The organism is Pirellulales bacterium, from assembly GCA_036490175.1.
Lineage (GTDB): Bacteria > Planctomycetota > Planctomycetia > Pirellulales > JACPPG01 > JACPPG01.
Map to the genome: position 1 here is coordinate 1 of DASXEJ010000361.1, position 55,147 is coordinate 55,147.

38 protein-coding genes are annotated in these 55,147 nt (G+C 59.5%); 23 read left to right on the forward strand and 15 right to left on the reverse strand.

The genetic code is table 11. The features are described from left to right. The first annotated feature begins 241 nt into the window (after nucleotides 1-241). Both VGG64_27770 and VGG64_27775 read left to right on the forward strand, forming a co-directional pair. Nucleotides 242-2,410 (forward strand): DUF4838 domain-containing protein, encoded by a 2,169-nt coding sequence (locus VGG64_27770; protein HEY1603434.1) that lies wholly within the window; start codon nucleotides 242-244, stop codon nucleotides 2,408-2,410. A gap of 39 nt (nucleotides 2,411-2,449) precedes the next feature. Continuing rightward, nucleotides 2,450-2,947: a GNAT family N-acetyltransferase gene (locus tag VGG64_27775; protein HEY1603435.1), complete on the forward strand. Its 498-nt coding sequence runs from the start codon at nucleotides 2,450-2,452 to the stop codon at nucleotides 2,945-2,947. A 24-nt stretch (nucleotides 2,948-2,971) separates the two neighbouring features. On the opposite strand, the gene VGG64_27780 is transcribed toward VGG64_27775, so the two are convergent. Next, nucleotides 2,972-4,552 (reverse strand): NAD(P)/FAD-dependent oxidoreductase, encoded by a 1,581-nt coding sequence (locus VGG64_27780; protein HEY1603436.1) that lies wholly within the window; start codon nucleotides 4,550-4,552, stop codon nucleotides 2,972-2,974. 278 nt (nucleotides 4,553-4,830) lie between these two features. On the opposite strand from VGG64_27780, the gene VGG64_27785 reads away from it, so the two are divergent. The 3 genes from VGG64_27785 to VGG64_27795 all read left to right on the forward strand — a co-directional run bounded on the left by VGG64_27785 (nucleotide 4,831) and on the right by VGG64_27795 (nucleotide 15,539). Continuing rightward, nucleotides 4,831-7,110: a tetratricopeptide repeat protein gene (locus VGG64_27785; GenBank protein ID HEY1603437.1), complete on the forward strand. Its 2,280-nt coding sequence runs from the start codon at nucleotides 4,831-4,833 to the stop codon at nucleotides 7,108-7,110. Between the two features lie 595 nt (nucleotides 7,111-7,705). Next, entirely contained in the window at nucleotides 7,706-12,679 is a 4,974-nt protein-coding gene (locus tag VGG64_27790) for a proprotein convertase P-domain-containing protein (protein HEY1603438.1), read from the forward strand. Nucleotides 12,680-13,211: 532 nt separating this feature from the next. Further along, entirely contained in the window at nucleotides 13,212-15,539 is a 2,328-nt protein-coding gene (locus VGG64_27795) for a LamG-like jellyroll fold domain-containing protein (GenBank protein HEY1603439.1), read from the forward strand. A 25-nt stretch (nucleotides 15,540-15,564) separates the two neighbouring features. On the opposite strand, the gene VGG64_27800 is transcribed toward VGG64_27795, so the two are convergent. Further along, on the reverse strand, nucleotides 15,565-16,092 hold the full coding sequence (locus tag VGG64_27800; GenBank protein ID HEY1603440.1) for a molybdopterin-dependent oxidoreductase: 528 nt from the start codon (nucleotides 16,090-16,092) through the stop codon (nucleotides 15,565-15,567). 383 nt (nucleotides 16,093-16,475) lie between these two features. On the opposite strand from VGG64_27800, the gene VGG64_27805 reads away from it, so the two are divergent. Further along, nucleotides 16,476-16,817, forward strand: a complete 342-nt coding sequence (locus VGG64_27805; GenBank protein HEY1603441.1) for a hypothetical protein — start codon at nucleotides 16,476-16,478, stop codon at nucleotides 16,815-16,817. Between the two features lie 10 nt (nucleotides 16,818-16,827). On the opposite strand, the gene VGG64_27810 is transcribed toward VGG64_27805, so the two are convergent. Continuing rightward, nucleotides 16,828-18,096 carry a PQQ-dependent sugar dehydrogenase gene (locus VGG64_27810; protein HEY1603442.1) on the reverse strand — a complete coding sequence of 423 codons (1,269 nt, stop codon included), beginning with the start codon at nucleotides 18,094-18,096 and terminating at the stop codon, nucleotides 16,828-16,830. Between the two features lie 108 nt (nucleotides 18,097-18,204). Continuing rightward, nucleotides 18,205-18,921, reverse strand: coding sequence for a type 1 glutamine amidotransferase (locus VGG64_27815; protein ID HEY1603443.1), 717 nt, complete (start codon nucleotides 18,919-18,921; stop codon nucleotides 18,205-18,207). Nucleotides 18,922-19,155: 234 nt separating this feature from the next. Here VGG64_27815 and VGG64_27820 point away from each other — a divergent pair, with 234 nt between their 5' ends. Both VGG64_27820 and VGG64_27825 read left to right on the forward strand, forming a co-directional pair. Further along, a complete protein-coding gene (locus tag VGG64_27820) occupies nucleotides 19,156-20,631 on the forward strand; it encodes an aldehyde dehydrogenase family protein (GenBank protein HEY1603444.1) in 1,476 nt (491 codons plus the stop codon). 4 nt (nucleotides 20,632-20,635) lie between these two features. Beyond that, entirely contained in the window at nucleotides 20,636-20,956 is a 321-nt protein-coding gene (locus VGG64_27825) for a hypothetical protein (protein ID HEY1603445.1), read from the forward strand. Nucleotides 20,957-20,960: 4 nt separating this feature from the next. Here VGG64_27825 and VGG64_27830 read toward each other — a convergent pair whose 3' ends face one another. The 3 genes from VGG64_27830 to VGG64_27840 all read right to left on the reverse strand — a co-directional run bounded on the left by VGG64_27830 (nucleotide 20,961) and on the right by VGG64_27840 (nucleotide 23,428). After that, nucleotides 20,961-22,028 carry a VOC family protein gene (locus VGG64_27830; protein HEY1603446.1) on the reverse strand — a complete coding sequence of 356 codons (1,068 nt, stop codon included), beginning with the start codon at nucleotides 22,026-22,028 and terminating at the stop codon, nucleotides 20,961-20,963. Between the two features lie 63 nt (nucleotides 22,029-22,091). Beyond that, nucleotides 22,092-22,883, reverse strand: coding sequence for a phytanoyl-CoA dioxygenase family protein (locus VGG64_27835; GenBank protein ID HEY1603447.1), 792 nt, complete (start codon nucleotides 22,881-22,883; stop codon nucleotides 22,092-22,094). A 131-nt stretch (nucleotides 22,884-23,014) separates the two neighbouring features. Continuing rightward, entirely contained in the window at nucleotides 23,015-23,428 is a 414-nt protein-coding gene (locus VGG64_27840) for a metalloregulator ArsR/SmtB family transcription factor (protein HEY1603448.1), read from the reverse strand. 458 nt (nucleotides 23,429-23,886) lie between these two features. Here VGG64_27840 and VGG64_27845 point away from each other — a divergent pair, with 458 nt between their 5' ends. Next, nucleotides 23,887-25,212 (forward strand): dockerin type I domain-containing protein, encoded by a 1,326-nt coding sequence (locus tag VGG64_27845; GenBank protein ID HEY1603449.1) that lies wholly within the window; start codon nucleotides 23,887-23,889, stop codon nucleotides 25,210-25,212. Between the two features lie 24 nt (nucleotides 25,213-25,236). Next, nucleotides 25,237-26,253: a DUF1559 domain-containing protein gene (locus VGG64_27850; GenBank protein ID HEY1603450.1), complete on the forward strand. Its 1,017-nt coding sequence runs from the start codon at nucleotides 25,237-25,239 to the stop codon at nucleotides 26,251-26,253. A 123-nt stretch (nucleotides 26,254-26,376) separates the two neighbouring features. Here VGG64_27850 and VGG64_27855 read toward each other — a convergent pair whose 3' ends face one another. Beyond that, nucleotides 26,377-29,625 carry a dockerin type I domain-containing protein gene (locus tag VGG64_27855; GenBank protein HEY1603451.1) on the reverse strand — a complete coding sequence of 1,083 codons (3,249 nt, stop codon included), beginning with the start codon at nucleotides 29,623-29,625 and terminating at the stop codon, nucleotides 26,377-26,379. An 812-nt stretch (nucleotides 29,626-30,437) separates the two neighbouring features. Between VGG64_27855 and VGG64_27860 the strand changes: the two genes are divergently transcribed. From VGG64_27860 to VGG64_27895, 8 genes are all read left to right on the forward strand, one after another. Next, nucleotides 30,438-31,355, forward strand: coding sequence for a hypothetical protein (locus tag VGG64_27860; protein HEY1603452.1), 918 nt, complete (start codon nucleotides 30,438-30,440; stop codon nucleotides 31,353-31,355). 526 nt (nucleotides 31,356-31,881) lie between these two features. Further along, the gene (locus tag VGG64_27865; GenBank protein HEY1603453.1) at nucleotides 31,882-32,556 is read left to right on the forward strand and encodes a response regulator transcription factor; all 675 of its coding nucleotides are present in this window, start codon (nucleotides 31,882-31,884) and stop codon (nucleotides 32,554-32,556) included. Next, nucleotides 32,556-33,989 (forward strand): ATP-binding protein, encoded by a 1,434-nt coding sequence (locus VGG64_27870; protein HEY1603454.1) that lies wholly within the window; start codon nucleotides 32,556-32,558, stop codon nucleotides 33,987-33,989. Before VGG64_27865 ends, VGG64_27870 begins: the two co-directional genes overlap by 1 nt. 7 nt (nucleotides 33,990-33,996) lie before the next feature. Next, a complete protein-coding gene (locus tag VGG64_27875) occupies nucleotides 33,997-34,650 on the forward strand; it encodes a hypothetical protein (GenBank protein ID HEY1603455.1) in 654 nt (217 codons plus the stop codon). A gap of 196 nt (nucleotides 34,651-34,846) precedes the next feature. Next, a complete protein-coding gene (locus VGG64_27880; protein ID HEY1603456.1) occupies nucleotides 34,847-35,611 on the forward strand; it encodes an SDR family oxidoreductase in 765 nt (254 codons plus the stop codon). A gap of 62 nt (nucleotides 35,612-35,673) precedes the next feature. Beyond that, nucleotides 35,674-36,615, forward strand: a complete 942-nt coding sequence (locus VGG64_27885) for an aminotransferase class IV (protein ID HEY1603457.1) — start codon at nucleotides 35,674-35,676, stop codon at nucleotides 36,613-36,615. Between the two features lie 321 nt (nucleotides 36,616-36,936). Continuing rightward, nucleotides 36,937-39,438 carry a PSD1 and planctomycete cytochrome C domain-containing protein gene (locus VGG64_27890; GenBank protein ID HEY1603458.1) on the forward strand — a complete coding sequence of 834 codons (2,502 nt, stop codon included), beginning with the start codon at nucleotides 36,937-36,939 and terminating at the stop codon, nucleotides 39,436-39,438. Nucleotides 39,439-39,469: 31 nt separating this feature from the next. Beyond that, entirely contained in the window at nucleotides 39,470-40,849 is a 1,380-nt protein-coding gene (locus VGG64_27895) for a DUF1501 domain-containing protein (protein HEY1603459.1), read from the forward strand. A gap of 22 nt (nucleotides 40,850-40,871) precedes the next feature. On the opposite strand, the gene VGG64_27900 is transcribed toward VGG64_27895, so the two are convergent. Both VGG64_27900 and VGG64_27905 read right to left on the reverse strand, forming a co-directional pair. Beyond that, nucleotides 40,872-42,185, reverse strand: coding sequence for a dockerin type I domain-containing protein (locus tag VGG64_27900; protein ID HEY1603460.1), 1,314 nt, complete (start codon nucleotides 42,183-42,185; stop codon nucleotides 40,872-40,874). A gap of 314 nt (nucleotides 42,186-42,499) precedes the next feature. Next, nucleotides 42,500-43,306, reverse strand: coding sequence for a ThuA domain-containing protein (locus tag VGG64_27905; GenBank protein HEY1603461.1), 807 nt, complete (start codon nucleotides 43,304-43,306; stop codon nucleotides 42,500-42,502). Between the two features lie 298 nt (nucleotides 43,307-43,604). Here VGG64_27905 and VGG64_27910 point away from each other — a divergent pair, with 298 nt between their 5' ends. The 3 genes from VGG64_27910 to VGG64_27920 all read left to right on the forward strand — a co-directional run bounded on the left by VGG64_27910 (nucleotide 43,605) and on the right by VGG64_27920 (nucleotide 48,200). Beyond that, the gene (locus VGG64_27910) at nucleotides 43,605-44,636 is read left to right on the forward strand and encodes an alpha/beta hydrolase (protein ID HEY1603462.1); all 1,032 of its coding nucleotides are present in this window, start codon (nucleotides 43,605-43,607) and stop codon (nucleotides 44,634-44,636) included. Nucleotides 44,637-44,701: 65 nt separating this feature from the next. After that, complete coding sequence (locus VGG64_27915) at nucleotides 44,702-46,618, forward strand: pyrroloquinoline quinone-dependent dehydrogenase (protein ID HEY1603463.1); 1,917 nt, start codon at nucleotides 44,702-44,704, stop codon at nucleotides 46,616-46,618. Between the two features lie 673 nt (nucleotides 46,619-47,291). Beyond that, nucleotides 47,292-48,200 carry a PEP-CTERM sorting domain-containing protein gene (locus tag VGG64_27920; protein ID HEY1603464.1) on the forward strand — a complete coding sequence of 303 codons (909 nt, stop codon included), beginning with the start codon at nucleotides 47,292-47,294 and terminating at the stop codon, nucleotides 48,198-48,200. A 255-nt stretch (nucleotides 48,201-48,455) separates the two neighbouring features. On the opposite strand, the gene VGG64_27925 is transcribed toward VGG64_27920, so the two are convergent. The 4 genes from VGG64_27925 to VGG64_27940 all read right to left on the reverse strand — a co-directional run bounded on the left by VGG64_27925 (nucleotide 48,456) and on the right by VGG64_27940 (nucleotide 51,621). Continuing rightward, the gene (locus VGG64_27925; protein HEY1603465.1) at nucleotides 48,456-49,892 is read right to left on the reverse strand and encodes a DUF1501 domain-containing protein; all 1,437 of its coding nucleotides are present in this window, start codon (nucleotides 49,890-49,892) and stop codon (nucleotides 48,456-48,458) included. Nucleotides 49,893-50,310: 418 nt separating this feature from the next. Next, nucleotides 50,311-50,919 (reverse strand): GrpB family protein, encoded by a 609-nt coding sequence (locus VGG64_27930; GenBank protein HEY1603466.1) that lies wholly within the window; start codon nucleotides 50,917-50,919, stop codon nucleotides 50,311-50,313. 126 nt (nucleotides 50,920-51,045) lie between these two features. After that, nucleotides 51,046-51,285 (reverse strand): hypothetical protein, encoded by a 240-nt coding sequence (locus VGG64_27935; GenBank protein ID HEY1603467.1) that lies wholly within the window; start codon nucleotides 51,283-51,285, stop codon nucleotides 51,046-51,048. A 135-nt stretch (nucleotides 51,286-51,420) separates the two neighbouring features. After that, complete coding sequence (locus VGG64_27940) at nucleotides 51,421-51,621, reverse strand: hypothetical protein (GenBank protein ID HEY1603468.1); 201 nt, start codon at nucleotides 51,619-51,621, stop codon at nucleotides 51,421-51,423. A gap of 116 nt (nucleotides 51,622-51,737) precedes the next feature. Here VGG64_27940 and VGG64_27945 point away from each other — a divergent pair, with 116 nt between their 5' ends. Continuing rightward, entirely contained in the window at nucleotides 51,738-51,962 is a 225-nt protein-coding gene (locus tag VGG64_27945) for a hypothetical protein (GenBank protein HEY1603469.1), read from the forward strand. Nucleotides 51,963-53,011: 1,049 nt separating this feature from the next. Continuing rightward, nucleotides 53,012-53,908, forward strand: a complete 897-nt coding sequence (locus VGG64_27950; GenBank protein ID HEY1603470.1) for a PEP-CTERM sorting domain-containing protein — start codon at nucleotides 53,012-53,014, stop codon at nucleotides 53,906-53,908. Between the two features lie 143 nt (nucleotides 53,909-54,051). Here the strand turns inward: VGG64_27950 and VGG64_27955 are convergent, their stop codons facing one another. After that, complete coding sequence (locus tag VGG64_27955) at nucleotides 54,052-54,807, reverse strand: DUF1080 domain-containing protein (protein HEY1603471.1); 756 nt, start codon at nucleotides 54,805-54,807, stop codon at nucleotides 54,052-54,054. Nucleotides 54,808-55,147 lie beyond the last annotated feature (340 nt).

Sequence of the window (55,147 nt, forward strand, 5' to 3'; positions counted from 1 at the left end):
TCGGAAACGACGTGACAAGCCGTCGTCCCGGCAGCATAATCTCGGTTGACACGACCGCATCTCCTGCCCGAAGCCACCAGCCTCGCCCCGTATTTTCTCTCCTACCCACATACCGTCGCGATGTACTCGTAGCGACACGCTGTCTGCTATTTATCGCAATCCGGCACGTTCCTGGAACTCGCTGACTGGCGTTTACACTAGAGACGCGAGTTGGAAACGCGCCTTAAGACAGAGGCAAGCCATGCTGAGACAAACACGCCGCGTAGGATTTATGGCAACGCTGAGCGCGCTATTGGTCGTACTGGGCAGCACCGCGACCTTTTCCCAAGCCACACTCGTGCGCGACGGAAAGGTGCGGGCTGTCGTGGTGACTGCCGCCAAGCCATCTCAGGTGGCCGCCTACGCGGTCGAAGAGTTGGTCAATCACGTCAGGCAGGCCACGGGGCAGCAATTGCCCGTGGCAGTCGAAACCGACATCCCCACAGGTTTCGACAGCCGGGTTTTCGTCGGTGTCTGCGCTGCGGCTCAAAAACAAGGAATCGATGCCGACCAGCTTGCCATCGAAGAGTACGTGATTCGCACCGTGGGCAACGATCTGTACGTCGTCGGAAAGGAATTGTTTCCCGAGCAATATCACGGCACGCGTCCGCTTTATTCAGAGCCGTGGAATCCGCTGAGCATGGAATGCGTACATAGCGGCACGCTGCTCGGCGTTTACGAGCTGCTCGAAGGCGATCTCGGCGTGCGCTGGCTCTGGCCGGGCGATCTTGGCACCTATGTACCGCGGCGGGACACGGTCGTAATTCCTGCTTCCGAAAAAACCGTCAAGCCCCGGTTGCTCTATCGGAATCTAGGCGGATGGGACTTGCCGCAAATATTCCTTACTGGTTCCTACTTTGGCAGAAAGGTTGCACGCAACTATCGCGTCGGTGGAATGTCCGAGGAGTTCGTCAGCAAGCTTGTGTTTCCCACTGAGGAGGCAGGCTACAGCTATGGCAAGGCGGTGGAAACCTACAACCGCCGGCATCGCCGAGTGACCCAAATCGAGAATCCGCGCTGTCTCTTGGGGTCGCACGTGATCGCGGGCGTGACAGATTGGTGGGAAACGTACGGCAAAGAGCATCCTGAATGGTTTGCCATGCGCGACGACGGGCAACGTGGGCTGAAAACGCTTCGCGCCGGTGCCTGGACGCCACTCTGCGTCTCGAACCCCCAACTCCACCATTGCATTGTGGAGCAAGCCTGGGATGGCAGCGGCATTTTGACCTTGGGCGAAGCCGATGCCGCCGGCGAAAGTATGTGCCATTGTCCGCAATGCCTGGCCTGGGACGGTCCGCAACAGACCGGCTTCCCCGAGGATTTCCGTCTGTTGAAGTATACGCCGCGCGCCATGGGCGATCGCTACGCTCGCTATTGGAAAACAGTCTACGATCTGGCCGTCAAGCGCAACCCTGATGTCAAAGTTGGCGTCTACATGTATCACAACACGCTGCCTGGACCGGTCACCGACGTCAAGTTGGGTAAGAATGTCTTCGGCGAGTTCGTGATCTACGGCTCTCGGGACGGGTGGTATCCCATGAGCACGGAGGAAGACCAGTGGTATCGCGATCAGTGGCTGGCCTGGGAAAAGACGGGGATGTCGCTCGTTTACGGTCCCAACTATTTGCTGAACAGCTATGCAACGCCCAATGTCACCACACGTCAGTCCGGAGAATTCTTCAGATTCGCCGCTCAGCACGGTTTGGTGGGTACAAGTTTCCGCAGCTATACGTTCAGTTGGGCGGCCCATGGTCCGATGGCTTATATGCACCATCGTTTGCTGTGGAGTCCGGAGCTGGATATTGAGTCGATCAGGCAGGAATATTTTTCCGCTTTTGGACCTGCCGCCGCGAATATCGAACGTTACTTCGATTATTGGGAGAATTACGCCAGTACGCGCCCACCGGTGCGAGATATCAGCAACGACCCCAGGGGCGCTTTGGAACGGCTGAAAAGAATCCGTGGGCATTACCTGGCCTATCCCCCTGCCGTCTATGCTCCTGCCGAAGCAATCCTGGTCGAAGCGCTCGCCGCCGCACGCCAAGATCCGCTCCCCGAGTTTGCCCAGCGCGTCGAGTTCTTGCAGGCTGGGCTGAAACACGCTCTGTTATCCACGCGCCTCCAGGAGTTTCTCGACTTCGAGAGTCCCTCGGCAGAACGCGGTTCGGCTCCGACGGATCCTGCGAAACTCAAGCAGGCTCGCCAGGCAATGCAGGACGTGATTGCGTTCCGCCGTGATCCTCGGAATCAGTTTGTTTCCGACTACATCAGTAATGCGTCGGTGGAAAAGAACCAGATCATCAACATCGAGACTCTGTACCAGGGCGAGCCTGGAGCCGAAGAGTCTTTATTCAAAGACGATGCCAATTAGGAAAAGGCTAACCGAACGGGACATTCTCGGGGGCGCAGCATGAGTCAGCCATCGATCCGCGACGCTCTGGCGGGCGATCTTCCTGCGATCAGCGCGATTTACAACTATTACGTGCTGCATTCGACGTGTACGTATCAGCTCGAGCCCGAGTCGCTGGCTGATCGTCAAGCTTGGTTCGATGTGCATTCGCCGGACAAGTATCCTGTCATCGTCGCCGAAACGAACGGCCAGGTCGTTGGCTGGGGTTCGCTCTCAAAGTTTCACGCGCGTGCGGGCTACGCCCCCACCGTAGAGGCATCCGTGTATATCGCTCACGACTTTCATCGCCGCGGCGTGGGACGGACGATTTTACAAGCGCTTGTTGATCGGGCGAGGTCCGCGCAATTCCACACCGTTATTGGCGGGGCGAGTGCCGATCAATCGGCCAGTCTCGCGCTGCAAGAACGCCTTGGGTTTGTTCGCGTCGGCCATTTGAAAGAAGTGGGCGACAAGTTCGGCAAGCGGCTGGACGTCGTCTACATGCAACTCATGTTGTAGGCGCACAGCCATCACACGCGGCGGCTATTCCTTCGCCTCGTGATAGTCTTGCTCGGTGTTGACGTCCCAGATGTTCGCCTTGTCGGTCCGGCCGGCCAGGATGTTGTCTACCGCCATGATGGCGGTCAGCATCGAGTGGTCTTGATTATTGTACTTATGCATGCCGTTGCGCCCGACGAGAAACAGGTTCGCAAAACGGTCAAGGTACTGCCGTATCTCGTCGAAGCGTTCGTACGTGCCGAAATAGGCCGGATAAGTTTTGGGCATGCGGATCACGGTCGAATCGACGACATCCGCGCGATCAATAATCCCGATTCGCGACAACTCTTCGCTCGCCAGCGCCACGATCTCGGCGTCCGACATCTGCCAGAGCGCGTCGGACTCATAACAGAAATATTCCAGTCCCATCCAGATCTTGGACGGGTCGGCCACCATGTACGGACTCCAATTGTTGAAAATCTGCAATCGGCCCAACTGCACGTCCGGCTCCTGGATATAGATCCAGTTGTCCGTGATCGGTCGGGTGCCGTCGCGAAAGCGCTCGGACACGGCCAGCTTATTCACGAGCAGCCCGACGGTGATGAAATCGCGATAAATCAGCCCGCTGCCGACTTCGCGCACATTCCCAGGCACGCCCGCCGGCAACGCCTCGATCAATTCCTGAACCGGCATGGTGGAGAAAAAGAATTCACCCGCGTAACGCGACACCTGGCCCGTTTGCAAGTCGACCGCGCTCACGGCCACGACCCGGTCTTCGACGATATGGACATGCGTGACTTTCTTGTGGGCGATGATTTCGCCTCCGCGACGCACAATGTCGTCGGCCACTGTTTCCCACATCTGGCCCGGGCCGAATTTGGGATAGAGAAACTGCTCGATCAGCGAGGTCTCGGTCCCCTTTTGCAACACATCCTGATCTTTGCCACGCAGCAGCCCCTTTAGAAAATGCGTCATGGCTCGGGTGATCGACAGCCCCTTGATGCGCTGCGCGCCCCATTCGGCGCTAATCTTCGAGCAGCTTTCACCCCACACTTTTTCTGTGTAGGACTTGAAGAAAGTGAGATACAACTCGCGGCCGAAGCGGCTAATGAAGAATTCTTCGAGGCTCTTAGGCTGCTTGTTGGCGAATAGCGTGGCCTTGACGTAGCTCGTGCCGATCTTGACCATCCGCAGCACGCCGAGCTTAGCAACCGTGTCGGCGCTAAACTGGATTGGATAGTCGAAAAACTTCCGCAGGAAATAGATGCGGCTTTTCCGCGAGCGCAGCAGCATCACGCGATCGGTCGTCTGTGGATCGGGCCCCGCGTCAGGCCGCTCAACGTCGCGCGATTTGCCCTGGTAGGCGATCGTCGCCGCACCGGCGGCGCCGTGTTCGATCGGCATCCTCGCCAACCACCACTGCATGACGCGGTCGGACTTGGAAAAAAATCGGTGGCCGCCGATATCGATGCGGTTTCCTTTGTAGTTTACCGTGCGCGATAGTCCGCCGATCGCGTCGCTCATCTCCAGAACGACGGGGCGGATGTCCGATCGGTCCAGCAACTCGGCGGCGGCAGTCAGGCCGGCGGGCCCTGCGCCGATAATAATCGCGGTTCTGGTGCTCACAAGCTGGTCCCGATCAACTTCCGCCGCACCGTCATGCCGAGAATCCAGACCTGCACGAGAACTGCTCCGCCCTTGCGAGTGACCCCAATGATCTAGACTAACATGCGAAGGTCAGGCCGTGGGAAGCTTTTATTGATCGCCACCGCAACGGAAATGAAACGGGCGTTGCATGAGGGCGGCGCCGGACGCTTTACACGCCCTCGCGGCACATCATAATCGGCTAGTGACCACACGGCGAGCCGTCGCCGGGCAAATCTCTTGGACCCTCAGCAACCATCATGGCGGTTGGCGGCGACGAATCTGCGCAGTTGTCGGTTGATACCGCAACAACAGCGGCATTGGCCCCTTTTTTGCGCCTGCCGCCCGCGGCCGCCGCAGCCTTGGCGACGCTGGTCTTGGCCGTCGGCGTGTGGGCGGTCTACGGCAAGACGCTCCGCCAGCCGTTTGTCTTCGACGACCGAGGCTCGGTCCTCGATAATACTTCGATCACGAGGCTCCGTCCGCTGTGGGGAGACACAAACGGCCCTGGCCCGTTGACTCCGCGTAACCCGATCACGGGCGGACGGCCACTGGTGAATCTCTCGTTGGCAGTCAATTACCGACTGGGCGGCCTCAACCCGGCCGGCTACCACGCCTTTAACGTCATCGTACATTTGCTTTCGGCAATTCTGCTGTGGGCAGTCGTCAGCCGCACGCTACGGCTGACTTTTTTCGGCGCGAAGTTCGCATCAGTCGCCGATCCCTTGGCGCTGTTGGTCGCGCTTGTCTGGGCGCTGCACCCACTGCAAACGGAATGCGTTGCCTACGTCACGCAACGCACCGAGTTGATGATGGGATTGTTCTTCCTGGCGACACTCTACGCCAGCCTGCGCTATTGGAGCGCCACCTCGTCGGGCGGACGTGCGACATGGCTAACCGTGGCAACGCTAGCGTGCCTGTTAGGTATGTGTTGCAAGGAAGTCATGGTCACCGCACCTGCCCTGGTACTGCTCTTCGAGCGCACGTTCGTCGCAGGATCCTTCCGCCGCGCCGGCCGAGAATCGTGGCCGTTGTACGTTGGCCTGCTGCTGGGCTGGGGATTGCTGCTGACACTGAATATCGACGGACCGAGGTCGGGCACCGCGGGATTTGGCCACGGGGTACCCGCCTTTGCCTGGTGGTTCACCGAGGCCAAGGTGCTGCTGATGTATCTAAAGCTGACGTTCTGGCCCTGGCCGCTGGTGATCCATTACGAGATGCCGCGTCTGAACACGCTTGCTGAAGCCTGGCCCTGGGTGTTGCCCGTAGCGCTCTTGGGAATCGCCACCGTTGTATGCGTGGCACGGCGAACGGCTGTGGGATTTCTGGGAGCCTGGCTGTTCGTGATCCTCTCGCCGACGCTGGTCGTCCCCATGACGGACGAGGTTGCGGCCGAACGGAGAATGTACCTGCCGTTGGCGGCGATCGCGGCCTTGGTCGTGGTCGGCGGATACACGGCGGCGCAACGAGCTAACCAGCTCCGCGGGTCCGACGGCGATCGCGCAGCAGCCGCCTGGTGGCCGCTGGGACTTACCTTCGGCGCAACATTGCTAGCCGTCGCGATCCTCGCACTGCTGTCCGCGCGGCGCGTGGCCGTCTATGACTCGCCCCTTACCTTGTGGCAGGACGCGCTGCTGCACCAGGCCGATGATCCGATTATCCATGCCAATTTGGGTGCCGCCCTGAACAATGCTGACCGCCCCCAAGAGGCGATCCCGCATTTTCAGGAAGCGATACGATTGAAGCCTGGCGACGATAACTTGCACTACAAGCTGGGCCTCGCTCTGGTTCGCGCCGACCGATTGCCGGAGGCGATTCAGCAGTTCGAAGAAGCCCTGCGGATTGTGCCTGGCTCGGCGACCTATCATCACGTGCTGGGTTCCGCATTGGTAAACGCCGGTCGTCCGGAAGAAGGAATTGCGCATTTCCGAGAAGTCTTGCGCATCGATCCGCGCTCGGCCGAGACGCATCAGTATCTGGCCGCGGCATTGCTGAACGCCAATCAACCGCAGGAGGCTATTACCCACTTCGAGCAAGCCCTGCAAATCGGGCCTGATTCTGCAACGTTGCAACGCCAACTGGCGTTTGCGCTGGCCAAGTCGGGCCAGGCCCAGGCCGCGGCCCGTCGCTACGAGCAGTCGCTGCGGTTGGCCGCTGACACGCCTTCGGAGCGTTACTTTCTGGCAAAGACTTTGGCGGCCGCCGGTCAATTGCAAGCGGCAATCGCCGAATACACGGCCGCCTTGCGACTGGCACCTGACGCGGCGCCGCTCCATTATGATTTGGCCTTGGCTTTGCTCCAAGCCGACCGGCAACTCGACGCGATCGAACACTTCACTCGCGTCGAACGCCTGCGACCAGACGACGTAGATGTACGCATGCAACTCGCCACGACATTTGCCGGCTTGGGCCGAACGTCGGATGCGATCACCGCGGCGGAAAACGCACTGAAACTGGCGCGCTCTCAGGGGAAGCAGGCCGACGCTGAAAAGGTCGAAACCTTGTTGGCTAAACTTCGCCAACCGGAGCCGAATCCATGAATCGCCACGTCGCGCATCGGCGCCGTATCTCGGTCGACCTTATCCGAATCGACAACCGAACATTGCGCATGCCATACGACGGCGCGCCCTAACGAGCGCTTGGACACCCCCCTGCAGAATGAAACATGCCCGTTGGCCTTGAGACGTTGAATAATCCGGGATTTCCTTTGACCGTAAGGCGGCCGCTTGTGTAGATTGCTGCATGTCGGCAGGCGAGCAGGAAAACCTCCCAAAAAGCGGCTGAAGAGGTCATGGCTGCACGCCAATCCGCGGACTTGGTGGGGACCGTCCGCATGCCCGACAGGGCATTCGCAACATTTGTGAATCCACGCTCTGATGCCTGGGACCAGGCGGTTATGCGACGTGCGTCGGATGGACGAGTCTCCTCCGTCGATGCCGAGCTCTCGGAAAAGGACAAGAGGCGATGCAGCCACGCAGTGCGAAGACTCCGCGCAACGGTAGTGCTCGTTCCAGGGATGGTCGATCGCGACGCGGTCGAGTAACAATCTTCGAACGACTTGAAATACGTCGCTTGCTGACGGTCGATGTGGGCCCGATACCGTACGCGTCGTCAGGCTGGTCAGAGCCCGTCGCGATGGTCGACCGTCCCAACGGCGACGCCGAGCCATTGGGCAGCTCGGCCCCCGTCGGATTTCAGCCGGCGCAAATCAGGCACGCTTATGGATTCGATCAAGTCTCAGTAAGCGGCGGGATCGTGGGAGACGGCAGCGGACAGACCATAGCCATCGTCGATGCCTATGACACACCGAACATTCTCAGCGAGTTGCAGGCCTTCGACGCCCAGTTTGGGATACCCGACCCACCCAGCTTTAAGCGCGTCGCGCAAGACGGATCGACGAACTACCCGCCCGTCGATCCGCGCGGCGCAGGCGTTAATAATTGGGAGCTGGAAACGGCGCTCGACGTCGAATGGAGCCATGCCTTGGCGCCCGGCGCCAACATCCTGCTTGTCGAGGCCGCAAATAATGGCCCGGCACTCGATGGTATTGCCGTGCCATTCGCGGCCAGCCAACCGGGCGTTTCGGTGGTTTCGATGAGCTTCGGCTCCAGCGAGACTCCCACCGAGATTGGACTCGATGCCGACTTCACGACCCCCGCAGGCCACACGGGAGTAACATTCGTCGCCTCGACCGGCGACGGAGGCGCCCCCGGCGAGTATCCAGCCTACTCTCCCAATGTGCTGGCCGTGGGCGGTACTACCTTGTCACTCAATAATCAGAATCAAATCTCGAGCGAAACCGGCTGGAGCGGCAGTGGAGGCGGGATCAGCACGATTGAATCACAACCAGGCTATCAAGCCGGAGTCGTGACACAAAGCACCACGCAACGCACCATTCCCGATGTCTCGCTCATCGCTAACCCTAGCACGGGTGTGACGATCTACGATTCGTACAATGGCGGTACCGCGACGCCCTGGGAACAAATTGGCGGCACCAGCGTATCGGCACCCAGTTGGGCCGCAGTGATCGCGATCGCCAATCAGGGACGCAGCGCGGCGGGCCTACCGAATCTCGATGGGCGCAGTGGCACGCTTCCAGCGATTTACAATCTACCCGGCTCGGACTTTCACGACATTACCAGTGGAAGTAACGGCACCAATTCCTCGGCCGGACCAGGCTACGATCTTGTCACGGGGCGCGGCAGTCCGAATGTGCCATTGATCGTTGGCGGCCTGGCCGGCACGTCGATTATCTCGGGCAGCGTTTTTTCCGATACCAACGACAACGGCACACTTGATTCCAGCGAAGGGGGCCTGACGGGGTGGACCGTCTTTGACGATTTGAACAATAACGGAATCCTCGATCCTCCCGCGCAATCCACCGTTAACTCGTTGAATGCACCTTTGACGATTCCCGCCCGCTCGACCATTACGTCGACAACAACCGTGACCGGCTTTGTCGGCGGAGTCATCGATCTGAATGTCAATCTGTCGATCGCCGTAGTGCGGGCCTCTAACCTCATACTGACGCTCACCGGCCCGGATGGTACCAGCGTCACGCTGGCCAACCGCAACGGCGGCACCGCCGCCAACTTTACGAACACCACGTTCGACGATCAGGCGGCGACGGCAGTCGCCAGCGGCACGGCACCCTACACTGGCAGCTTTCGCCCTACGGGCTTGTTGTCGGCCTTCAATGGCAAAGCCGTCAACGGCGTGTGGACGCTCACCGTCAACGGCGTCAACAGCACAACCGCGGGCACGCTCAACAATTGGTCATTGCAGGTTCTGAGTCCTACCGAGCCCAGCGTTACGACCGGCGCTGGCGGTATCTACGATCTGCCAGTTAGCGCCGGCGCGCACCATATTCGCGAGATTTCGCAAGGCGGTTTCGCAGCCACCGGTCCGACGGGCGGAGTTTACAATGTGACGATTGCCACAGGACAGAATTCACTGGGAAACAACTTCGGCAATCTTCCTTCATCGATCTCGGGCCAGGTATTCGACGACCCGAACGACAACGGCGTGCTCGATCCTGGCGAGAACACCACTCAAGGTGTCGTCTTCGACGATCTGAACAACAACGGCCTGTACGACAGTACGTCTCAGTGGAACGTTACTTCACTCGACGTCCCCAAGCCCGTTTCCACGCTATCTACCGTTTTGTCGAACACCGTCGTCGACGACCTGGCCGGCTCGATTTCAGACCTCAACATCAACCTGTCGATCAACGACACGCAAGACTCGAACCTGTCCGTGTCGCTCATCGGGCCAAACGGCACAACTGTCAATCTTATCAATCACAATGGCGGGAGCGGCGTCAACTTTGTCAATACAACGTTCGACGACCAAGCCACCACCGCCATCGGCAGCGGCGCAGCGCCATTCACTGGCAGTTTCAAACCGGCCAGCGTGCTGTCGGCCTTCATTGGCAAGAGCCCGAATGGAACGTGGACGTTGGCCGTGACCGACACCGGGTCACCCAACACAGGCACGGTGGTAAGCTGGTCGTTGCAGTTCACGACTAATGCCGGGGAACCAGCGGTTATATCTACCGACGGTAATTATCAATTCACAAATCTTCTGGCCGGAACACATCACATCCGTGAGTTGATCTTGGGTGACACGTTGGAAACGTCTCCTCCGGGTGGCGCATACGTCGTCGCCGTTTCTACGCAATCGACCACCACCAATGCAAACTTCGGCAACCACGCGGCCTCGGTGGGCGGCACGGTTTTCTTGGATGCCAACAACGACGGAACGTTCGACTCAGGGGATAGCGGACTGGGCGGGTGGCTAGTCTACGACGACCAGAATGACGATGGCATATTCACCCAGGCCGTGCAATCGAATACCGCCGCACTTGACGACCCGCAGCCGATCACTAGTCAAAACACGACAACGTCGGACATCACCATCAGCGGACAAACGTCGCCCATTTCGAATGTCATCGTCAATCTTTCGCTGCACTATCCCAACGATGGCGACCTGTCGATCACGCTAACGGATCCCGCGGGCAACTTGATATCGCTCGATAATCAGGTGGCGACCGGGGCGAACATGATCGATACCACCTTCGCCGACGGGGCTACGGCTCTCACCAACGGAGTTGCCCCCTACACGGGCAGCTTCCAGTCGAGCGATTTGATGGCCACGCTGAACGGCGATAATGCCAATGGCGTTTGGCAGCTGCAAGTCACCGACGAAGGCCAGGTTAGTTCCGGTACGCTCGACGGTTGGAACCTTGTGTTGACGACAGGTACGACCGAACCCAACACCACGACCAACCCCGACGGCAGTTTTCAGTTCAATGATCAGACCGAGGGCGTTCATCACTATCGCGAGATTCCTCCGGCCGGTTACGTCGAGACTTCGCCCGCCAGCGGAGTGTACGACGAGACGTTGGCGACAGGTGCCTACGTGACCGGCGTCAACTTTGGCAATATCGCCGTGATCAGTGCAACACCCGGCGCGCCGGCGTTGTTGCCTGCCAGCGATACCGGCATCTTAAATACCGACGGCATCACGCGGCTGAACAACGCGAACGCCTCAAACGAGTTGAGCTTCCTGGTTTCCGGCACAGTGGCTGGCGCCACAGTGACTCTCGACGCCGATGGCCAGCAGATTGGCAGCGCCGTGGCCAGCGGCAACACGACCACGATCACCACCAACGGCTCGCTGAGTCTGGCCGACGGCAGCCACTTGATCACCGCATTCCAGACCGAGCCGGACAAGCTGGCCTCGACCGCTTCCTCGGCCCTGCCGATCACGATCGACACTACGCCCCCTATCGCGACGGTGGTTGCAGTCACGCCGAATCCGCTCACGACCAGTCCCAACAGCCTGACCATCACGTTCAACGAACCAGTGAGCGGGCTGGATCTCAGCGATCTCGCCTTCACGCTCAACGGGGGTCAAAACCTGCTCACGTCCGCCCAAACGATCTCATCGACAGATGGCATCACCTGGACTCTGTCGAACCTAAGCGCGCTGGCCACCGTGAGTGGGACGTATCAATTGACCCTCAATCCGGTCGGCACGCCGGTTGTCGACCTGGCCGGCAATCAAGATACCGCGACGGCCAGTACCACATTTGCTCTCAATCTTGGCCCCGGCCCGGAAGTGACGGATGTGCTGGTCGACGGTACGGCCTGGACCGGCAATTTCCTTGGTGCCCTGCAATCCGCGGGTGAAGGGAATGGCAGCGGCTATGCAATTCCCGTTGGTTCAGCGGCGCAATCGGCCCCGCTGCCGTGGATCAACCTGAATCAGGTCCAGATCACGTTCAACGAGGACGTCAATGTTCAACAGGCAAGCCTCGCGCTGACAGGTCTGAACGTTGCTAACTACGCGTTCAACGGGTTCAGCTACAACAACAGCACTCACACCGCCACCTGGACCTTGGCCAGCCCGATCGGCGCGGACCGGTTGCAACTTAATTTGGCCTCGACAGGCGCCGCGGCGGTAAAAGACAACGCCGGCAACTCACTCGATGGCGAATGGACTAGCGCCGCGAGCAGCTATCCCTCTGGCAATGGAACGCCTGGCGGGGATTTCCATTTTGGCTTCAATGTCCTGCCGGCGGATTTGAACCAGGATGGGGTCGTCAATGGACTGGACATCAATCAGATCGCCTCGCATTGGTTGGCGACCGGAGGCCTGCTCGGCGACGTGAACGGTGACGCCGTTGTCAATGGACTCGATATCAACGCCATCGCATCGCAATGGTTGACAAGCCTGCCCGCGGGGGGCGGCAGCGGCACTGGCGCCGCCAGCCTGGCCGTTTCATCACAACTGTCTCCGAGCATGCCGTCGTTTGCCAGTCCGCAACCGATAGATCGCCTGGCCAATTACGTTGGCAACCTCAGCCTGCCAAACAACGCGGGTCAGGTCGACAGTCTCATATCGCAAAATGCGGATAACGACGGGCTCGTCCTTAGCCGCCTGGCCCAGGCAACGGTCGCGCTTCCAGCCAGCAATATTGCTAGTGATTTGACCGGTTCGCGCGATTCGATCATCGGCCTGGCGACGGAAATCGAAACGTCGGCTTCGTTCATCCACGACGAATTGCTCAACACGCTGGTAGCAAGCCGTCGCTCACGCGTGTAATAGTCCGCTGCGCATTCGCGCGCCGCGGGAAATGGGGCGCAGCAGGAACGAGGCATCTGCTTTAGTCGCTCGATTGCGCTTCTGGCGATTTCTCTCGCTTTTTCTGACCCGAACGGCCGAAGGCGTAATGGCTTTGTCGCAGCCGCGACGGATCACTGACGCTGTATATCCCACACAAGTCGCCCGGAAAAGGTCGGGAGGCCAACCGGTGGCCGGCCCCAAAAAAGGTCGCGTAAGGCGACATTCGACGCGCTGGAAGGGGGCGGCTGGTTTGGATGCCAGAGCACGCTTGCACGCTCGGACCTAAAACGGTCGAGAATTGAGCTTTGCAATTGTTTTCCCGAGAGCAAACGGATTTGTGACACGCACTGAGTGAGCGAATATACTAGGGCGGCACTGTCATATTTGGCCTCTTCGGCGGCATGCACTCGCTTGGCGTCGCCGCGGGCTAAGTATGGCTGCTGACAGTGACAGAGTAGCAAGCGGTTCGAGCAGAGAGCGCCGGCCCACCCTGGCGGCAGTTGATATCCAAATGTTCAGGAACGCATATCCTCCGCGGCGCAGTCCTGCTGAGCGGCGCTTGCACGTCGAAGCACTCGAGTCCCGCCACTTGCTGAGCGCGTCGGGTGTTGTCGGGGATGCCAATAACGATGGCATCGTCAATGGCCTGGATATCAACCTGGTAGCAATGCATTGGCTGAGCACCGGTGCGCAGCCGTTGCCTGGTGACGTCAACGCCGACGGTCACGTCAATGGGCTCGATCTCAACATCATTGCTACGAATTGGATGCAAAGGGCAACTCCGCCGTCGGTCACTGTTCCGGCTGGTCCTTTGAGCGTCAATCAGAATCTCAACCTGGCGATCACTGGCGTCTCGGTGGCAGACAGCGCGCTGTCGCCCAGCACCAGCACCGTGAAGCTAACGCTGTCGGTCGGACACGGCGCGCTCACGCTGGCTACGAACGTGACGGGTGGGCTAACCAGCGGGCAAGTTTCGCAGAACGGAACCACCACGGTGACGGTCACCGCCCCGTTGGCAGCGATCAATGCCACGCTCGCCACCGCGAATGGTCTGCTGTACACGCCGACGAGCGGCTATTTCGGTCCCGATACGTTCCTGGCCTCGATGACTGATCTAGGCCATACCAGTTCAGGCATCCCGCAAACCGTCTCGCGAAGCACACAAATCACTGTCACGGTTCCGAGCGTCGCGCCGACAGATGTGCCAGGCTTGCAATTCTGGCTCGACCCTTACGATACCAGCACGATGACGTTGACCAACGTCGCCGAGACCAAGGGAAGTCCCACGAGCAATTTGCAATCAACCAGTGGCACACCGTTCGACTTCCAAGGCAACGGCACGTCCAGCCAGTTCACGATGGCCTTCTGGGTTTATCCCGAAAGGACCTGGTCTGATGCCAGCTGGCTGATGGCGAACGCGAAAAACACCTTCCGCAATAACGATATCAGCTGGTTCTTGTCGATTGCCAATGGTGCCACGGGCACACTCCGTACCACGTATTCGACCGCCAGCTCGACCTCGACATTAAAGGACTACGCTGGCGCGATGCCTGTTGCCAATCAATGGTACTTCGTCGTCATCACGTACGACGGCTCGCAGGTGGGCACTGCCACAACCCAGGATCAATTGCGCCAGCAAGTGTATGTAAACGGGCAACAAATTCCGACGCCGGCCGGTGATTCGCTACCGCAAAAGATCTATGCCGCGGCCAATGCCGGCAAACTCTACTTGGGGGCTGTCGACGCCGCCATCAACAACACCACGCCCGAGCAATTCCAGGACGTCGGCTTCTGGAACCATTGGATCAGCAGCAGCACCGCGGCCGCGCTTTGGAACGGAGGAGCCGGCGTTACGTATGCCACTTTGCCGGCTGGCGCCAACGATCCGTTCGCCTATTACTCGATGAATGAAGCCAGTGGCACGCGGTTCGACTCGACCAGCAATCACTACGATCTGTCGGCCGGATCCGCGGGCGTAGGCAGCGTGCAAGAAATCAGCGCCTGGCGCGACAAATCACAAAACCATATCACTATGCTCTTCGGCTACAATCCAGACACGGGAATTCAACAGCGTCAGTTCTTCGGCGTTTACTCCCTGACCGCCCGCGACGGTCTGCCCGGCGTGGTGATGCCAGCCGGAGCGTGGGCCTACGCCGCCTCGACGACCATCAGCACGCTGTCGTCAGGCAACCTGTTCATGAACGTGCAGCTTGACGCACCCAACCGTGGCGAGAACGAACTGTTTGATTTCTCCGACGATGTGACCGACGGGCAAGACAGCTTCATGGGGATCAACTACATCGGGCCGAACACGGCGCCTGATGCCGGCCCCCCCGCCGGCAGCGGAAACCCCAACACCAGCACCTATGTGCCCACATTCCATACTCACGCCGGCAATGCCGTCACGCACGCGGGGGGCTGGACGGCGAATATCTTGAACATCAATGGCCCCGAAGGGACCGGAGCGCAGGTATCGAATAACACCTACTTTGCACAGGGTGGAGACTACAGCTACGAATTTGAAAACGTTCTCAACGGCACCGCGGGCACGGGCACCGCGCCCGGACCGTACCGCATGTGGATCAATCAATCTCCACAGACGATCTATGTTGCCGACGGCGGCGGCGGGTCCATCCCGCAACTATGGGGCGACGGCTTCGCCGCGTCCGGCGGACAACTTTCATGCATCACCCTGGGCGGGCTAGCCTCGCGCAGCGCGACAGGCGTGTGGCGAATCACTACCGCCACCGGCGACACCTACGGTGACATCATGGAATACGGCCCGGTCGTGACCGGTACGAACGACGCGGCGCTACGCCAATTCATGGCCAATCGATGAGGGACAGGAAGAATCGCTGGGAGCGTTATCCGTGCGCGCGCTGCACGCTGATGCGCTTGATCATTCTGATCCAACGAACCGGCCGCTTTTCATCGGGGATGACAAGCCGAAATGGGGCCTCTCTTTCGCCCAGTACGGCACCATCGCGGTGGTCGGCCAGTAGCATCACTTTGTCGGTCGTGGCGGGATCGACCTCGGCAATGGCAACCACCACCCGGTAACCATCCGTCGCCTCAATGAGCACATAGCTGGCGAGGCGCGGCCCGCGCAACTCCTTGCCCAAGGCCACGCCGCAGTGTGACAGCAAGTCTGGCAAGCTTACCCCCTGATACTCGATCGACCCCATCGCAGCGTCGGGCACTTTAACAGCCTTGCGGGGCAACTTTCCCAAATCCTCGATCGACAAAACGTGCGACGTTCCCTGCTCGTCGACGATCGTCAGCGCGACGGGTTTCTCGTCGGCCAAGGCTCTCGGCGTCGCAACAAAAAACGAGGTCGCCAGCGCACATGCCAAGAGAACAAGGGGCGCCGATCGCCGAACTGCTGTTGTCATCGAATGCTTCTCAACTGAAGTGGACCTTGCGCAAGCGGCCTGCGACATTTCACACGATATCTGTGATTTCCGCGTGGCCATCTGGTGACGGGCCGCGTGGATGACACGGTGATCGTTCCCGGCGCCCCCTCACTTTCGCGGTAACAGAGCACTAGAATAATTCTAACAGACGCGGCGACCTACGCCCGGGTGGCGCGCAGCAGGACGATTGCTAAGTCCAATTTGTGTTTGGGCGGCTCGGGTCGAGCGCAGCGAGTTCCCAGTATGTCGCTAAAATCTGGGGGCGGCGAATAGGCCGACCCCAGGCACTCAGCGACTTTGCAATCCTCCTGTGGTGCGCACGGCAGCCCGCGAGAATTCCCCAAGCCGAACTGAAGCAACCCATGGCTAAGAAATCGACCTGGACCTGCGGCATGCGCGTATGGCTGGAAAGCGATGGCCACGTTGTCGTCGGGCGCGGGCGCGTGGAGCTGCTCGAAGCCATCGACCGCCATCACAGCATACGCCAGGCCGCCGCCAGCCTCGGTATGTCTTACCGCCGCGCTTGGCTGCTGGTGAAAAGCATCAATTCCGCAACGGACTCGCTACTGGTCGAGGCCACCAAGGGAGGCAAAGCCGGCGGTGGCGCGCTACTGACCCCCTCGGGCAAAGACGCCATTCGTCAATTCCACGCTCTCGATCGCGCGCTACGCGACAAGGCCGCGCAAGTGCTGAAAAAGCTCTGAAGGTCGAGTGCTAATTCGGTCGGCCGAGACCGTAGATCCCCTGCCCTTCGGCCGAGTACGTCGTGAAGTACAACTCTCCCTTTTCGTCTTCGCCGAAGGACATGATGGGAATGCTCTTGGGAAGCGGAATCTCGCGGTTGGCGGTCACGACTTTCTTATCGGCGTCGTACCACAACGCCCACAACTTGCCGGAGACATAGTCCGCGTACAGGTACGCACCGGCGAGTTCCGGAATGTTTTTGCCGCGATAAACCGGGCCACCCGTGATCGACTTGCCCAGATCGTGGTGGTACTCCCAAATGGGATCGATCACATCGCTCGGTTTCTCGGCGTTCGCCGGTGCGGTCGTGCCCTTCTTGGCAAACGGGTGCAATCCCTCGCGGACGTTCCAACCGTAGTTGCCACCTTTAACAATCAGGTCGATCTCTTCCCAAGTGTCTTGGCCTACGTCAGCGGCCCACAAGACGCTCGTCTTTGGATCGAAGGCAAACCGCCACACGTTGCGCAGCCCATAGGCCCAGATCTCGGGCCGGGCATCTTTATTGTCGACCAGTGGGTTGTCGGCGGGGATCGCGTAGGGGCGATCCGAGCCTTTGCCATCGACGTCGATGCGCAGGATCTTACCCAGCAGCGTCGACAGCTTCTGACCGTTGCCGAACGGATCGTTCGCCATGCCGCCATCGCCGACGGCAATGTACAGAAACCCATCCGGCCCGAAACCCAACGTGCCCCCGTCGTGATTCCAGAACGGCTTGTCCAGCACTAGCAAGATCTCTTCCGAATCCGCGTCGGCCTTGTTGGGATCGTCCTTGCTGACGCGGTAGCGAGCGATCACGTTCTGATGCCGCTTGTTCTTGTTGGTGTAATAGACGAAGAACTGGCCGCTCTCTCGATACTTGGGATGAAACGCCATCCCCAGGAAGCCCTCTTCGTTGGTCTTGTCGTTGTACGAGACCTTGTCCGAAACGTCCAAAAACACATCGGCTTTGGTCCCCTGCTGGTCATTCGGCAGCACGTAAATCACGCCTTGCTGCGTGGGGACGAAAACGCGGTTGGTACTATCTCCCGCGTGCGTGAGCAGGATCGGACGGATTGGGTTGTCGATGCCAGATTCCTCGGCGCTCGTCCAGCCAGGCCATTTGACGTCGGCGAATGCGAGCGCGACTTTGAGCGGCAGCGGACTCGTGTCTACCTCGGCGGCACACAGCGGGCGCGTTAGCACGGCCACGATCAACAGCACGATCGCCAATCGCAATCTCTGGCAACAGGCAGATATCATGTGGATTCCCTTTGGGCAGTCATGGTGAGTGTCAATGAACGGGTCCGAATCGGTGTTCGACTCTAATAAGCGGGAAATGAGTTCGCTACATACTCTCTTCGAAAGCTCTTAGCAGGTGGCCGGTTCGGTAACCAGGGTGGCCCAGTTTGCGAATACCGATTGCCCGATTTCGTCAAGCGCCGCAAGATTGGTAACGGCGGCACTGCGAATCAATTCAGGATCTATTTGATCTGCGGCCAACTCCTCGCCGAAAGTTTCAATCATGGCGTCCGGGTTCGTGGCGGTGGTCTCTAAGTGAAACAAGACGCCGTAGGCCCGCTCGCGCCAGCGAAATGCTTGTAGCGGAGTCTTGGACGTTCTGGCCAGAGGCACGGCCTGGTCCGGCAATTCGAATACATCGCCGTGCCAATGCAGGGCCATGAACTCGCTGGGGACTTTGGCAAATAACCGGTCGGTGCGCGCATCGTCTCGCAGCATGACCTTGAACCAGCCAATCTCTTTGCTTGCACCCGGCGTAACTCTGGCCCCCAAGGCAGTGGCCAATAGCTGGCTCCCCAAGCAGATTCCTAGCACCGGCAGATTCTGATCACACGCGTCTTCGATCAGTGCAATTTCATCTCGCAAGTGCGGGTGCCGATCCACTTCGTAAACGCCCATCGGCCCTCCCATCACCGCCAACCCGGCCCAGCCCTGCATCAACGGCGGAATGGAGTCTCCGGCAAAGGGCCGCACGTAGCGAAACGGGATATCAGCCTGAGCGAGTGCGTGTGCGATGGTTCCGACGGTCTCACAGGCAATGTGCTGAAGGACCAGAACCTGTTGCATGGCAAATCCGCGGATTCACGGGCCACGACCGTCGTTGTGCCGCCGTTCCTAGGGGGCACCAGCAGTGTGCCCTCTTAGGCGTCGAACAATATGTCGGCCGGGGCCGGACCTCTTGACGCCACCGTTATATCCGCTCAGATATATCGGTTCTAGAGCCGCCCCGAAAAACCGCTGCGTCGTATCCCGGCGCGGTCCAATGCGTTCACGCGTCTCACCTCTTTCAGGAGCCTGACAATGACCACGGCGACCGCGCCCTCGAAGACTGCTCCTTCGATTACACAGACCAAATTGCTGATCGATAACAAGTGGGTTTCTCCGGCCGAAGGGGGGACCTTCGAGACCTTGAATCCTGCCACCGGCGAAGTCCTTGCCGAGGTGGCCGCCGGCACCGCGGCCGACATCGATCGCGCCGTTAAGGCTGCCCGCCGCGCCGTCGAAGAAGGGCCCTGGAGCACAATGGACGCCGCGGATCGCGGCCGGCTGTTGCTGCGACTGGCGGACCTAGTGGACTCGCACGCCAAGGAATTGGCGGCGCTCGAATCGCTCAACTCGGGTAAGACGATCACCGACTCGCAAGGCGACATGGGCGGCGTCGCCGCCACGCTGCGCTACTACGGCGGCTGGGCAGACAAGATCGAAGGCCGCACCGTGCCGGTGCGCGGCAACTTTTTGTCGTACACGCTGCGTCAGCCGGTGGGCGTCGTGGGTCAGATCATTCCGTGGAATTTTCCGCTGTTGATGTTGTCTTGGAAGTGGGGGCCGGCGCTGGCTTGCGGTAACGCCATCGTGATGAAGCCGGCCGAGCAGACGCCGTTGACGGCGTTGCGAATTGGCGAGCTCGCGATCGAAGCCGGTTTTCCTGCCGGGGTGATCAACCTGGTGAACGGGTTTGGCGAGACGGCGGGCGCAGCCCTCGTGGCGCATCCCGATGTCGACAAGATCGCCTTCACCGGGCACGTCGATACCGCCAAGATCATTCAAAAGGCGGCCGCTGACTCGCTCAAGCGCGTCACATTCGAGTTGGGGGGCAAAAGCCCGAACGTGATCTTTGCCGATGCGGATCTCGACGAGGCGGTGGCCGGCGCGTTCCACGCCATTTACTTTCATGGCGGACAATGCTGCACGGCTGGCAGCCGGTTGTTTGTGGAAGAGAAGATCCACGGCGATTTTGTCGAACGTTTGGCTGCCAAGGCCAAACAGCGCCGCGTGGGAAATCCGCTCGACGCATCGACCGAGCAGGGCCCACAGGTCTCGCAAGAGCAGATGGACAAGATCCTCGGCTACGTGAGCCTGGGAACGAAGCAAGGCGCCAAGCTGGTCACGGGCGGCCAGCGCAAAGGCGAGCAAGGCTTCTTCGTCGAGCCCACGATCTTCGACAATGTCAGCGATGAAATGGCCATCGCCCGCGACGAGATCTTTGGCCCCGTCGTCAGCGTGCTGCCGTTCCGCAGTTTCAAGGAAGTTACCGAGCGTGCCAATCGTACCAACTACGGTCTGGCCGCGGCAATTTGGACCCAGGATGTCGACAAGGCCCATTTGTATGCCAAACGGGTCAAGGCCGGCACGGTGTGGGTGAATTGCTACCACGTCGTGGATACCACGACGCCGTTTGGTGGTTTTAAGCAATCGGGCCAAGGCCGCGAAAATGGCGAGGCCGCCTTGGAGCACTACACCGAGCTGAAGACCGTGACCGTGAAGCTAAAGGGTTGATTCCGTGACCGGATGCGAACGTGTCGTATTCGAGTTTGTAGGCGGCCCACGCGACGGCGAACGTCTGAGTGGCTGCCTCGACAGCGGTGCGCTGACCGAGGCGGGCGCCTTTTACCAATACACCGACGGTGCTCAAGTGGGCACGCGGTTTTGGTGTACTTGCGAATCCGCCGCGTCGGCCATGCGGACCATACCCTGGGAAAGTCTGGAGGCCCTGGATGCGGCTGGTTACCGCTTCCAGGGTCATCTCTATGAAATCTTCATGCGCTGTGAGAAGCGTCGGACGTTGCTCGTCCGTTCTCGGCATATCGGCTCGTCGGAATGAGCGCTCAGGCGTCTGAATTCAGACAAGGCTCGGATAATCGTGCGTCATTAGAGACCGATTCGTCAGGCACGAAGACGAATTGGGCGGCGCCAGCCGACTCTTGCAATCGCAGCCAGGTGCAGTGATCGACAAGTGATCGTTGGCCGCGGCGCAAGACCACTCCACTATCGTCGCACACCTCCGCAAACGGTCCGCGATAAATGACCGTATGCCGTCGCGCAGCGCCTGCGGGCCCTGGCTGCCAAGCGCGCATGCGCGTTTCGCGAAGTTCGGCCCCTGCGTGCCTGAAGCGATACACCTCGCCGAAAGTCACCAGTTCCAGCCCCACGAATCCCGCATGCCTGACCGCGGCGAGGACTTCGCCGTCGGTCGACACATATTCAACCGCAGCCGCGGGTCCCGGCAAGCGCGGGGCATCGTCCAAAGGTCGATCGGCCGTCAGGCCACGCAGCAACAGTTTGCCCCCAGCGCGCAATACGCGTGCGGCTTCCTTCAGGACCAGGTTTGGCTGGATGTCGTTCGGGGTTGCATTCAACGTTCCTTCCAACACGATTTCGTCCAGCGAACCGTCGGCGGCCGGGATGTGGGCCGGTAGGGGATCGCCCAATTGGTGCGCCCAATGCGTCGGCGCTGCCAGCGGCGGTGGCGCGGGTAATCCCGCACTCAGAGGAGCGATTCCGATCGGCTCGCAGGCCGCGTCGCCCGGTTCTTCGAGCACGTAAAGTTCCCACAGGTTTCCGGCCGGATCGTTGACCCAGAACTTAGTCTGCCGCGAATGGCAGCAAGCGACGCTTGCCTCGCAATCGTGCGGCACGTTCGCCGCGACGAGACGGTCTTGCAAAGCCGCCAGCGCCTGATGACTGGGAAGACGAAATCCTATGTGATTCAGTCCCGCGCCATTCGGTACATCGGTCGGCACCAGCGATAGCACGACCGCCGGATCAGACAATTCGAACTTGGCATAGTCGACGTGTATCTGATCGGGCTTAGTTCCCAACAGCAGAGTCAGGAACTCGGCGGTTGCCCGCACGTCATGAACGTTCAGCGACAGATGAAATTTCGACGAACCCACGACTTGCTGCTCCGGCCTGTTGAGATGAACGCTCTTTGACCTGATCAACGTGCGGCCACAACGTCAAGCGAAGTAGACTTCTGTCCTGCCATACTCGGCGTAACGATCACGCAGCCATCCATGATATTCGCGGTAATGGGCCGCCCGACAGTTGCCGCCATCGCTCTCGGCGTTATAGCTAAAGTAGAGTTGCCGGCGCCAACGACGCGAGCGATTCACCCCCGAGCGATGAGGAGTGAATCCGCTAAAAAACGCCACGTCTCCCGGCGACAATTGCAGTTTTACGCCCAGACGCTCGTCTATCATACCCGAGGGGATTTCGTGATACATGCCGTCGGCGGGCATCAACGGCCCCTGTTTGTGCATCCCCGCGAACACCTCGGTGCAACCACTTTGGGAATCGGCCACGTCTAGGGCCACGATTACGGTTAAGAAACTATGCGGGAACGTGGGCCAGGCAATGTAGTCCTGGTGCAGGGCATAACCACTTGCCCCGGGCGGCTTGAAAATCAACTTGTCCTTGAAAAGCCGGCCTCGCTCGCCGTACAGTATCTGCAGCAGAGCATGGATCTTCGGATCATTCGCGGCGCGGGCCATTACGGCACCGAGATCGACGATGGGGTCAAAGGCGTCAAAGATGCACGCCCCGGTCTCGGCGTCGGTTTGCCAACGACAGCGCAGGTTGTTGGTTTCGATCAAGTCTTCGCGCTTGACGAGTTGCCGGGCCTCGGCATCGAACGCGGCTATTTCATCCGACGAAAACAAGCCGCGCACGATGCCAAAGCCGTTGGCATGATAATGCTGCACGGTGTCGTCGAAGTCCTGCGCTTGGGAAGGTAGAACCGCGTGCGACATGCGAGAGACTCCCCATTCGTCAATCAGCCAACGCTACGGCAGGCCGCTTACGGTCGGCCGCCGCACGGCTCGGGAATACCCGAAGGTCACAGCATACGCGGATCGCGCGGCCGCCCCAAGGATTCATTCCCTTATCGCCGCAATTTGTGTAGCCCGCGGTCCGTCCCCTGGCGTGGTGATTCGAGTTGGACCAGATCAAGTTGGCAACACCCCAAGTCGATGGTTCTTGTTCCGGCGGCGCTGACGTTACCGGCCGCCACCTCGGGCGAGAGGGAGTAGATGACGAATTTTCCCTGCTTTTGTGTCGACACTAGATGAGCCACCCGCAACACCCCCAAGTGGTGCGAGACCTTGTCGATCGGCATCCCCAACTCATCGCCCAAACCGGTGACGCTCTTTTCGCCGCGCAACAAACTGTTAACAATCCGTAAGCGGTCTGGATCTGCCAAGGCCTTCAGCCGCGACGCGCACGATTGATAATCGCTCTCCGTCCGCATCGCCGCGTGCAACGTTATCGCTTTGCCGTTGCGTTGTCGTGCAGTCATGAAGCATTCCTTTGTTCTGAGGATGCTAAAGTCAATCAGATTATGTCCATACGCCCAAAATAGGGAAGACCCGAGCCCCCACCCTGGGCCCATGCCGTTCGCGCAGCGTATTGTGCAAGACTGCCACGAACTGTTACTCCCACGTGAAAATACCCCTGGCGACTTGCACAGTGGAATAAAACGTGATAACAATGTCACGCCCGTACGATTGTACAATCGTCTGATTAATCGTCCAAGGGTTCATGCATCTACGGTTTGACATAGACCTAACCCCACCGAATAATTCCGGCCTGCCCCAGTTATCCATCCTGGCGAGCATCGTAGTGAATCGCTGGAGCCGGCAAACGGCAGAGTGCCAGGCTAATGGCCTGGAAGCCAGTAATTCGTCCGACCCCCATTGTAAATCGTTGCAGTCGGCATCTTAGTTTTGACATCCCCGAAAAGAAGCGGAGTATCGCATGCGTCTCTCGAGCATCACCTCGCGTTTTCTGTCGTTTGCGTTCCTCGTAGTGGTAACTTCCTCGGTCGCCCAAGCTGACGTGGTGGTGCCCGATTATGGGTATTTTGGTAATTCGACCGGCGTCTATCGATTCGACGAGACGACTGGTGCGCCCGTCGGCAGCCAGCCGGTCGTGCAGCCCGTCGGCAGCCCCGGCAATCCGGCCGACCCCGGCTACGTTGGTGACGGTTACCAGGCTGAGGGATCGGCCTATGGCCCGGATGGCAACCTGTACGTTGGCTATTTCATCGCGCAAGGAAACGACGACACCGGCATCGGCGAGGTGCGTCGTTACAACGGCGTGACTGGCGCATACATCGACACGTTTGTCGCTCCGGGGAGCGGCGGTCTCGTGCAGCCGGGAGATCTGAAGTTCGACGGCTCTACCTTGTACGTGGCCGACCACGGCAATATCGTAGGCGCCGAAACGCCGACTCCTATTCCCTATGGTGGGACGAGTGTTATCACATACAGCGCCACGACCGGCACCTCGAACGGCGCGATCAACTTCGGCGCACCGCTCGGCCCCTCAGGCCTGGCATTTGATCCTCGTCCGGCCAGCCTCGGCGGCAATCCCAACAACCTGTACATCAGCCTGTTCAATGCCAACGAAGTCGTTCAGTACAATACGCTCACGCATGCGATGACCACCTACGCAGCCGGCAGCGGAATGACCACGCCCAGCGGCATCGCCTTTGGCCCCAATGGCGATTTGTACGTAGTGAACCTTTTTACTGCTTCGGTACAAGAGTTCCACCAGAACGCGGGCGGTACGGCCGACTATGTGACGGCCTTGCCGACGACCGGCGCAAATTCGTTTCCGGATGGCATCGCCTTCACGCAGGGAGGCCAACTGCTTGTATCGACTCTGGGACCGGGCCTGGCGCCGGGCGCCGTGCTGTCGTACGACGCCGCAGGTTCAACCTGGAATACCTTTGCCACCTCTCCCTCACTGGGCAGCCCTGGTCCTATCACCCTCACGCCGATTGGTGGCGATGCTAATGCCGACGGTGTTGTAAACGGTCTCGATCTCAACCTGGTCGCCAGCCACTGGCTATCTGGCAGTCCGTCGGGCGACGTCAACGCCGATGGCGTCATCAATGGTCTGGATATCAATCTGATCGCCCAGAACTGGCTTCATACCAACAGCATCTATGGTGGCGGCGGCTCGGGCGGCGGAGCCGGAGCCAACGTGCCCGAGCCCTCGACGATGGCCATGCTGATCGGTATCGGGATCTGTGGACTTACGAGTACACTACGGCGTCGGAAGTCGATCGGATCCTAGCGAGTGTGCCGGCGGTTGCCTTCTATGCGTCGAATGCAGAAAAAACGACGCGGATTCACGCTCGTCGAGCTACTGGTGGTGATCGCCGTCATCGGGGTGCTGATCGCACTATTGCTGCCGGCGGTGCAAATGGCCCGCGAGGCCGCGCGGCGCATGAGCTGCGAAAACAATTTCAAGCAGCTTGGGCTTGCGTTACATGATTTTGAAAGCGCAAATGGACAATTCCCTACAGGCTCTGTGGCAAAGGCCTATCCTCCGGGGAATCTAAGCTTTCTCCAAACTTTTTATCGCTGGTCGGCGTTCGCGTACCTGGCCCCCTACTTCGAACAAGGAAACCTGATCGGAGCGCTGGACCTCACCGTGCCCATGTATGGCGCGAGCGGCCCGGCGGCTGCACAGAACGGCATCGTTTTCGCTACTGTGATTCCGTTGCTACTTTGTCCAAGTGATATTCAGGAAGTAACGGACATCGGCTTCGGCCCGACCAACTATGCGATGTGCGCCGGCACCGGCCTTCCGGGCGGAAGTCCGATCGCGGCCGACGGATTGTTCTACGTCAATTCGGCGACACGCTTCGCCGATATCATTGACGGTTCCTCACAAACGCTCGCGGCTTCTGAAAGTTTGTTAGGTACCGGCTTGGAGCCACTGACCGTAGCGTCGCAAGTGGATCCTCGCCGCGATTACTCTTTCTATCTGGGTGCGCCAATAAGTGACGCGATCTGCGCCGCACCAACGATTTGGAACTTCACCAATCGTCGCGGTTTTTCCTGGGCTGACGGCGAACTGCGGTGCGCACTCTACAATCACTATTACCCGCCAAACTACCGCGGCACCGACTGTATGGGTGCGAACCAATCAGGGCAACCGACTTTGCGTAACACAGCCTATGGTTGGCGTGCCGCCAGAAGTATGCACCCCGGCGGTGTGAATGCATTGCGGGCCGACGGATCTTGCCAGTTCTTTAACGAATCGATTGATCTGGCTACGTGGCAAACGCTCTCCACGCGCGGGCAGTCGGAAGTCCCCGCTGGCAATTGATGGGTGTGCCGGAAGCAGACTAAGCCGCCGCCCAATGCCGCCAGATTGTCTTGCTTGCCGGATCGAATTCAGGCAGTTGAAATACTGTTGTGCACGGCGCGTCGTTCGGAAAAAGTGCGTTCGCTACGCGCTTCTAAATCGCCCGTCGGCCGCCAGCACATCGAGCAAGTCTTCGTCGACGCTCGAAGCCAGCAATTGACCAAACATGGCGGTCCCGGCATCAGCGACGGGCCATTTCGACGAATTCGGCACAGATTTGCCTGATTGATGTGCCGCCGAGGATAAAGTCGACAAACCCGCCAGGCCGCCGCTGACCGACTTCTGTGAAAGAACGTGGTCGATCGATGCAGCAAACTGCGGCGCGTCGAGCTTGCCGATAAACGATGCCGTACGATCAAGCGCCTGCGGACTGGCGAACGACGGCGCGAGCTCAAAGAGCAGCTGTGCCGGCGAGGATGCCACAGCACTCGTCACGTTCGCACTGGCAACGCTCAACGCCGCAACGTCAGCCCGCGCTGCGGCAAGCACGCTGCCATTGGCGTCGTTTTGCGCTACTTGGATAACTGCAGCGCTGGCCGCAGCGCCGTTAATATTATCGATCGTGGCGTTGCCGGTTCCGACGGTATCGATATCGCCCGCGCCGGCGCCACTTCCGGAACCGCCGCCGGCCGGGAGCGTTTTCAACCATTGCGAAGCGATTACATTTATGTCCAAGCCGTTGACGATGCCATCGCCATTGATGTCGCCGGCCAGGCCGCCCACCGACAGCCAATGCGACGCGATCTGGTTAATATCCAGACCGTTGACGACTCCGTCTGGGCTTGTGTCGCCAGGCAGGATATTGACGCCGAAGCGGAAATCGCCACCGGGGCTGCCGTTGCCCGACGGAAACACGCTTGTGCCATTCGTCCAGTCCCCGTCGAGGGGATTGCCTAAGGAATCGGTAACGGCATTCACGCCGGTCGACACTAGATCGAGTGTTAGTCGGTCCGTGCCGATCGGGCTGGCCAACGTCCAAATAGCCGTGTGCGTTGTATTGCTATAGCTAAATCCGTTGAACGCGTACTGGCCCACCGACACGCCCGTGACTACCAGACTATTCTCCGAGACGTTCACGTTCTCATTGAATGTGATCTGGATCTGATTCAAGGTGTTCCAGGGCAACGGTTGCAACTGCGCTGACGAGCCGACGGGGATTTGATAGCCCGTCGCGCCTAGACCCGCGTTCTGCAAGGCACTCTGAAAGGTTGGCGCCCAGGTCGAGCCGTCGACCACCACCGCGGCGACACGCGGCGGCACTACAACGTTGATCGTCATGCTCTTGGGCAACGGATCCAGGTTGATGCCGCCGTTAGCGGTACCGCCGTTGTCCTCGACCTGGAACATGAAACTCGTATACGGCGAGCCACTGGCGCCGGCGGACGACGTAAAGGTGAGCAATCCGGCGGCGATGTCGGTGGCGCTAACCAATTGCCCCGCGGTAACCGCCACGCCGTTATCGGCCAAAGTTCCGACCGTGGGCACAGGCACAGTAGTGATCTCGACTGCCAGCAGCGAGTTCGGCGGATTGTCGTTGGGATCGCTGAAGCCAAAATCGCTCGCGGCAAACTGGTAGGGCGTCCCCTGAAATTCGGTGATCGTGTTATTAGTGCCGGTCGGTGCGTGGTTAATGCTCATCACAGTGAAAGACAGTGGACTGCTGGCCGCGGCCAGCGCGCCGGCTCCGTCAAATGCCTGCACCTTCCACTGGAAGCTATCCCCCGTGGCTAACCCCGCGGCCGGCGTGTAGCTGGTGCCAGTCACCGAGATGCCGTTGGCAATCGTGGTCTGCGTGGTCGTGTCAACGATTGTCAGAAAATAGCCCGTCGCGTCTGGGACTGATGACCACTGAAACGTGGGAGTCGTTGTACTCACGGTTCCGCTAGGTGCCGTCGGGGTCGGCACTTCGCTGATGCCCGCCAATGCTGACACGATCGTATTGGCGCGCGGACTGCCCAGACCGGTTACATAGTCATAACCTGGCCCGGCGGACAAACCGCCCGTATTCGTTCCGGACGTCACATCGAGAAAGTCATAGGCGTAACTACCATTGGAGTAGAGCGCGTAGAGGTCGTTCAATGTGGTGAGGCCGGGCAAGGCGCCCGCCGTCCCGCGGGCCTGATCGGCAATGGCCACCAACGCGGCCCAAGAGGGTGACCCCAAGCTAGTTCCGCCGACATTGAACCAAGGTTGGCTGATACTGCCGTCGTACGTGTCGTATACATATACACCCGAAGCGTTATTGGCATCGAAGGACACATCCGGGGCCATGCGGAGGCCGGGATTCGATCCTCCCGACGGCTGTACGCCGTGCTGGTAGGAGAATTGCGGATTGGGGCTGGGGCCGCCGTTGCTGTCAATCCAGGCTACCTCGCCGGCGTATGTCCCGTCGGCTGCGATCGAGAGCGTAGTGCCTCCGACGCCCAGCACATTCGGATCGGTGGCGGGATACTCGCCCGCCCCTCCGGAATCCCCGCTCGAAGCGATAAACGTCACGCCCACTTTGCCCGACGGAGTGCTGTACAGGGCGGGATCGTTCTGCGAGAAGGTCTCGATCGCACCATAGCTCATCGAAACGACCGAAGCCGCCGGCAGGCTCGACAATGTGCCGATACCAGAATGGACCGCGGTAGAAACTGCAACATCCAGGTTCGAAAAACTGTTGTCGGTCGCCTCGACAAGCAAGATGTTTGCCCCGGGCGCCAGCGCGTGCGCCCACTCGACGTCGAGCGAGATCTCGATGCCGGCATTCGCATTATCGCCCGTCTTCGGCGCATTGCTTGGCAACGGAGAGGCATTGCCGTTTTGGTTGACGACTGTCAGTTGAGGATCCGGCAGACCAAACGCGTGATCAAAGGCCTTCAGGTCCGAGACAATGTTCGGCTGATTCCACGGATCGACGATGGCAATCGTCTGGCCGGTGCCATCCCCTTTGGTAGGGCCGCTTGGACCGTTCGGCGGAAAGAAAATATTGTTGAATCCATAGACCATTGCAATTTGCGCAGGTTTAAATGGCGAGGACAGGTTAACCAGCGGCTCTGCCCCTCCGGACGAGGCGTCTTGATCACTGGCCGACGAAGCGCCGGCCGTCGCCGCTCCAGAACCGGCCGCCGTGATAGAGGTGATGGATGCCGATGAAGCGTTGACGACCGAATCGCCAGGCGCCGCGGTGGGCGTGGCAATAATCTGCGAACTGGCGGCGTCAAATAGATAGCGCTCTTCAAGCGACTCTAAACGCAACGCGCGCGCGCGACACCGTGCGCGCCGCTTCGCTGGTTTATTTATCCAAACACCGTGTTGTTGCGCAAAGCTGCCTGCCGCGCGACGTGCCATACCCCAGTCCCTTCCCCCTTCCGGCATCGGCCAGTGCCGGTCGATGATCAATCTAGGCTAACCGACTCGGCGTGGCAATCAAGACCAGGACGTAGGGCGTGCTGGTACTCGATCGGGGCTAGCCGATTGGGCATCCCCTCATTTCCGCATTACTTACGAAGCGGCAATCGCAAAGCGGTGCTGAACCGGGTCAGAAGCCATTCAGGAATCCGACCGATTGCTTGACAACGATTTCCTTCGGCACACGGAATGGAAGAGATCCCAGCCGGCCAACTTTACGTCGGCACGGACTTGCCCTTCGCCGGCCTTGCGACAAATCGCGGCATGCCGCGCCAGAAATCGCGGCGGCTTGTCGAACTGAAAGAAGCGCTCCAGGGCCATCTCGGGAGTGACAACCAACGTGCCAGCATGCGCACCACGTCGTCTTCGCAGCGGTTAATGTTTTCAAGTTGGTCACTGGAATCTTCCGAGGCGCTGACACGTCTCGGCGCTTATAACAGATCCGCACCAGAACGGATCGCAGTGGCAGCATAGCGTAGCTGGCAAAACAAACGAGCGGCATCAAAGCAGACCGTGCATGATGCTTGCAAATTATTCAGGCAACCCGGCGGCGTCCATGCTAGCCCTCCTGTGACTCGTTCAAGCGGTCTTGTGGAGCACCTTGGAAAGAGGTATCAGTTTCGCCTTACCGCTCTCTCCGGGGTGCGCGACGACGGGTCCGGGGTAGGAGCCCTACCCCCGCATTGGACCTTATCTTGGTCGATCGGATGATTCCGCCGTACCGCAAAGGTCGGTTTCTTTGGGCGTGCATCATGTGGTGCCTCCCCCTGGGAGGCTGCGCCCTGAAGCCATATCAATACGGGCATTTCCATGATTCGACGGCCGAGGAAGCGCCGCCGCCAAGTGTGGTGATCGAACGGGGCGCTCCCAATAAGACGCTCGACCGTATCGCCAACATTGTTGGTTTCCCGGCCCGCATCTTGCCCATGAATTCCAAGATCAACGACCACAATATCGCGCCTGAGACAGAAGAAAAGCTGAAGACGTATCTGGTGAAAAACGAGTTGACGGATGTCCGCGTATTCGTCAACGAGTATGCCCCGAAGGATCGGTGGCGGAGGCTGCGCGACAACAAGCTTGTCAGCGCGGGGTGGCGTTACACCGTGGGCTCGCTCAGCGTGATCGGTTACACGATCTTTCCGGGGCGTATTTTCGGCGGCGATCGCTACGACCCCTTTACGAATAGCTTGGACCTTAACTCCGACGTCGCGGCCGTTGTGCTGCGCGAGGCAGCCTATGCCAAAGACGTTCACTCCCACAAGCTGCCGGGCACCTACGCCGTAACCCAAGAATTGCCCTTGGTGGGATTATTAAGCGATGGCCGTTCCGTGCGCGACGTGATCGGCTACGCCCGCGATCAAGATGATTGGGAAGTCGAGCAGGAGGCATACCATGTGTTGTTCCCACAAATGGGCGCGGCGAGCACATCGCTGGGGGGTGCCTTCGTTTCTTCGGTTTGGTGGGGCGGGCCGGTGCTTGGCGCAGGTGGCGCGGCGGTCGGGCATGTCGCCGGCCGCACGATGTCTAAACGCGAGGCCGCCAAGCACGAGAAACCGGAATCGCCCACGGAGCCTGAGAATACCGACGTGCAACAAGCCCGCTACATTGAGAGCAAGGCGACGGAAGAACCGTCATCCGAGCCGAAGTTGCTCCGCTTGCCTCCGCCGTAATTGCCGATCGATTTCGGGCTGAGCAGAGCGAGAAGTTCGGACTATCATTGTTCCCAGGCGTTCACTTGCCTGGCAATCGTTCGGCAGTGATCAGCGGCAGGCCTTGATCGCGTCGTGGATAGAGTCCCAGAGCACGATCCGCGCCTGCAATGACCCGACCGCGGCGCACGTGGCGCGACGCCATTTTGCCGCGTCCGATGCGCAAAGCTCCTCGATCAAGCGAGCCGCCATGGGCCCGCGCTCGTCACCGTCTAACTAAATATGCCGCAACTAATAGTAGTCGAAGGAGGCCAATGCTCCGTCGGCGGGTAGATTGTAATCATCTGGGCGGACCTGGGGATTGGGCCCATAAACGATGCGTCGGCGCGTCTTTCTCGCTAGCTTTTCACGTTCTTTTCATGTTGGCACGTTAAATTGTGGCCGGTTTCGCCAGACCTGTGCCGCGATCAGTTGCGACTACCAGTAGATTCTGAATCTCACATTCCGCAAAAACACCTCTTGTCCCGGCGCACACTCTTGGAGGGCCATGCGAGTCTTGTTGATCGAGGATTTCGAGCTGCTGCGAGATTCCCTCGCCACGGGACTGCGCGAAGCAGGGTTCGCTGTGGATGTTGCCGCGGAAGGAAAGACAGGTCTGTGGTATGCCACGACGATTGATTACGACGTCATCATTCTGGACCTGATGCTCCCTGAAATCGACGGACTTTCGATCCTTAAACAGCTGCGTAGCGAGGGCCGGGGAACGCACGTCTTGATTCTGACTGCCAAGGATACCTCGGCCGATCGAGTGACCGGCCTCGACGCCGGAGCCGATGACTACCTGGTAAAGCCGTTCGACTTTGCCGAATTGCTCGCGCGCGTACGCGCCCTGGTGCGGCGCAAGTACGACGCGAAGTCTCCCACGATCAGCGTGGCCGATCTGGAGCTCGATACAACGACGCGCTCCGTTCGCCGCGGAGGGCAGGTCGTCGAGCTGAGTGCCCGAGAATTTGCCTTGCTCGAGTTTCTGGCGTCGCGCGCCGGGCAGGTTGTGTCGCGAACCGAGATTTGGGAACACGTTTACGAGTTCAATTCGACGGCGGATAGCAACGTGGTCGATGCCTTCATCCGCCTGTTACGGCGGAAAATCGAAAGCCCCGATCTGCCGAAGCTGATCCATACGCGGCGTGGCCACGGATATTGCCTGGGGGAGAAACCTTGATGCCCTCGGTTCGCAGCCGCCTCTTGTCGCGGACGACCACGCTACTAGTTTTGATGTTCGCCGTCGCAGCGGTGGCCGTCTACGTTCCCATGCGCGCTTCGCTACTGAACGCTTTCGATGCGGAATTGCAGCTTGAAGCGCGCGCCTTGGCCTCGCAGGTCGAGCAGATGGGAGGAGAGATCGTTCTAGAGTTCGAACTGGGGGAACTGCCCGAATACGCCAGAGAGGAGCGGCCGCACTATTTCCAGATTTGGTCATCCAACGGGCATACCGAGGCCAAATCACACTCGCTGGCAAACCGGGATCTCGAGAAGCCGGCGCCTCTTGCGGACGTCGTCGCTTATCAATCGATCGCCTTGCCCGATGGTAATGCCGCACGGCAAGTATCGCTCGAGTTTCAACCACGCTTGGAGGATGCCGGCCCAAACGTGCAGGAGCCACTGCATGACCCGCTAATCATCACCGTGATCCGGGACACAGTCGAACTCGATGCCACTCTGGCAACATTGGCCTGGTCGCTGCTGATCGTGATGGGGCTCACCGTGACACTGTCGATCTTATTGCTCGACCGGCTTATTCAACAAGGTTTGAAACCCCTTAATATCCTGGCCGCCGGGATTTCGCAGGTGGGCATCGCGGATCTGGCCGAGCGATTGCAAATGGCTGACGCTCCCGCGGAGTTGGCCCCCGTCGTCGAGCGGCTCAACGAGTTGTTGGCGCGACTTGATGCGACGCTCACACGAGAGAAATCATTCACCGCCGATGTGGCACACGAGTTGCGCACGCCTCTAGCCGGCTTACGCGCCGCGCTAGACGTTTGCGCAACCAGGCCGCGCTCGCCCGAGGCCTATCAACTGGTGATCGGCAAATGTCTTCGTGTAATCGAGAGCATGCAGGCGATGGTCGGCAACCTGTTGATGCTGGCCCGCGCTGACGCTCAGCAACTGACCGTCACTTCCGAATCGGTCCCAATGGACAACTTGTTGCGCGCTTGTTGGTCTCCCTATGCCTCGACGGCACAGGGGCGGCAGCTCGATCTGCAATGGGATGTCGACGTCGACGCAGTCGTACAGCTCGATCGCGAGAAAGCTTCGCTCGTCTTCAAGAATCTCTTCGAGAATGCCGTCGACTACGCGGCCGAAGGGGGCTGGATTCGCGTCACGGCCCGTTTTGCCGATGGCAATCCGCGGATCATTGTTGCCAACAACGGCTGTCAATTAAAGGACAAAGACATTGGACAGCTCTTCAGTCGTTTTTGGCGCGGCGATACGGCGCGGACCGACGCCGTATTGCACAGCGGGCTGGGTCTGTCATTGTGCCAAAAAATCATTGAGGTTCTCGGCGGCACGGTCGTTGTGAGTCTGGACCGGGACGTCTTTGCGGTCAAAGTCGTTCTGCCTCGGACGTCTCTAGCAACTCCGGTTGCACTCTGAGCCCCGTATGACGAGCCCACGTCCGCCCGACGATTTTCAGCAGGCCTTTAATCAACTTGACGGCGAGGTTGCGCGGTTACACCGCGAGTTCGACACGTATCGTGCATTGTTTTCCGGCAACGAAAGCATCGACTTATTGCGTCGCGCGAGTGAATTCACGATGGCGGTCATCAAGGACGCCCTGGCCTCGGATATATCTCGCGGCATCATCCGTCTTATCGACAAGTCCGCGCTTCTCGGTCAACCTCAGGTAACGCTGCTGTGGCTCGCCGATCGGCTGCCGGTGGACTTCGACCTTGCAGAGCGAGAGGGCCTAGCCGCGATTCTGCGCGACATTCGCGTGCTGACCGGACCTTTTCGCGACCATGGCGCAATGGCACCCATCAGGATCGACGTATCGATTCGTCGCGGACGCTTGCTGCGGGGCATGAGCCTGACGGACATCGCCAAGGTGCTGCACCTGATGCTGGATTTTGTCAATGTCGTCCGCACGCATTTTGGCAACGTTACGGTGCAATCGACGGATGTCATCCAAATTGGCAGTACGTCGCAACTGTTAACCGTCTTACGAGACGGCCTGGCGCTGCGAGATACCCGCGACCGCCTGCGGGCCGGGCGCATGTCTTTGGAACAGGCCTGCGCCTCGCTCAGCCTAACCTGATGCGGAACCTTCGCGCCGCCGCCTAATTCGCGTGCCAGCTTTCGATCGCACACAGCGCATGCGCGTCGTACCGCGCAGGTTCGCGTCCCGCGTGTTCTGTTCACCTGCCGGGTGCCTGGGCAGTAGACCGTCGACATGGCAGAATTGGCTTCGCGACGCACTACATCGTTCGCCGTCACCGTGCAAGGAGAGACCGTTGAAGTTGCAAGGAAAGAAGGCCGTCATTACCGGCGGAGCATCCGGAATCGGCCAGGGCTGTGCCATGGCCCTCGCGGCAGCAGGTGCCGATGTGGCGCTCAATGATCGAAGCGATGGACCTGGACTGCAGGCGGTGCTAGCCGATATTCGCAGGTTAGGCCGGCAGGCCGTCGGTGTTCCAGGCGACGCTTTCGACCGCGCCGAGTGCGAGCGGATCGTGGCCGCCGCCGTCGAAGGGTTGGGGCAGATCGACATTCTGGTCAGTAGCCCGGCTTACACGGCACGGGCACCGTTTCTCGACTTCGATCCCCAAAAGTTCGAAGCGGTTCTGCGCGGCACGCTGGTGGCCGGCTTTCACATCAGCCAATTGGTTGCGCGGCACATGGTCGATCGCGGCGCGGGGGGCAAGATCGTGTTCATCTCGAGCGTGCAGGCGCGAATTCCTTATACGCGCAGCGTGGCCTACAATGCGGCCAAGGCTGGACTGAATAACATGGCGTACACGATCGCCAACGAATTGTTGCCGCATCGAATCAACGTCAATTGCATCGAGCCCGGCTGGATCGATACGCCGGGCGAACGTGCCGCGTTCGGTGACGAAGCCATCGCGCGGGATGGTCCACAACTTCCCTGGGGTCGGCTAGGAACCGCGGCCGATGTAGGAAATGCCGCTGCGTTTCTCGCTTCGGAGGAAGCGGCCTATGTCACCGGAACGACACTGGTAGTCGACGGCGGGTTATGGCTCAAGGCGGCGCGCGCTTAGCCCCGCGCCTATTTGCAATCGCAAGTTACGATCCGAATCTCAACATGGCTTGAAGAATCCTCGTGAGCGAACCGTTAGTATTCCTCAACGGCGATCTGCTGCCGGCCTCGCGCGCGCATTTGGCGATTTACGACGCCGGCCTGGTATTTGGGGCCACGGTGACCGAGATGACGCGGACCTTCAGTCATCAACCCTTTCGTTTGCAAGATCACTTGGATCGACTGTTTCGCTCTTTGAGTTCCGTGGGATTCGACATCGGCATGTCTCGCGATGAGCTGTCCGAGGTTTCGCAGAAGTTGCTGGCACACAACGCGGCACAAATCGAGACTGACGATGAGTTGGGTTTGATCCATTTCGTCACCGCCGGCGAGTACAGCCGCTACGCCAGTTCGCCGAATCAGGCCGTCCGCACGACGCCCACGATTTGCGTCCACACGTTTCCCTTGGCATTGCACATGTGGGCGGCCAAGATCGAGCACGGAGCCCATTTAATCACTCCCCAGATCCGTCACGTACCGCCGGAGTGCTATGACCCACAGATAAAGAATCGCAGCCGGCTCCATTATTACCTGGCCGAGCAGGAGGCGCGATCCGTCGATCCGGATGCCTCGGCATTGCTCTTGGATCTGGATGGAAACGTCACTGAAACGAGCGCCGCCAACTTTCTCATGGTCGAACAAGGCACGATCGTTTCTCCCCCGCTAGCCCGTACTTTGCCAGGGATCAGCCGGCAGACAGTGAGCGAACTGGCAGGAAAACTCGGCATCCCGTTTGTCGAGCGCGATATCGCACTCTCGGAAGCTCTTCGCTCTGACGAGGCGCTATTGTCGAGCACATCCTATTGCCTTCTGCCGGTAACACGAATCAACGGCACGGCAATTGGCAGTGGGCAGCCCGGTCCTCTGTTCGCACGGCTCATCGACGGCTGGAGCGGATTGGTTGGCCTCGACATTCGACGGCAAATCCTCTGCAGCAGCGGCGGCAATTCCCGCCGTGGTATCTGACGTCAAAGTCCATCCGTGCAATGTGACAGCCCATCGAAGTTTATCGGTCTTGCGTGGTAACGAATGGGCCGGCACTTTCGTTGGCCCCTTGAAATCTGTCAGGGTATTGACGCCGGATGGCCAGCCGACAGGGTCACGCACCGTCGCGCCAGGCATTACACCTGCCTACAAATCCGCCAAAACCTACAGATTCGTTAGCTTCGGAAGCTCCTCTTGCGGGGTTAGATACGTAATGAATTAGAATAGGGATAAGCTCTCGGCCGATGGATTTTGAAGCGGACGACATCCGGCCGGCGCGGCACATCGAATTTCGGGGATCCCATGCGGACTGTACGCGTCGGTTCGGGGGCCGTGCTGTTGGTGCTGCTCGTGATTGGCAAAGCATATTGTGCTGCGCCCACGATGACCTCACGGCCGTCGAAAGAAGGCCTCGACTTCTTCGAAAAGCACATCCGACCCGTCCTCGTCCACAACTGTTACGAATGCCATTCGGGCGATGCCGCCAAAGCCAAGGGGCACTTGCTGCTTGATACTGCCGAAGGAATGCGCAAAGGGGGCGATTCCGGCGCAGTGATTCTACCTGGCCATGCCGATTCGAGCTTGTTGGTCGAGGCCATCCGCTACGAGGGGCTCGAAATGCCCCCCAAGGCGCAGCTGCCCGACGACGTGATCGAGGACTTTGTGCAGTGGATCGACATGGGCGCCCCTGATCCGCGCGTCGGCAAAGCGGCCAAGCCCAAGGGCAAGATCGATCTGGCCGAGGCGCGCAAGTACTGGGCCTTCCGACCGCCGAAGCGCGTAACGCCGCCCGAAGTGAACGACTCGCGATGGCCCTACAACGATATCGATCGTTTCGTGCAAGCACGCCGCGAGCAAGAACACCTGGCACCGGCGGCCGACACAGACCGCTTGACTTTGATTCGCCGCGTCACATTTGACCTGACAGGATTGCCTCCCACCCCTGCAGAAGTGGACGCCTTCTTGAAGGACCCTTCAGCAGGAGCGTTCGGCACGGTTGTCGATCGGCTCTTGGATTCTCCGCAGTTTGGCGAGCGCTGGGCACGGCATTGGTTCGATGTCGTTCGTTACGCGGAATCGACGGGCAAAGATCGCAACGTCCCCTACCGCTATGCCTGGCGCTATCGCGATTACGTCATCGACGCCTTCAATGCCGACAAGCCGTACGATCGATTTATCCTCGAGCAGTTGGCGGGCGATTTACTGCCGGCGCGCGGGCCCAAGGAAAAGAACGACCACGTCATCGCTACAGGGTTTCTGGCCTTGGGACCAAAAGCGGTCAATGCCAAGAATGCCGAACAGTTCGCCATGGACGTGATCGATGACCAGATCGATGTCACTGGCCGCGCCCTACTAGGGATGACGATCGCATGTGCCCGCTGCCATGACCACAAGTTCGACCCGATTCCCACCAGCGATTATTACGCGCTGGCGGGCATCTTCCGCAGCAGCGACACCTACTCCGGCATCGTGGCCGGCAAAAAGAGCGCCGTCGACGCCCAGCTGATCTCGTTGATCGACACGGACAAGAGCCAACGGCCTTCGCCCGAGCAACTGAAGGCGGCCAAAGCCCATCAGGAAGAGATCTCACAGATCGAATCGCAGATCGATAATGTGAAAAAGATGGCCAAACAGGCCCGCAAGGGTCCGAATCAAAAAAAGGGAAAAGGGAAGCAGCAAGCCCCTCGGACGCAGGTCAATCCGCAAGCAGTGCGCGAGCAAGTCAAAGAGTTGAATGACAAGCTCGAAAAGCTAGAGGCCGAGCCGACCCCGCCGGGTAACTACGCAGTCGGCGTCGTCGAGAGCGGGTCGCCGACGAATTGCCAGGTGCTGGTACGGGGCGAAATCAAGGACAAGGGCCCTGAAGTTCCGCGCGGCGTACTGACCGTGCTCAAGACGCCAGCGGCAAAAATCAATCCACGCCACAGCGGTCGCTTGGAGCTGGCACAATGGATCGCCAACAAGAGCAACCCGCTGACGGCTCGCGTAATGGTCAACCGCGTGTGGGGGCATTTATTCGGGCAGGGACTCGTCGATTCCGTCGACAACTTCGGCACGCTCGGCAACGAACCGAGCCATCCCGAGTTGCTCGATACCCTGGCTGTGCAATTCATGGACGAAGGCTGGTCGGTCAAGAAACTGATTCGCTCGATCGTCCTCAGTCACACCTATCAATTGAGCAGCGCGCATGACGCCAAGAATCACGATCTCGATCCCGCGAATCGGTACTTGTGGCGCATGGAGCGGCGCCGGCTGGATGCCGAGGAAATTCGCGACGCCATGCTGGTGGCTAGCGGCCAGTTGCAGTTAGAGCGGCCCGAAGGCTCGCCCGTCATGCAACTCGGCAACGGTCCGGTACGCGGCCGCGAGCTGCAAGACGTACGCAAGCCGAACAGCTTGCGCAGCATCTATCTGCCCATGATCCGCGGAAACGTTCCCGACATGCTGCAGGTATTCGACGCCGCCGACCCGAGCCTGATCGTCGGCAAGCGCGATGTTACGACGGTGCCGACCCAGGCCCTGTTTTTGATGAACAATCCCTTCGTTCTGCAGCAGTCGTCCGAAATGGCCAAGCGAATTCTGGCGGAAAAAGATCGCGACCAGTCGACCAAAATCGACCTGGCCTATCGCAACGCACTCACTCGCCTGGCCACCAAGGACGAACACCAGCGGGTGGCGAAGTACCTGAACGAGTATCGTCACGCGTTGGAACAGGCAGGTGGTAAGGTCAGCCCGCAAGTGGCGGCTTGGACCAGCTTGTGCCAGACCCTCTTTGAATGCGGCGAGTTTCGTTACGTTTATTGATCTGCACCTCTTAGCTCTGCAGGGCATGAACATGGCCAACAATATCTTCAAGCACGGTCTTTCTCGACGGGCACTCCTGAAGACTGTGTCCTGCGGCTTTGGCTATCTGGCCTTGGCCGATCTGGCCTCGCAGACACTTGCCACGGAGTCGCCGAACGTTCTGGTGCCCAAATCCACACACTTTCCTGCCCGCGCCAAGCGGGTCATCTTTCTGTTTATGGCTGGCGCGCCTTCGCACGTTGATACCTTCGATTACAAGCCGAAGCTACAGGCAGATGATGGCCGCCCGGCCGACGGTAAAGGGGCTTCGCGCAAGTTGATGAAGTCGCCGTTCAAGTTCGCAAAGCACGGACATTCGGGCCTGTGGATCTCGGACATATTTCCCAATCTGGCGACACATGCCGATGATCTCTGTCTGCTCAACAGCATGTATACCGACGTGGGCGTGCATCCGCAGGCCGTGATCGAAATGCACACCGGCACGTTCCGCTTTCAACGCCCATCGATGGGGGCCTGGACGCTGTATGGTTTGGGGAGCGACAACTCCGAGCTGCCCGGGTTCATTACGATCAATCCCACCGGCGGCGCGCCAACCTACGGCAGTGCCTTTTTGCCGGCCTCGTACCAGGGCATCAAGATCGATGGCGTGCAGGAGAAAAACGGTGGCGGCCGCATGGCCAATATCGCCAACCCACGACTGTCTGCCGAATTGCAGCGCAAGCAGCTCGACCTGTTGGCCAGCTTGAATAAAGATCGCCTGGCCAAGGATGGCGTCAACACCGAACTGGAGGGCCTGATCGAATCCTACGAGCTGGCTTTCCGCATGGAAGGAGCCGTGCCGGCGATCATGGATATCTCGAACGAGACGCAAACCACGCGCGACTCCTACGGCGTCGGCACCAAGGGGACCGACAATTTCGGGCGGCAGTGCCTGATCGCGCGGCGGTTCGCCGAAGCTGGCGTGCGCTTTATCGAACTGGGCATGGGGGGCTGGGATCAGCACAATGACCTGCGCGCAAAGCTGACGACAAACGCGCGCAGCATCGATAAGCCCATCGCGGCTTTGCTCGCCGACTTGAAACAACGCGACATGCTCAAGGACACGCTGGTCGTATGGGGGGGCGAATTTGGCCGTACGCCGGCTGCGCAAAAGTCTGACGGTCGTGATCACAACGCCAGCGGATTCAGCATGTGGATGGCCGGCGGCGGAGTGAAGGGGGGCTATCGTCACGGCGCCACCGACGAGCACGGCACCAACGCCGTCGACAAGAAAATGCACATCAACGATCTACACGCCACGATGCTGTATCTACTTGGGCTCGATCACACCAAGCTGACGTACCAGTACAGCGGCCGCGAAGTACGCTTGACCGACCTGGCCGGCCAGGTGGCACACGACATTGTCGCTTAGCGCCCGCGGTGGCCTTGCGACATCAGCGCCCGGGCGGACGTGTGCCCACACGGCGCAAGAAGAGCAGCAGCGTTCCGCCGCAACACCCCAGCAGCCACGTCGCGGGTTCTGGCACGGCTGATCCACTGCCTGCCCCGCTTCCTGTGCCGTAAGTCGCCAACCAATTGCCGGCGATCGTGTTGACGTCCAAGCCATTTACGACACCGTCGCCGTTGACGTCGCCAGCCACATTGCTGCCGACGGCCAACCAGTGTCCGGCCAGCTTATTGATGTCCAATCCGTTGACGATGCCGTCGCCATTGGCGTCACCAAGTCCCGGTGGCGGCGGGGCGTAGCTGATCACGTAGTTTGAATACGGACCGAGCGTAGCGGCCAGCGTGTCGGAGCCTCCGTAGGTCAGACCCGCATGCTGTAGAATCTGCGCTTCGCTGAATAACGGGACCCCGGCGTTGTAGCCGGTATCCAGGGCCTGCGCAAACAGATTGCCCAGCGTCCCCTGCAAAGTGGTGTATGGGTGGATGCCATCAACGCAGAATCCGGCGGTCGACGAGGTACTGCTCGTGCTTTGGGTCAGGTTGATCGTCACGTTGCCAATCTTGACCGTGGTGTTGAAGCTTCCTTCGGAACCAAACACCTTGCTGATCATCGCCGACAGATCGGCAACCACGATGTGATCCGATTGCGCGATACCATTGATGCCCGTGTTGACCTGTGCCACGGCGTTGGCAACCAGTTGCCGTTTGGTCGCGTCGGGATAGTCGGCTTGCACGGTGGGCGTGATGCCGTAGTCCGGCACGGTCGCCACGACGACTTTCACACCGGTCGGCAGAATATCGCCGAGCGCGGTGCTGATGTTCGAGACCACGCTGTTGACGTAGCTCGTAATTTGCGACTGCGACCACACGCCCCCGTAAATGTCGTTGTAGGCCGTCGTGCCGGGACCAAAATCATTGGCCCCGATGGCGAATACCGCGTAGTCGATACCCGCGCCGCCGGCGTTTGGAATCTGCGCAGCCAAGCCGCTGGCCTGGCCACCAGACAGAACCGTGGAGCTGGTCGCGCCGGCTAGCGCCCAGTTTTGGTTGTATCCCTCCCCGCGCGGAGGAGGATTCGCAGGGCTCGTGACGAGTGGTCCAAGGTTCGCGCTGTCATAGGTGGCAAACTGCTCGGTCCAGTTCGTCGCGTACGTGCGGCCATTGAACATGTACTCATCGCTCAGGCTGTCGCCCATGACTCCCAGGTTGATCTCGGCCCGCGCTCGCTCGGGCGACAAGATCACCCCAAGCAACGTGATCGCAGCTACGCGAGACCAGAGCCGACGAAACGTCAACTTCATGACGGCACTCCCCCGAACGCAGGACTGGAGGCGAGAAACGCTTCTGACGAGCGGCGCAACTGACGTGGTTTTCGCAAAGGAGCCAACTAGTGACCGACCTGACTTCGCGAAGACATTGCTCAGCCTAGATCACGCCCGACGGCGATACAAGCAAAAGGCCACGGCAGGGCCAACAGCCCAACACCTGGGCGTGGCAAAGCAGGCTGGTCGGGGAACCTTTTGCTAGGCTTTTCACACCGTGGGAATGTGAGGGCCCAATCAGCAGTCGCCGCACATGCCGCGCTGCCGCCCAGCCACTCGGCGTCATCCAAATGCTACTTGGCCGGTTTCAAGTGCGCATCGTCCAGCTTGTCGACCGACCACAACAGGCCGCGTGTCACCAAGTCGAGATACCGCGGATCTGCCACTGTCTGATTGTTGTGCCCCAAGGTTGTGGCGAACACCTTGGCCTTGCCGTTGTACGTGTTCGTCCAGGCCACGATGTAATTCATCGTGGTCGCCTTGCCGTCGCGATTCTTTACCTCTTGCGCACCACGGGCCAGGGGCCGTGCCGTATCCAATAGTTGCCCGGCGCTGTTGTTGTAAAGTTCCTCGTTGACCGTGGTCCAGTTTTCCAGGGCCTTTGTAATCGGACTTTCGCGATCGACGAACGTTATTGCGATAGGCTGTTGTGGACCGTGCCCCGTGCTTTGCAAGCCGGTGAACTCGAACCATGGCGTGACGTTCGGGTATCCCTCGCTACGATAACAGTGCATACCGCAGTGCAACACCACGGCAGGCAATCCCGCGCGGTGCGGCTTGAGGATGCCATCGATGACCTGTATATCTTTCACATCCGATGAGCACTCGTCGTGAATGATCACGTCGAAGCCGTCGGCCCAATCGGGGTTGTCATACACAGGATTCTTATGCGCTGTGGTCTTGTCTGGGTCGTAGGCGATGGTCCACACGACATTCGCCCGGGCCGAGATCCCTGCGGTCAGAATGTCTTTCTGCTTGCCGTAATCGTGACAGCACCCACCGAGGACCAACAGTGCCCGGATCGGCTTCGTATCTGCGCCACGCACCGCGCCAGAGAGCGCCACGAGCAGGCAAAGCGAGACCGCAACGCACCTACTCAAATCCAATCCCCTCATGCAAGTTCTCCCTGGCAACCTTGATAATGTTGATGGCGGAAACGTACTGCCCACCGAAAATGGGCCCGTGCCCAAATGCTGTTCAGCATTGACCTCATGCGGTCCCTCAGGGACACGATTTCGATCTGCGATCATCGCCCGAGGAGACCCGCTTGGCAAGCGTAGTGCTTGCTTGGACGTAGGCACCGTGCCAGACTAACGCCCGGCCGGCCGCGCCGGTGCGTACCAATTGGTGGATTCGGCGGTGATTTCCGGCCACATTTCGTCGCAGGAGGTTCAATCCATGGGATGCAGCACCCATACACCGGCTATCTTGGCGCAGCATTTCGCAGCTGTTTCTTATGAGGGATGGCGTGCGTGGCGCGTTATCGCCGGATTGGCCGCCACGATGTTCTTGCTGCTCTTTTCGTTGGGCGCACTGCGTGCCGAGGAGCCGGCCTTGGAAAAGCAGACGATCGCCTACAAAACCGTCGGCCCGACGAAGATTCATGCCGACGTCTATCGTCGTAATGATGACACGCCACGCCCGGCTGTTGTGTGGATCCACGGCGGCGCCCTGATCATGGGCAATCGCGACGGGATTCCTCGCGAGATCCGTCAACTTTGTCGGGAGCAGAACTATGTCTTGATATCGCTCGACTATCGCCTAGCACCTGAAATCAAACTGCCGGGAATCATCGAAGACATTCAGGACGCGTTTCGTTGGATTCATACCGACGGCGTCCGACAATTCCACGTCGACCCGGCCAAGATCGTGGTGAGTGGCGGATCAGCCGGCGGCTATCTCACGATGATGACGGGCATCTGCGTCGAGCCACGCCCCCGGGCGCTAGTCACCTATTGGGGCTATGGCGATGTCGATGGTCCTTGGTATGTCACGCCGTCGGCCCACTACCGACAACAGCCGCTGATTTCGAAGGAGGATGCGTACCGCGTCGTCGGTGGCGAGGTGCAGACCGGCAGCGATAGTAAACCGCGTGGCACTTATTATCTATATCTGCGCCAGAACGGCTTGTGGACGCGCGAGGTCACGGGCTTCGATCCAGACACGGACAGCGCCAGGCTCGACCGCTACTGCCCGGTGCGTAACATCACCCCGCAATATCCTCCGATCCTGATGATCCACGGCACGGCCGACACCGATGTTCCCTATCAGGAGTCGGCCGATATGGATAAGGAACTAACAAAGCAGGGCGTAGCGCACGAATTCGTCACTGTCGAAAAGGGCGGCCACGGCCTTGGCGGCGGCGACCCCCAGGCGATTTCCGCTGCCCATCAACAGGCACTCGCCTTCATCCGCAAACACTTGGACTGAAGTGCCGTGTTCCTTAAGCGTTTTCCACAGTGCAACCGTCGGTTCTCTAGGAACTTCTGATCGCAATGAATACGCGAACCATATTTTGCATTCTTGCACTTCCCGCCATTCTAGGAAGTGTCGCTACTTCTCAATCCGCATCGGCGCAGGATAGTAAGCCGCCCGGCGCGCAGCCCGAAGAGTTTGCCGGGGCCGACTGGTCGCAGGTGGGCGCCGACAGTGGTGGCAAGCGTTTTTCTGCACTACGGCAAATCAACAAAGACAATGTGCAAAAACTCGAGGAGGCGTGGGTTTACCACACACATGACGCCGGCGAGAAGACAACCATCGAATGTACGCCGATCGTCATCGACGGTGTTATGTATATCACGACCGCGCGTACCAAGGTCGCTGCGCTCGACGCGGCGACTGGCCAAGAAATCTGGCGATTCGATCCCTATGACGACGATTCCAAGAAGTGGATCAGGGCCTCCGGTGGCGTGAATCGCGGCGTGGCCTATTGGTCGGACGGCCACCCGGGCGGTGACCGCCGGATTCTAGCGGGCCTATCGGATGGACGCTTAATTTCACTGGACGCCAAAACGGGACGACTCGATTCCGGCTTCGCGACGAATGGACAGCTCGATCTGCGCAAAGGCATCGAGCGCGACATCTCGAAAATGTCATACGGTCCGACGTCGGCTCCGATGATCTTCGAGGACGTGGTGTTTCTGGGATTTTCCAATGACGAAGGCCATCCAGGATCACCAGGTGACATCCGCGCCTTCGATGTGAAAACTGGACAACAGCGCTGGCGGTTTCACACCGTACCGCGGCCGGGGGAAGATGGCTACGACACCTGGCCGCCGAATGCTTGGGAACGGCGCGGTGGTGCCAACGCCTGGGGTGGGCTGACACTTGATAAGGCCAGTGGCATGTTGTTTTGTGGCACTGGTTCGGCAGGCGCCGATTTTTACGGTGCAGACCGCACAGGCGCGGGGCTCTTCGCCAATTGCACGCTTGCCTTGGACGCGCGCACGGGTCGTCGCGTCTGGCACTTTCAGACGGTGCACCACGACCTTTGGGACCATGACAATCCTTGCCCACCGGTAGTCGTCAGCGTGCAACACAAGGGCCGTACGATTGCCGCCGTCGCGCAGCTGACGAAGACGGGATACTGTTATCTTTTGGATCTTAAAACGGGATCGCCGCTCTTTCCCGTGCGCGAGCAACCGGTGCCTCCCTCGGACATTCCCGAAGAGACGGCGTTCGCCACGCAGCCCATCCCCGACAAGCCCCCGCCATTTTCTCGGCAGACGTTCACCGATGACGATATCACTACAATTTCGCCGCGGTCCCGCGACTTTGTGCGTGCCGAGCTAAAGACTCTCCGCTACGGACAAGCCCATATACCACCGAGCGTGCAGGGCACTGTGGTCACTCCGGGCTTTCACGGAGGCGCGACATGGAGCGGTGGCTCGTTCGACCCGTCGACAGGCTATTTGTACGTAAACTCTAATGAACTTCCGGCCATCATCGCCATGCACAAGGATGAGCATGGTGGATACCGATTCGGCGGCTACCGGAATTTCGAAGACGACGCCGGCTATCCGGCAATAAAGCCTCCTTGGGGACGTTTGACGGCGATCGACCTGAACAAAGGCGAGTTCGCCTGGCAGGTCGTGCTGGGAGAAGTCCCGGCATTGATCGCTCGCGGCATAGCTCCGACCGGCACGGAAAACTTCGGCGGTACGATTGTCACCGCCGGCGGGCTGGTGTTTATCGCAGGCACGAAAGATGAAAAATTCCGCGCCTTCGACAAACACAGCGGCAAAATACTGTGGGACCATCAGCTCGACGCGGGAGGTTACGCCACGCCCTGCACTTACGCGGCGGGCGGACGACAATTCGTCGTCATTGCTTGTGGCGGCGGTGGCAAATTGAAAACCAAGTCGGGCGATGCATTCGTTGCCTTTGCCTTACCGCAGCCGGGTACTAAATAGCTGTTTCAAATCCCCCTCACCGCCAGCAGCATGGCACGGCCCAAAGACCCGTCGGATGGTTGCGATGATAGAAATCGTCTTGCGACCCCCAGGGGCGTCCACGTTGCAACTGGCGGCAGTTGTCGCCGGCGCTCGGGCAGCGCTCGAAAAGATTGCGGTGCCAAACAGCTCGAGACATGTCACCCAACGAAAATAGAGCGTCCCCGCTGGTGATCCTTCCGAACGCGAATCGTCACTGGCGAGTGCCTGGCGCCGACCCCCGAGATCGGCACCGAGGTAAGTAGCAATGCTACCGTGGCCAAAGTGTTCCGAAGGTGGCACAACAAATCCAACGAAAACGCAAGTATTAATGTATTTTCCATGCGCCGCACGGGGCACAGCTCGTACTAGCGGGCAATAAATACTGCGGCAACGGCCCGATGGGGACGTCGGTGAATCGGCCCTGTTCAACGCGCCCCGTCGAATTGTCCAGGCCACGACTGACGGTTTGAATCGGCCGCCGCTCCGCTGCCTGCCGATCGAGACCACGTCAACGGGCGGGCACCGGGCAAGCCAACTGGCCTGTTTTGTTATGGCGGTTTTGCTAGGCTGCATTTGGGTCGTCCGGGCCAGTAGCCACGATTTCGGATGCCCAACCATCACGCAGGGGTTAGCAACATGAGATGTGGTACTGATGAGTCGTTTATTTTTAATGCTGTTTCTCGCCTGCGCTGCTTCCGTTACTAAGTGCCCGACCGCCCTGGCCGGGCCGATCGCCGTCCCCGCCGGTTTGACTGCCGGCGACCAATATCGTTTGGTCTTTGTCACCAGCACGTCGACCAATGCCCTGTCGAATAACATTGGCTACTACAACTCGTTTGTGACCAATGCCGCCGATCTAGATCCCGCGCTTGTCGCGCTGGGGACGACATGGACAGCGCTCGCCAGCACTCCGACAGAGTCCGCCCGCGATAATACGAACACCAGCCCCTCCTCGATGAGCGTGCCCATCTACAATACGGCAGGCCAGCTTGTCGCGACTTCCAACGCCACTTTGTGGGATGGCAGCATCGCGCATTCAATCGCGTTTGACGAAAATGGCGTGCCGCCAATCCCAGGCTACACCGAGGTGTGGACAGGCACGGGTACTTCGGGTGCCCCCGATGATCCTTCCGATCCGCTCGGCACAGCGATTCCCGTTTGGGGAGATACCAAGTCTGCCATGTCCAATTGGATCGACACGGGCGGATACTACGAGGCTGCCGGGAACCACACCATGTACGCCATCTCTGGACCACTTACCGTGGTGCCGGGGGACGTAAATCGTGACGGCGTGGTTAACGGTCTTGATATCAGCGTCGTGGCCAGCAACTGGTTGCAAACCGGCATGCACATGCCCGGCGAGTCGAGCAGCCAGCAAGTGGCGAATGGCCTCGCGATCAGCTTGGTAAATTCAAACTGGCTAAAGACCGCCGGCGACGCGACTACCAGCAGTATGGTCAGTGCGTCTGGTCAAGTGAGCGTCGTCCCCGAGCCCGCAACAATCGTCACGGCCGCAATCGGCGGACTTGCGTTAATGGCCTGTCGCCGCCGAAGGGCGTGACACATCGGTCCTCTGCCGTCGTTTCAAACCGTGGCCCTGGCTCGTCTCGAAAACCTTAAAACCGTCCATCGGCGGGACTCTGCGTGTCGACCAATTCACGAGGGTCCCAAAAAACACCTCAGGGCTCGCGACGACGAACCCAGTCCGCGTTAAGTGAAATCCAGTTCGCGAATGGATCATTCGCCGGCCAGGAAGGCCGTGGACTACTGCTGGTCAACCTATGCCAGTACATGCTGACCCGCGGCAGCGTGACCTCTAACCCAAATCCCGAATTATGCGGCCCGTACTCAGTTTCTGTTGCACCTGCTGGAATTCGTCCCAATAGTCGCGGCTGAAATCGATCCCCAGATGAAAGAGGATCGTCGCCGACAGATCGGCCGGCGACACGGGACGATCCTTCACAAAGGCCCCGATCCGATTCGTCTCGCCATATACCTGGCCTCCACGCACGCCGCCGCCGGCCAGTAAGACGGTAAAGGCATGAGGCCAGTGATCGCGTCCGCTCTTTTCGGTCATGCCATTCTGTACGATCTGTCCAATGCGAGGCGTCCGGCCGAACTCGCCTGTCACCACGATGAGCGTCGTTTCGAGCAACCCACGGTCGGCCAGATCTTCCACCAAAGCTGCAAAACTCGCATCGAACGCCGGCGCCAGGCGATTCTTGAGCGACGTGAAATTGTGATTGTGCGTATCCCAGAAAGGGGAGACCTTTTCGTCTCGGCTGTCATCGTCCCAATTGACCGTGATCAACGAAACACCGGCCTCGACCAGTCGTCTGGCCAGTAGCAGGCTTTGCCCGAACTTTCCGCTGCCATAGCGAGCCCGCGTTGGCGACGACTCCTTGTCGAGTCGGAACGCCTCGTGAGCCCGCAGGTCGCCAAGCAGCGAAAAGGCCGTGTCGGCATGGTTGGCAAATGTCTGCACGGTTGGCTCGCCTGCGAGCGACAGGGGCAGCACGTTTTGCAACTGGTGCAGCAATTCGCGGCGGGCTCGCACTCGATCGACCTGCACGTCGGCGGCCAGTCGGATGCCCTGTACCTCAAATCCTTCGTCGCTAGGATCGCCTTGGACAAGGAACGGATTGTGCATTTCGCCCATCCGCCCGCCCGTCTGGCCGGCAATGCGTTTGTCCTGTCCGCCGAACTGCGTGTACCACGGCAGCACCACCGAAGATGGTAATGCAGCGCGGCGCTCGGCGAAGCGCATCGTGAGGGCCGCCAGCGATGGCCAATCCTCCGAACGGGCCTGATCGGTCACGGGCGGACCGAAATACGGCCGTCCAGAATACATCTCGCTGCATGCCGGGCCATGCACTGGCATGCGATGCTCCATCGAACGCAGCAGGCAAAGCTTATCGATTTGCGTTGCCATCCGCGGCAGATGTTCGCAAATCTGGATGCCCGGCACGCTAGTTGAGATCGGCTCGAAGTCGCCGCGAATTTCTCGGGGCGCCTGCGGTTTCATATCCCACAGATCGATGTGGCTGGGGCCACCGAAAAGGAAAATGAAGATACACGAATTGTGCCGACCCCGCGCGGGTGCAGCATCAATGGGCTCGGCGGCGCGTAAGCGCGCTAAATCGAAGCTGCTGAGCCCCAGTTGGCTCAATCCGCCTATACGCAGCAACTCGCGCCGCGACAGCGGACTGCCAGACGTAGTTTGCTGCTCGGTCGCTCGGAAAATCGAAAACATGGCAAACCATCGGCCAGCGAGAGGCCACGTATATTATGTCAATTCCAACCGCCTGGGCCCACGACGGCGATTATCAATTTGCAGTTTCCGCTTGTGAATGGCTTACTGTCAACTGACTTTTTCCCAAACCGACTGAGTCTGGATCCGGGCCAAAGTCGCACTAAACGCTGAAGGTTGACCAGATACTCCCGATGCTGCAGGAGGAGCGTAAATCGACTGAGACACGTCTCGTCCGATGTTTTAGGTTCGCTGAGACGTCAACGTGTGGTCAAGCCGCAAGCATCCAGGAAACGAGCTTTATTCGGCCTAGTTCAAAGGTAAGGTCGCCCGGACTAGCCCGACCCCGCGTCTGCGCCATCGGAAGTAACGCCGGAAACATGACCCGATGGCAAAATGCGTCCGGAATCGTCAAAGCTCGCTACAGGCTTGTTCTTGGGAGTCGACCGACAGCGGGGTCGGCCCTGGCGATGATCTCGTCGATGACCGCCGTCTTGGCGTCAGCATAGTTCTGGATGTACGCCCAGTCTTGCGATGCGAGCTCGCGCTTTTTGGACTCGTAGAGCAGGCGGTCAGCAGCATCGGATCGCAGGTGATTCCGAAATCGCAGCATGCGGTCGACTTCTGGGCAGCCGACTGTGAAGACGTGCAGGTTCACATCCGTGTCGGGCCCTTTGAACATCCGGTGTTCCCACCAATCGGGCTCACGAATGCGCAACTCATATCCGTTTGACTCAAGCGGTGTCACGTAGGCCGGCTCATCATTTGAGTCAGCCACTTCCATCAAGATGTCGATGATCGGCTTGGCCGCAAGACCAGGCACCGAAGTTGAGCCTACGTGCTCGATAGTTATGGCCTTGTCGCCAAGCACTTGCGTGACACGTGCCGCCTCTCGCGCAAACATGTCGGGCCAAGCAAAGTCATACTCGGCTAAAATAACAGGTCCGCCATGCAATCTGGCACCCCCGATGGTGCGTGCTTCGATGTCTGCTTCGATCGCGGGCATCCGTTCTTTTTGGGGGTCTTCCATATGCTCGACGATTCGGTTAGCGGTGGTATTTCATGTGTGCCGCCGTCAGCAGCGACAACGTCGAGCGTTCGAGAATGGCTGCGGCTGTGATGGGAAATGAGACACGGCATTACCGCAAGGGGCGACTTAGCCAGAAAACCAGACCGCCGGCACGACGGGCACGATCGCAAACACGATATAGGTCACAGCAAGTCCAATCAAGGTTGTCGGTTCAAGAGAAGAAAGCCGCCAGTACTCTCGACTACGAATCGTGGGCCGTGCCTTTCCTAGCCATCTGAGCGCGACGCAAATACCAACGAGCACGGCGGCAAACACTCCTCGTCCAGCCCACACGCGATGCTCGTCCGGAACCATCCCCCAACGCATCGTTCGCTCCTCGTTGCACCGCGAACCGGATCTTTCGTCCGTTGAGCTTCGTTCAGACTTTGCCAGATGTTCGCTGGCCATCATGACAATGTCAAAGTCCGATGTCTGGAACTAGGAGATGTAGCTGACCGACATTTATTGCTGGGCCAGGGTTATAAACGGTGTTGATCGGGGATCGATTGCTGCTTCTTTTCTTCGCGCGAAGCGCTTCGTCATTTCTTCGACGTTCATGCTGGCAAACGCCTTGCGACAGATCGCCATGCCAGCTTCGCGGTCAGTTTCCTGCGCTGCCTGACGGCTCTTAAGAATCGTCAGAGCGCGCGGCAGATCACCCAATACGGCCAGCGGTCTTTCCCCGATCCTGGCGGCATTTTCGTGCGCCAGGGAAAGAAAGCGATGTCAGGCGCCGGTTCCGGGCGGCGAAAGACCAGGTGGTAGGGAGTCCAGCCCCCATGCAAGCTTGGGCCATCGCGATGAAGCTCAACCGTCATAAAAAAGTCGCCTTGCACGCGCAACGTCAGCGGATCGAGGCACGTCGCGGTAGACGTGCAAAAAGGGACGCCGACAAGCTCGTTACGCTGGACGGCGACCTTGATTCACCTGAAGGGCGTCAGCTTTACAGGCAGATGCTCCGGGACACGAAAGAGCAAAAGACCACATCGGTCCCTGCCCGCTGATTGGCGTACCGTTCGCACGCTTTCGCTATTTGGTTAAAGCGGACAATCTGCGTGCGTGTCGCCAGCGTCCCTAAAGTTGTCTCGTGGCCACCGGCACGGGTGGCCGTCGAGACCCTAGTCCGCTTCTACCGGCCGGGTGAGCACGGAGGAGAAGCGGAAAATACAATCAAATCAAACCCCTACGGCTGCAAGCCGAGATTGATCTCTGCCCTGAACGAATCGCAGCCTTACAAAATGCTTGAACAGGCGCGTTCTATCGTGCGGTAACACGCGTCCAACGACGCAGTGGATCACCACGGGATTGCGGATCGCAATACCATGGCCCGGCACGTTCCTCAATCCAGCTGGACGCACCCCACGGCGTACCTTTCGGGGCATGCTGGGGGCACGTTCTGCGGCCAGCGCATGAAAACGGCCGGAAGGCGGGGCAGGAACCTGAGCGGCCCGCCCGCTTTGTTCAAATGAGCGTTTCATCTGCTACCCTTCTTCAGCACAACCGAGACATGGCCTTCGCGATAAGTCAACGGTACCTTGGCGCGCAGAGCAGCTTTTCTTCTACTTTTATTCCCGCAGCTCTTCATTCCTCGTTCATGTTTTCTCGCCGTCTAAAAGCGGCACATCATGCGATTCATGTCTGCCCTCGTCGCAGTCATCGTTCTGCTAATGGCCCCATCCGCCCAGGCCGTGTCGTTGGTTGTGATGCCGGTCAACAGCAATATTGGCGTCGCCGTGGCCAAGGCATTTATGATTGGCGTGCAGGTCACCGCCGCCGATCTGGCAGCAAGTCCCCATGCGACTCTATTCGTCCAAAAAGATCGCCTTCAAAGGTGGCAATGCGAATACTCCGGTTCAGGCCGGATCGGGCCTGGGACACGTTCCGCCCTGTTGTCGAACCCGTAGCCGCCAGTTAGTCTGTTCAGTTCGTCGTGCCTACCTGCGCACGCGCGTGACTTCAACAAAACGATCCGTTCGCACTATCGTCAGTTACCATCTAGGAGGGGCGCACAGTGAAATTTAGAGCTTGCCTAATCGTTGCTTTTGTTCTGGCAATGGCGACTTCTGCCCAGGCAGTGCAATTGGTTGTGATGGCCGTCAACAGCAATATTGGCATTGCTGGCGCTAAGGCGTTTACGATTGGCTTGCAGGTCACTACCGCCGACGTTGCTGCTAATCCCGGCACGCCGGACCTGTTCGTGCAGAATATCTCGATCACCGGCAATGCCCTTGGCCCGATTCAGGCCGGTGGGGTAAATAACGTGCCGGATATTCAGACCGCCTGGACGTTTGTCGATGCCAACAGTCCAAACTCCATTTCCAATGGCGGTTCCGGTGGACCGAGCTTCCCGACCGCAGGCGCCGCCACAACCGCACTGTACAAGGACAGCTGGTGGTACTCGAGCGACTTCGGATCGTTGCAAGGTATCAACGGCTTCGCCAACGACGGCACGACCGACAACTTCGGCACCGTCAGCACCGTTGACAGCGGGCAAGGCGTCTACGCACAGGGGCCAGCTGCCGCGATGGGCACGACGGGATATCTTTTCAGGCGCCTAGCTACGGGTGTAACCGGTGGTGGTGCAGCCGTGGGCGGCAACAATGCGGACATGGGGTTCTCCGGCATATACGGACCCCTGGGGCAAAACCGGTTGGATCAGGCTCCGTTGGCGAGCCAGTTCGTGAACGGTGTGCTGACCGTCCCTTTGGCTCAGATAATTTCCAAGGGTGACATACACCTTCCGGATTTCTACAACAACGGTGCGGGCCAGTTCATCGGAATCGGCGGGACCGCCTACAACTATTTTGGTGGCGTTGCCGCTGCTAGTGCTGATCCAGGCGTACTAACCATTGACTTTGCCACTGGCCAAATCGCGATCCCCGAGCCTTCCTCGCTGATCCTCGCCGCGTTCGGCGGAGTCGCGCTGCTTGCGTATCGCCGTCGACGATAGATCCGCAGTTTGCATCGCCGTGACTGCGTAAATTACCCGAGCAAGTCCGCGCAATCAATCTTATGGGATCTAGTGCTGACAGCGGCTAATGTCGCCCGCCGATCAATTGCTCATCGATCAGCGGCAGATAAGCAACCACGCCCTCAATCCAGCACTCTTACACGCACGTTGCGGTAGCGGACGAATTCCTTGGTGTGGTCGCCGCCGCCGTGGACCTGCAGCGCGATGCCGCCGGTATCGGGATGACGTTTTTCCGTGTCCTTGAATTCCATGAAACGGACGCGGTTGATCCAGGTCGTGATCTGCGGCGGGTTTCCTTCGATCCGAGCCCGCAGTTCGTTCCATTTGCCGTGTTGCCACAGCTTGGGCCAATCGGCCGGCTTGATCGGTAGTGGGAACGCGCAATCGTGCTGCTTGATCTCGGTGACCTTTTCCAGGAAATCGAAGTTGCGCAGGTGAATACCGCCGGTCAGCCCCTCGCCATAGACGCCGGCCAGGTTGCCTGCGGAGTGATAATCGACCATGTATTGATAGGCCTGCCCTTTTTCGTTGCTGCGCAGGAACAATCCGCTGTCGGGGCCGAAGTCGTTGTTCATCTCGACCACGACTTCGAAATTGCCGTACTGCTTGTCGGTGAGAATGATGCCGCCGTTGCCGGGAATGTCTTGGCTTCCCGTGATCGCGCCATCTTCCACGACCCAGCGACCGCCACTCTTGTGCTTGCTCTTGCCGCTGTGACCGGTTTCGGCGCTGACGTGCCAGCCGTCCAGGTTCTTGCCGTCGAAGATCGTGGCGAACCCCTTGTCGTCGAACGTATCGCGGCGAAACTCCTCGGCCGCGGCGCGGTCGAAATGCGACGTGGCGCAAACGAAAAGCACAAACGCATAGATCGATCGCATCGGTGTCAGGCTCCTGTTGATTTGCTCGGCAAAGCCAGGCCGGCGGCCAGCCCTGCGATGAGTCGACCAGAATAACACGCGCGCCGTGGCCAGACTACCACTCGGATGTCGGCGGCGCCCGCTGAAAAACGCTCGCCGGCTCTTCCTGGAACCTAGCAACTTCACGGCCCGGGGATTTCCCGCGCTTGCCGCACGTGCCAACAGACGCCTCCCGGGTCGATGATGTGCATCTCTCTGCCCCACGGAAAATCGGTCGGCGGTTTGAACCGGACACCCGGAAAACGCGCGGTGATTTCCTGGCTGTCTAATTCCTGCCAGTAGAGATCCAAGTCGGGCACTT

Excerpts from the sequence above, each read along its gene's own strand:
- VGG64_27945 (HEY1603469.1), top strand. The coding sequence starts at position 51,738 with ATGCAAGCTTGGGCCATCGCGATGAAGCTCAACCGTCATAAAAAAGTC.
- VGG64_27810 (HEY1603442.1), bottom strand. The coding sequence starts at position 18,096 with ATGATATCTGCCTGTTGCCAGAGATTGCGATTGGCGATCGTGCTGTTG.
- VGG64_27890 (HEY1603458.1), top strand. The coding sequence starts at position 36,937 with ATGCGGACTGTACGCGTCGGTTCGGGGGCCGTGCTGTTGGTGCTGCTC.
- VGG64_27900 (HEY1603460.1), bottom strand. The coding sequence starts at position 42,185 with ATGAAGTTGACGTTTCGTCGGCTCTGGTCTCGCGTAGCTGCGATCACG.
- VGG64_27950 (HEY1603470.1), top strand. The coding sequence starts at position 53,012 with ATGGCGACTTCTGCCCAGGCAGTGCAATTGGTTGTGATGGCCGTCAAC.
- VGG64_27920 (HEY1603464.1), top strand. The coding sequence starts at position 47,292 with ATGAGTCGTTTATTTTTAATGCTGTTTCTCGCCTGCGCTGCTTCCGTT.
- VGG64_27860 (HEY1603452.1), top strand. The coding sequence starts at position 30,438 with ATGTGGTGCCTCCCCCTGGGAGGCTGCGCCCTGAAGCCATATCAATAC.
- VGG64_27875 (HEY1603455.1), top strand. The coding sequence starts at position 33,997 with ATGACGAGCCCACGTCCGCCCGACGATTTTCAGCAGGCCTTTAATCAA.
- VGG64_27895 (HEY1603459.1), top strand. The coding sequence starts at position 39,470 with ATGGCCAACAATATCTTCAAGCACGGTCTTTCTCGACGGGCACTCCTG.
- VGG64_27770 (HEY1603434.1), top strand. The coding sequence starts at position 242 with ATGCTGAGACAAACACGCCGCGTAGGATTTATGGCAACGCTGAGCGCG.
- VGG64_27930 (HEY1603466.1), bottom strand. The coding sequence starts at position 50,919 with ATGGAAGACCCCCAAAAAGAACGGATGCCCGCGATCGAAGCAGACATC.
- VGG64_27820 (HEY1603444.1), top strand. The coding sequence starts at position 19,156 with ATGACCACGGCGACCGCGCCCTCGAAGACTGCTCCTTCGATTACACAG.
- VGG64_27800 (HEY1603440.1), bottom strand. The coding sequence starts at position 16,092 with ATGACAACAGCAGTTCGGCGATCGGCGCCCCTTGTTCTCTTGGCATGT.
- VGG64_27805 (HEY1603441.1), top strand. The coding sequence starts at position 16,476 with ATGGCTAAGAAATCGACCTGGACCTGCGGCATGCGCGTATGGCTGGAA.
- VGG64_27935 (HEY1603467.1), bottom strand. The coding sequence starts at position 51,285 with ATGCGTTGGGGGATGGTTCCGGACGAGCATCGCGTGTGGGCTGGACGA.
- VGG64_27955 (HEY1603471.1), bottom strand. The coding sequence starts at position 54,807 with ATGCGATCGATCTATGCGTTTGTGCTTTTCGTTTGCGCCACGTCGCAT.
- VGG64_27870 (HEY1603454.1), top strand. The coding sequence starts at position 32,556 with ATGCCCTCGGTTCGCAGCCGCCTCTTGTCGCGGACGACCACGCTACTA.
- VGG64_27840 (HEY1603448.1), bottom strand. The coding sequence starts at position 23,428 with ATGACTGCACGACAACGCAACGGCAAAGCGATAACGTTGCACGCGGCG.
- VGG64_27865 (HEY1603453.1), top strand. The coding sequence starts at position 31,882 with ATGCGAGTCTTGTTGATCGAGGATTTCGAGCTGCTGCGAGATTCCCTC.
- VGG64_27910 (HEY1603462.1), top strand. The coding sequence starts at position 43,605 with ATGGGATGCAGCACCCATACACCGGCTATCTTGGCGCAGCATTTCGCA.
- VGG64_27815 (HEY1603443.1), bottom strand. The coding sequence starts at position 18,921 with ATGCAACAGGTTCTGGTCCTTCAGCACATTGCCTGTGAGACCGTCGGA.
- VGG64_27775 (HEY1603435.1), top strand. The coding sequence starts at position 2,450 with ATGAGTCAGCCATCGATCCGCGACGCTCTGGCGGGCGATCTTCCTGCG.
- VGG64_27855 (HEY1603451.1), bottom strand. The coding sequence starts at position 29,625 with ATGGCACGTCGCGCGGCAGGCAGCTTTGCGCAACAACACGGTGTTTGG.
- VGG64_27795 (HEY1603439.1), top strand. The coding sequence starts at position 13,212 with ATGTTCAGGAACGCATATCCTCCGCGGCGCAGTCCTGCTGAGCGGCGC.
- VGG64_27785 (HEY1603437.1), top strand. The coding sequence starts at position 4,831 with ATGGCGGTTGGCGGCGACGAATCTGCGCAGTTGTCGGTTGATACCGCA.
- VGG64_27915 (HEY1603463.1), top strand. The coding sequence starts at position 44,702 with ATGAATACGCGAACCATATTTTGCATTCTTGCACTTCCCGCCATTCTA.
- VGG64_27845 (HEY1603449.1), top strand. The coding sequence starts at position 23,887 with ATGCGTCTCTCGAGCATCACCTCGCGTTTTCTGTCGTTTGCGTTCCTC.
- VGG64_27850 (HEY1603450.1), top strand. The coding sequence starts at position 25,237 with ATGCGTCGAATGCAGAAAAAACGACGCGGATTCACGCTCGTCGAGCTA.
- VGG64_27790 (HEY1603438.1), top strand. The coding sequence starts at position 7,706 with ATGGTCGACCGTCCCAACGGCGACGCCGAGCCATTGGGCAGCTCGGCC.
- VGG64_27925 (HEY1603465.1), bottom strand. The coding sequence starts at position 49,892 with ATGTTTTCGATTTTCCGAGCGACCGAGCAGCAAACTACGTCTGGCAGT.
- VGG64_27835 (HEY1603447.1), bottom strand. The coding sequence starts at position 22,883 with ATGTCGCACGCGGTTCTACCTTCCCAAGCGCAGGACTTCGACGACACC.